The organism is Micromonospora sp. DT41, assembly GCF_049841715.1.
In the GTDB taxonomy this organism is placed as follows: Bacteria; Actinomycetota; Actinomycetes; order Mycobacteriales; family Micromonosporaceae; genus Micromonospora; species Micromonospora profundi.
The window spans coordinates 173014-230684 of the sequence record NZ_JBNCKU010000008.1 but is presented as its reverse complement, the minus strand read 5'-3'; the positions used below and the strand labels follow the sequence as shown (position 1 = coordinate 230684).

Here is a 57671-nt window from a genome sequence, read left to right as displayed (position 1 = left end):
GCGAGCGGGCCGCCCACCGACGCCTCCGGGGCCACGTGCAGGATGCAGGTGCCGTACCCGGTGCCGCTCATGCGGGCATCGGAGATACGCACCATGTCCGTGATGCCGTCGGCGAGCAGTCGCCGTGGCATCGGCACGTTCCCCACCTCCGGAAAGCCGGGATAGCCGCGTGGGCCGGCGTTACGGACCACGATCACGGTGTCCGGCGTGACATCGAGGTCCAGATCGTCGGCGGCGACTACGTACTCCTCGATCCGGTCGAAGACGAGCGCCGGCCCGGTGTGCGTGAGCAGGTGGGCGGAGGCGGCGGAGACCTTCAGCACCGCCCCGGACGGCGCGAGCGATCCGCGCAGCACCACGGTGCCCGAGCCTGCGGGCTGGAAGGGCTCCGCGAGGGTGCCGATGACGTTCCGGTTCCAGCATCGGGCGTCGGCGATGTTGTCGGCCACGCTCCGTCCGCTGACGGTGACGTGGTCGAGATGCAGCAGCGGGGCGATCTCCGCCATCACCGCCGGCACGCCGCCGGCATAGGCGAAATCCTCCATGAGGTACGTCCCGGACGGCATGAGGTTGACGATCATGGGCACGTCGGCGGTGAGTGTGTCGAAGTCCTCCAGTGACAGGGCAACGTCGAGACGTCCGGCGATCGCGAGCAGGTGCACGACGGCGTTCGTGGAACCGCCGATCGCCGCGTTGACCCGGATGGCGTTCTCGAACGCCTGCCGAGTGAGCACACTGGACAGCCGCTGGTCCTCCGAGACCATGGCGACGATCCGGCGGCCGGCGGCGTGCGCGAGGGCGTACCTGCGGGAATCGACAGCCGGCACGGCGGCTGCCCCCGGCATCTGCACGCCCAGCGCCTCGGTCACACAGGCCATCGTGGAAGCCGTACCCATCGTCATGCAGTGACCCCGGCTGCGGGACATGCCGACCTCGGCCTCCGCGCAGTCGGCCACTGTCATCCGGCCGGCCCGCACCTCCTCGGTGAACTGCCAGACGACGGTGCCCGAGCCGATGTCCTGGCCGCGGAACTTGCCGTTGAGCATCGGGCCGCCGGTCAGCATGAGGGTCGGCAGGTCGACGCTCGCCGCACCCATCAGCAGGCCGGGGGTGGTCTTGTCGCAGCCGGAAAGCAGGACCACCCCGTCGAGCGGGTTGGCGCGGACCAGTTCCTCCAACTCCATTGCCAGCAGATTGCGGTAGAGCATCGTCGTGGGTCGCATGAGGGGCTCGCCCAGGCTCATCGCGGGAAACTCCAGCGGAAGGCCGCCGCTCTCCCAGATGCCCCGCTTCACCGATTCGGCAAGGTCGCGCAGGTGGGCGTTGCACGGTGTCAGCTCCGACCAGGTGGTGGCGATGCCGATCACCGGGCGACCGTCGAAGACGTCGTCGGCGAACCCCTGATTACGCATCCACGATCGGTGGACGAACCCGTTGCGGCCTTCGGCGCCGAACCACTGCGCGCTGCGCAGCGGCCGATCTGTGGTCGACATCGGTGCACCCCTCCGGGTTGAGAGAAACAGAAGCGGGCTCAGGCCCAGACCTGTGGGAGCCGTACGGCGGCTACGTCACCGCTGGCTCCAACCTCCCGTCGACGCGCCGCGCGATCGCGGCGTACTCGTCCCGCAACTCCTCGGGGAGGATCCAAACCGGGGCGTTCTGCCAGGCGAGCGGACGTAGGAACCGCCGGATCGACGTGGCGCCCACCGAGGTGTGCACGGAATTCGTCGACGGCCAGAGCCCACCGTGGTGCTGGGCCCACGACACCCGGACACCTGTGGGATAGCCGTCGAAGACGATGCGGCCCGAGCGGGCCGCGAGCACGTCGACCAGCCGGCGTACGACGGTGGTGTCGTCGCCCGGACCGTGATGGATGGAGCCGGTCAACGACGGGGCGACTGTCGCCAGCACGGCGTCGAGGTCGGCGACGTCGTCATACCGGACCACGACAAGGAGCGGACCGAAACACTCGTCGGCGATCTCGGCGGTCAGGCCGGGCAGGTCGACCTCCAGGAGCGTCGGCGCGACAGTGAAGCCCGCACCGGGATCGACAGTCGGCCGCGCCGAAACGTGCGCGCCGGCCCGCTCGAACGCCCGTGCTCCGTTCTCGTACGCGTCCCGGATGCGCTCGTTGAGCAGTACCGTACCGCCCGAGGCCGCGACCCTGTCCCGCAGCGCCTCGACAAGCTTCGCGCCGCCCGGGTTCGACGGAACGAACGCCAGACCGGGCTTCGTGCACAGCTGACCGCCCGAGCCGGTGAACGAGGCGTACAGGCCCTCGGCGATCTGGTCCCCCCGGTCGGCGGACGCGCCGGGCAGGACGACGATCGGGTTCACGCTGCTCAGCTCGGCGTACAGGGGAATGGGATCGGGGCGTTCGTCGATGGCCGCCTGGATGGCGCGGGCGGCACCGACAGAGCCGGTCAGGGCCACCGCGCGCATCGCGGGATGGCGCACCAGGCGGCGGCCGGCCTGCTCCCCGTAGACGGTGGAGATCACCCCGTCGGGGCCGCCCAACTCGCGGATCGCCGACCCGATCGCCTCGGCGGAGGCGTGCGATGTCAGCGGGTGCGACGGGTGGGCCTTCAGGACTGTGGGACACCCCGCGGCGAGCGCGGCGGCGGTGTCACCCCCGGCGACCGAGAACGCGAACGGGAAGTTGCTCGCCCCGAAGACGGCGACCGGCCCCAGCGGTACGAGCATCCGCCGCAGGTCCGGGCCGGGCCCGAGTGGCGTCTCGGCAGCGTGGTCGATTGCCGCCTCGACGTACGCTCCGTCGCGCAGCACGTCGCCGAACAGCCGGAACTGGAGCGCCGCCCTGGTGAGTTCCTGGTCGAGTCGGGCGTGGCTCAGCCCGGTCTCCGCCTCGGCGGCGGCGACCAGTGCCGCCCGGTGGGACTCCAGGGAGGCTGCGATGGCGTCAAGCATCCCCGCTCGGCCGAGCCGTCCCAGGTCGGACAGCCACTGCGTCGCCCGGGACGCCTGCTCGGCGATCGCCTCCAGCCGGAGATCGTCGGTCTCGGTGAGATCCGTGTCGCGCTGTCGGCCGTCGCGCGGATCGACCGTGCTGACCACGTTCACAGCAGTCCTCTCTTTCCCAGGTTGGCCATGAGATCCCGGACGCCGAACTCCCAGGGCTCGCATTCCTCCGCGTGCCGCACGCGATTGACGAGGGTGCCGAGGGACGGGCAGCTGATCCGTACGATGTCGTCGACCTTGTGGGTGAAGCCCTCGCCGGGGCGGTCCCGGTCCTGGATGGGCGCGAACATGGTGCCGAGCATCAGGGCGGCGCCGTCGGGATAGCTGTGGTGCGGGCCGATCAACTGACGCACCAACGCCTCCGGGTCGCGCGACATCCGTGTCATCTCCGAGACGGCCTCCAGTCGGAAGCCGTCGACCCCGCAGACCTCAAGGCCCACCTCGAGTTCGCGTACCTGGTCCATGCCGAACCGCTCGTCGAAGAGGCGGATCAGGGGGCCGAGGGCGCAGGAGGCGTTGTTGTCCTTCGCCAGGGGCAGCAGGAGCGCCGAGCGGCCCTCGACGTCGCGCAGGTTCACGTCGTTGCCGAGGGTGGCGCCGACGACCCGGCCGCTGGACTGGACGATCAGCGTGACCTCGGGCTCCGGGTTGTTCCAGGTCGACGCGGCGAGCACACCGACAGCGACGGCGGTGCCGACGGCGGAGAGGATCTGCCCCTTGGTGAAGATCTCGGCGTCGGGCCCGATACCCACCTCCAGGTACTGGCTCCAGATGCCCTCGCCGACAAGCAGGGTCTTGAGCCGGTCCGCCTCGGGCGAGCCCGGTGCCAGGCTGGTCAGGTCGGTGCCGATGTCGGCGGACATGCGGTGCCGGATGTCCGCCGCCACCGCCACGTCTCCCCGTGCCCGCTCCTCGATGACGCGTTCGATGAGCGAGACCGGGAAGGTCACACCCGCGGCCTTGAGCGCCTGGAGGTCGACAGGGGCCAGCAACCAGGGCCGGGTACGGTCCGGCGACGCGGCACCGGTGTTGGCGAGGATCTCCCCGAAGTAGCCCACCCGTGGCCCGTCGAGCCCGGCCACCGTGGCGGCAGGGTCCGGCAGCTCACAGACGTCCCGGACGGTCGGGAACAGATGGCTGATGTCGATGACCTCGCCGCCGCGCACTGTCACCGTCGAGGGTCCGTCGACGGACGGGTCCCAGATCCGTCCGACGAGGACACTGTGGTCGACGTCGTCCGGCAGCGCCTCGGTGGAGGAACCGAACCAGTTCGCCTCAGCGGGCAGCTCTCGGGGCTTCGGGACCGTCATGAGCCGGTCTCCAGGTAGCAGGTGGGCCGCTCGTCCCGAGGGCAGACGAGCACGTCGCCGTAACCGGTCAGGACCAGCCGTTCATTGGTGATCTCGGGTCGCCAGGGCACATCCGTCGCCATGATCTCCAGGTATCGGAAGGTGGACGGTGTCGCGCCGAGCGGCAGTGTCGCCGTTTCTCCACTGTCACGCGTCGGAGTCACCGGGATCAATCTGCAACGATCGTAGCGCTATGTGCAACGGTGTCAAGCCATGATTGCGCGGCGCGTGGGATTACATTGCACATGACGCAACGATGGCGGCCGGTGCGGCCGTCGCGGGAGGAGACGGAACTTGTCGCAATCGATTCGCCGCGCCATCGACCTCATCCGCCGGTCGGCGGAACAACCGCTGTCGCTCACCGAGGCGGCGGACGTGCTCGGCGTCCACAAGTCCACGGCTCTGCGGATCCTCCAGACACTGGAGGCCGCCCGCTTCGTACGCCGGACCGGCGCGGGTACCTACGTGCTCGGCAGCGGGGTGATCGAGCTGTCCGAGATCGCGCTCGGCTCGATGGACCTGCGGCAGTTCGCCGCCGCCCACCTCCGCGCGTTGCAACGCGAGACCGGCCACACCGTGCACCTGGGGCAGCTGACCGGCAACGAGATCATCTACATCGACAAGGTCGACAGCCAGGCGTTCGACGCCGTGAAGCTGCCATCCCGGGTGGGGCGCGCCGTGTCGATCTACGCGAGCGCGGTCGGCAAGACGATCCTTGCCTACCTGCCACCGGAGGAACGCGACCGCCTCCTCTCCCACGTCGTCTTCGAACGGTTCACCGACACCACCCTCACCGACCACGACTCCCTCGACGCCGAACTCACACGCATCCGTGAACGCGGCTGGGCCACGGACAACGGCGAGCACGACGCCTACGTGATGTGCGTGGCCGCACCGGTCCGGGACTCGCGCGGGCAGGTCATCGCCGCCGCCTCGATGACGGCGATCGAGGTCATCGCGAGCCTCGACGAGCTGAAGAGCGCCCTGCCCCTCCTGCTGGAGACCGCGAACCAGATCTCGCGTGAACTCGGATACACACCTCCGTCTTCCTGATCGTCACTCCGATGTCACCGGTTGATCGCATCGGTGACGTGTCGGCGTCGGTCCGTGCGAGTTGGCTGTCAGCCGTCGCAGATGACCGGACCAGGAGCTGATGCACGTGCCTTCCTCTCGTCGTACCTTCCTCGCGGGCGGCGCCGCCGCCGGCGTGGGCCTCGCCGTCGCCGGCGGACTGCCGTCGCTGGCGCAGGCCAGCCCGGCCCGGGTTCACCCGCCGGTCAAGGCCGGCCGCGTGCCATTCCCGCCGCTCGTGGACGACCCCAAGGGCATCCTGGCCCTGCCCAAGGGCTTCAGCTACACAGTTGTCACACGTACCGGGGTCACCCGCCTCGACCACGGCCAGGGCCTGACACCGGCCGACCACGACGGCATGGCCGTCTACGACGCCGGCCACGGCCGGTACCACCTGATCCAGAACCACGAGATGGACCCCGGCGCCGAGTTCGGCGTGCCGCACGTCAAGGGCACGGTCTACGACCCGGGCGCCGTCGACGCCGGTGGTTGCACCGTGATCAAGACGGACCGCGCCGGCCGCAACCTGGGCGAGTTCGTCGCCCTCTCCGGCACCGTCGCCAACTGTGCGGGCGGCCCCACCCCCTGGGGGACCTGGCTCACCTGCGAGGAGACCGAGGACCGGGCCGGGGACAAGTGGAGTGAGGACGGCCGGTCCGGCGTCTTCCAGAAGGACCACGGCTACGTCTTCGAGGTGTGGGCCGACGGCAGCGCCGACCCGAGGCCGATCAAGTGCCTGGGCCGCTACTCCCACGAGGCACTGGCGGTCGACAGGGACCGCACCAGGGTCTACCTCTCCGAGGACGCCGACGAGCCCAACGGCCTCTTCTACCGCTGGACGGCGCCACGCGGAGTGAAGCTGGGGCCCGGCGTACTCACCCGCCTCGCACCGGACGCCGGAGTCCTCGCCACGATGCAGATCATCATGGACGACGGCTCGGTGCTCCCGGACGTCGCCTACCTGACCTCCGCCCAGCTGGGCCGCCCCTTCCCCGTACGGTGGATCGAGGTGCCCGACCGCGACGCGCGGAACAAGCCCGTACGCGAGCAGTTCACCGACAGCCAGGTCACCCGCGGCCGCAAGTTCGAGGGCGTCTGGGGCACCGACGAGGGCGTGTACGTGGTCAACTCCTACGCCTGGGACGAAGGCGACCTGCCGGCGGACGCGGCGCCGCACGACGGCATGGTCTGGTTCTACAACTACCGGGACCAGACCATCCAGCTGGTGACGTACTTCCCGCACCAGACCGCCTCGGAGGAGGGGACGGCCGTCAAGTACACCGACCTCACCTTCGACGGCCCCGACAACGTGACGGTCACCCCGTGGGGAAGCCTCGTGCTCGCCGAGGACGGCTCTGGCGCCTCCCACGTGCTCAGCGCGACTCCAGGCGGCCCGACGTACGCGATCGCCCGCAACCAGCTCAACGACTCGGAGTTCTGCGGGCCTACCTTCACCGCCGACGGCAAGGTGCTCTTCGTCAACATGCAGGACCCCGGCCTCACCCTTGCCATCACCGGCCCGTGGGAGAAGTACCTGGGCTGACGCCCATCAGTGGGGGTCAGGCGATCGGCCTGGCCCCCACGACGCGGGTCGAGGCGGCAGGTAGGGTCACCGCCGTGCCAGCGAGGCTAGAGGCTGTCTACTGCGACGGGTGGGACGCCGGCGTGGTCAACCCGTTGACGTCGGTCACTGCGAAAGCACGCGACGCGGTGGGCGAACCGTACACCGTCCTGCTGTTGCTCAACGGTCAGCTGTGTGCGGTGATGGACCTGTCCTGGAGCGATGGGTATTGCCGAATCACTCGATTCGACCCCGCTGACAGGCAACTGTCTCGGCACCTGCTGCGCGGCACCGACGAGGGCGACCTGTTCCTGCGCGAAGCCCGCACCTGGGATGGCCCAGCCGACGCAGGCAAGTACGAGTATCCGCACGTTGCGGCCAGGACGACCACGACGTACAGCACCTCCGGAATGCGTACCGACATCGTGGAGCCACGCGGAGACCTGGGTGCCCGGCAGGAGTCCACGTCGGAGCAGCGACCACCACGGCTACCCATCCCGGCTTTTGGCCAATGGAACGAGCTGTTGCGCCTCGCCGGGGAGGCATCCGCCGAGATTGTCGACGCCGTCCAGCACGAACTGCCGGTGCGCGTGGAGACCCGCGCACCGTGGCGACCGCCCCGTCCCCTGCGGCCCGACGGCATTGCGGAGCTGTTCGTCTCCGGCGCCATCGTCGACATCCACGACAAGCGGCTTCACCTGTCGGTTCATCAGGCCGGGGAGCTTCGCCTGACCTCCGGCCGTCTGGTGGCGGCCGACCCCTCGTCGCTGGAGTTCGACGCCGAGCCGTTCACCGTCAGCGTGCCAGCGGGCGCGTACCCGGTCTCGATCAGCCTTGCCACCTTCCTCGACGACCCGGGCCACAGCCGGGTGTGCGCTGCCCGCCTTGACGTCAACGACCGGCCCACCGTGCGGTGGGAACTGGCCTTGCGCGATGGCCAGGAGCCGATCGATCTGGGCCATCGGGAGTTCTTCGGGTTCGGCGTGGACGCTGGCATGGCCTGCTTCGTCGACGCGGACGCCCGCGAGCGGATGAAGGACGTCTGGCTGACCCTCGACGGCCTGATCGATCCCCGGCATCGCACGATTGACTCCGGAGCGATGGTCGTGTGGTCCAGCGGCTGGGGCGACGGTGCCTACCCCACCTGGATCGGCTACGACGCTACCGAGAGCGTTACCTGCTTTGTCGCGGACATGCTGCTGTTCCCCACCGACAACGACGAGGACGACGACTGAGCTGAGAGGGCTCGCGAGCCGACAAACGTCAGCCGTCCCCTAGGATCGGCCGGCAAACGCCCCGGCCCCAAAGGGAGTGCGGCCCGATGGATTCGAAGATCCTGCTGGAACGCCTGCACCGGGCCGGGATGCGCGACGTCGTGGCGGTCGAGCCGGTGACGGGTGGGCTCGCGGCGCTCGCCGGCATAGCCACCCGCCGGGACGCGCCTGCGGTGTTCGTCAAGGCGTTCGCCGACGCACCAGCCGAGGGCGTCTTCGTCACGGAGGCGCACGGGTTGGCCGCCCTGCGCGAGCGCGGCGGCGTGGCGACGCCTGAGGTGATCCTTGCGGGCCGGGACCTGCTGGTGCTGTCGGTGCTGCGGCCGAGGCCGCACGACGAGCACTTCTGGGAACAGTTCGCGCACGCGCTCGCCGGGATGCACCTGAGCACGACCTCCCCGCGCTTCGGCTGGGACCACGACAACTGGCTGGGCCGCCGCCGCCAGATCAACACCTGGGACGACGACGGCTTCGCCTTCTTCGCGCAGCACCGGTTGCTGCGCTGGCTCGGGCAGCCCCGCGTCGACGCGGCACTCGACACAGCGGACCGGGCGGCGCTGGAGCGGCTGTGCCACCGGCTGCCCGACCTGCTCCCCGACCGGCCGGCCTGCCTGACCCACGGTGACCTGTGGGCACAGAACATCCTGGCCACGCCGGACGGGCAGCCCGCGCTTATCGACCCCGCCGTGTCCTACATGTGGGCCGAGGTCGACCTCGCCCACGTCTGGTCCACCGCTCCCCCGCCCGAGGCGCGACGCTTCTTCGACGTGTACGCGGAACTGACCTCGCTCGACAGCGACTGGCGGGCCCGTATGCCGATCGTCCAACTGCGGCAGCACCTCGCCGTGCTGGCGCAGTTCGACGACGACTGGGGCGCGGCCGACCAGATCCGCGCCACCCTCGCCCCGTTCCGTACGCAAACCTGACCGCAGGTGCCCTCGGCTCGGCACTGCCGAACCGCTCGGGCATGGCCTATCAGGGCCGCTCGGGGCATGGACGCGCGGCGCCGCGGGTGTGCGTGGACCGGCAGGGTCAGGCTCAGTGGACGAGGTCGAGGCCGGTCAGGTCGGCCGAGAGCGCCCAGAGGCGGGCCGCCGCACTGCTGTCCGTGGGGTTGCCGCCGCTTTCGGTGGGGTCGCCGCCGACGATGCAACAGTCCGCGCAGTAGTCGCCACCGTTGGCATCGAGGCCGGGTGACGTGGCGGCCCAGACCTGCGTGGCAGCGCCCTGCTCGGCGGTCTTGAACAGGCCCGGCGTCGGGGTGCCGTCGGCGTCGATCCAGCCGGCGGCGACCATCTCCTCGACGGCAAGGTGTCGTTGCAGGGGCGTGAGGATCCAGCCGGGGTTGACCGAGAAGGCGCGGACGCCGTGCGGCTCGCCGAGCAGGTCGAGGTGGCGGGCGAACAGGATGTTCGCGAGCTTCGACTGGGTGTACGCCTCCCACTTGTCGTAGCCGCGCTCGAAGTGCACGTCGTCCCAGCGGATCCGCCACGACGGGTTACGTCCGGAGGCGACCGAGACGACCCGGGCCGTCCGGGCGGCGGTGAGGGCCGGCCACAGCAGGTTCGTGAGCGCGTAGTGGCCGAGGTGGTTGATCGCGAACTGTGCCTCCCAGCCCGGACCGACCCGTGTCTCCGGGCAGGCCATCACCCCGGCGTTAGCGATCAGGATGTCGAGCGTCGGGTGGTCGCGTAGGAACCGGTCGGCGAACGTCCGGACGGACGCCAGGTCGGCGAGGTCGAGTTCGTCGACCTCGACCCCGCCCACGCCGGCCAGCATCCGCTGCGCGTCGTCCGGCCGACGAGCGGGGACGACGACGCGGGCCCCGGCATGGGCGAGAGCACGGGTCGTGGCGCGGCCGAGGCCGGAGTAGCCACCCGTGACGACAGCAGTCCTGCCGGTGAGGTCGATCCCGTCGAGGATGTCTCCAGCCGTGCTGTGGGCGCCGAACATGGTGTGGGTCGTGTCGCTGGTCATGGTCCGGACGCTATGGGCTAGACCAAGGTCTAGGTCAACGCCGATGCCGGGCGGGACTTCTGACGAGCGTGCAGGTGCGCCGAGCGGCAGCGACCGGCGACCGGCGACCGACGACGGACGGTGGGTGGCGGGCGACGGGCTACCGTCGACGCCATGGCGGACGGGGACCTGAGCATCGGGCAGGTGGCGCGGCGCACCGGGTTGAGCGTGCACACTCTGCGGCTCTACGAGCGGGCTGGTCTGCTGGCCGGCGAGGTGCGGCGCGATCGGGCCGGCCGGCGTGTCTACAGTGCCTGGGACGTCGAGTGGCTGATGAACTGCGTGAAGTTCCGGGCCACCGGGATGCCGCTGGCCACGATCAGCCGCCTGGCCCAGCTCGTCCGTGAGGGCAGCGGCAACGAGGCCGAGCGGCTGACGTTGCTGCGCGAGCACCGGCAGCACATCACCGAGCAGCTCGCCCGACTGCACGACTGCCTCGACCTCGTCGACACCAAGGTGGCCAGCTACGAGCGACACCTCGCCGCCGGCGCGACCGGGGATCCTTGGCAACAGCAAACCCGCCCGTGCCGGGGACGCGCCGACACCAGGTCGGTTGACGCCCCCGGCTCGGGCTAGCTGGTGACGCGGAAGGTGGCGTCCGCGCGGCCGGTCGCGTTGGTGATCTGGTCCAGCCGCAACAGGTACTCCCAGTGCCGGATGTAGCGGTCCGGGAAGTTGTACGACTGGAACGACACCGCGCCGGAGTCGGCGAGCCCGGCCACCCGTCGGAAGGTGGCATCGGCGGCGAACTGCGCGGTGCCCTCGTTGCGGGCCAACGAGAAGTCGTAGTCGAAGTGCCGAAGGTAGTAGCCCGGGAAGTTCACCGACTCGAACGAGACATAGCCGCTCGACGCGTTGGCCAGGCCCGGCACGATCCGCCACTGGCCGTCGGCCGCCGGGCTCACGTTCGCGTCGATCCGGGCGTCGTAGCTGGCGTGCCGCACGTAGCGGTCGGCGAAGTTGTACGACTGGAGGCGGTTCACCGGCAGGGTGGGCGTGCCGACACCGACGCTTGTCTGGGTGACCCGCGCGATGGTGCCGTCGCTGTTGTAGTTCAGGTAGTCCATCGCCAGGGACCGCCGGAAGTCGTTGCTGCCCGGCAGCCCGTTGCGGTGGTAGGCGATGTACCAGCGGCCGTTGTACTCCGCGATCGAGTGGTGATTGGTGTTGTTGTTCGTGTAGTCCAGCAGGATCCCGCGGTAGGTGAACGGGCCGAGGGGGTTGCTCGCGGTGGCGTACGCGATCTGGCCAGGCCAGCCGGTCGAGTACGAGAAGTAGTAGACGCCGTTGCGCTTGTGCACGAATCCGGCCTCACCGAACGCGGTGCTGCTGCCCGTACCGGTGATCGTGAGGTTCTGGACGCCACCGGAGGTCGAGATCATGTCGGCGTTGAGCCGGACCACCTTCGGCGCGCGGGCACCACCGAAATACAGGTACGCCTGCCCGTTGTCGTCGACGAAGGCGGCCGGGTCGATCGGTTCCTCGCCGGTGTTGGCGTCGCGTCCACGCTCCACGAGGGAACTGCCGCGGGGATCGCTGAAGCCGCCCGTGGGTGACGTGCTGCGGGCCACGCCGATCTTCGTCCGGTCGACCGGAAGGTACAGGTAGTAGTAGCCGTTGCGCTGCACGGCTGACGGCGCCCAGGCGTACTGCGTCGCCCAGGAGAATCCGCTCACCGAGAAGGGCGCGCCGTGGTCGGTCCAGTCGACGAGGTTGCTCGACGAGTAGACCCGCCAGGCGTTGGAGTCCCAGTAGGTGCCGCTGTTGCCCTGGTCGTCGGTGGCGTAGATGTACACGCGGTTGTTGGCCACGAGCATCGACGGGTCGCCGGCGAACCGGGGCACAATCGGGTTCGCCGCCTGGGCGGGCATGGCGACCAAGGCCGTGGCCACCACGGCGGAGGACGCGATCAGGGACGCGATGACGCGCCAGCGGGCTGTCAGTCTCATGAGGGCGTCGTCTCCTAGAGGGTGGGCGCGACAGGTCGGATGGTGCCGTCGGCGTTGAACCACATCTGGTCGCGGAGTTCCTGCCCACCTTCGCCACGGGGGATGGGCGGCGACGGGACGATCGCCACCCAGCCCACGCGCGTTGGTCGGCCGGGGCGCCGAGCTAACCGATGCGGACCAGTTGCCACTGCTGGTTGTTGCCACCCCAGTCGGCGTACTGGACGATGTTGCCGCCGTCGGCGGTGGACGCGCCCTGCACCTCGATCGCCTTGCCGCTGTTGCGGTTGAGCAGGCGCACGTAGCCGCCGCTGGACTCGGCGATCCGGAACTGCTGGTTGGTGCCGTTGCCGTCGCCCCACTGCACGATCGCCGCACCGTCGGCGGTGGAGAAGTTGTAGACGTCGAGCACCTTGCCGGAGTGCCGGGACTTCAGCCGGTAGTAGCCGCCGCCGGAGTCGACGAACTGCCACTGCTGCCACGCGCCGTCGTTACGGGACCACTGCGTGATCCGTGCGCCGTCGTTCGTGGCACGGTTGTACACGTCCAACGCCCTGCCACTGTTGCGGTTCACCAGCACGTACCAGGCGTTGGTGTCCACAGGGGAGCCCGGCGGAGGTGTGGTGGGGTTGGTGCCCGCGTTGAGGGCGTTGAGGACGGAGTCGTACGCCGCCTTTTTGTTGCCCGACCTGTCGAACAGCAGGGCGTTGTCAGTGCCACGCCACGAGTCGCTGTCCCGTACGCCCCAGACGGTGATGCCGGTGCAGCGGGTGACGGCCAGGCAGGCGCGGGTGACCGCGCCGAAGATGTTGGCCTGGTTGGAGCCGGTCATCACGTCCAACTCGGTGATCTGCACATCAACGCCCAGGTCAGCGAAGCGTTGCAGGTTGGCCTGGTAGTCACCGGCCAACGTCGTACCCAGATGCGACTGGAAACCCACGCAGTCGATCGGCACCCCACGGGACTTGAAGTCCCGCACCATGTTGTAGATACCCGTCGACTTCGCATTGATCCCATCGGTGTTGTAGTCGTTGTAACACAACTTCGCACCCGGATCCGCGGCCCGCGCAGCCCGGAACGCCGCCTCGATCCAGTCGTTACCGGTGCGCTGCAGATTCGAATCCCGCCGCCCACCACTGCCACCATCGGCGAACGCCTCGTTCACCACATCCCAGGCATAAATCTTGCCCCGGTAGTACGAGGCCACCTGCGTCACATGGTTGATCGCCGCGTTACGCAACGCGCTACCCGACAAGCCCTGCGCCCAACCCGGCTGCTGCTGGTGCCACAACAACGCATGACCACGCACACTCATGCCATTGGCCTGCGCGTGACTGACCAGACGATCACCACCGGAATAGCTGAACCGACCCTGCTGCGGCTCGGTGGCATCCCACTTCATCTCATTCTCAGCCACCACACTGTTGAACTCGCGGTTCAGGATCCCGACGTACTGGCTGTCGGAGAGCTTGCCCGTCGCGACGGCCGCACCGAAGTAGCGGCCCTTCTCGGCGGCGGCCTGTTTGAGGGTTGTCCCGGCGCTGGCGGTGGGGGCCATGGCCACCGCCATGCCCGCGGTCAGGGCGACGGCGAGTGTCGCCGTCGACAGCAGAGTTCTCAGGGGTTTCATGTCGTTCCTTCTCACTCTCGGAACCGGTGGTGGTCTGCCAGAGCCGGGCGCGGCGGAACCGGCGCCGAGACGGAGCCCGGATCGTGACGTGACGTCCACATGCCCTGGGGGACGCCGTGCTCGAAGGTGCCAGCGGGCTCGCCCGGTGAGCCACAGCTGCGCCATCCTCGACATCGAGAGTGAGCGATAACATGTTGTTCGTCAAGACGTAATGAATCGCCCCTTGCCTATGCCTTGAAGCTGCGCTCCATCCGAAGCCCCACCATCAACGCCACGGCACCGAACCGTCACTGTTACCGCTCACACACAGAGTGCGAGCGCGGCGGCAGCAGCCGGCTCAGCGCCGCCGCCACCGCCCCGGTCACCACTCCGACGAGCACGCCGGTGACCAGGCTGGAGAACACCGCCGCCACGCGCAGGATCCCTTCCTGCGCCCGGGGATCGACCTCCCCGAGGCTCGGCGCGACTCCGTCGAACGCCTGGTTCCACAGCACCTGGTGGCCGACGGCGAGAAGGACACCGTAGATCCCCCCGATGACCACAACGGTCAGGAACGGACGCGGCGGACGCCGCCACAACACGGCGGCCACCCAACAGATCGACGGTACGACCGCCAGCAGCACTGTGGCGACGCTTCCTTCCTCCACGACGTGCAGGTCGTGCAGGACCACCCGCGGCGCGGCCAGCGCGGCGAGCGCCACCAGAGCAGGCCAGGAAAAGCCGAGGGTACGACGTCCGAGGCTCATCGCTCGACCCGCGCCGGTGCGGTGTCCCTGGTGAAGCGCAGCAGCGCGGTGAACGCCAGCGCGGCAGTCACCGCACCGCCGGCGACGCGCACCCAGTGCCCGGCGACGAACTCCTCGGCGACCTGGCGCAGGTACTCCGGCGAGTGCGTGCCGACCGGGTCGACGAACATGATCTCGTTGCGCGGCCAGAAGAACACCACCGAGAACAGGAACTCGCAGACGATGAAGACCGCTGCCGCAGCGGCGACATACCAGCGCAGCCGGCGGTTGCGCCAGGTGAGGACGGTCGCGGCGAGGCTGGTCAGCACCACCGAGGCGCCCAGCGGCGGGAAGTAGTCACTCGGACCGCCCGCGACCAGGAACTCACGGGCCCGGTCCAGCGACGCGGGTGCGTCGCCGAAGACGTTCGGGTAGAGCATCACGGTCTCGGCGGCGACCCCACCAAAGGACATCATCGCCGTCCAGACGAGCACGATCAGGACGATCCACGTCAGCTTGATACGGGACACAGCAGCACTTCTCCTTGGTTTCCGCCCTCTGCGGGCACGGTCTGTGATGTCGCTGTCGACGCTAGGTCGCCACATGGGGGTCGTCTGCCGCGCAGACGCGCGAGCTGGTGTCGCTTCTCGACGTACGTGCCGGGGCGCGGGATGATGCCTGCGGACGGCAGCGGCCCGGGCCAGCGCCGACCTAGGCTCACAGACGTGCAGGCCACACCACCCACCCGTACCGAATGGCTGCTGGCCGTGGCCATCCTCGGCCTGATCACGGCGGCGGTCGTGACAGATGACGCGTCGGCCGCCCACGCGGTGATCGCCTGCGGTTTCGGGGTCGGGTTGGCCGCACTGCTGCTGGTGGCCCGGCGTTGGCCGGTTCCCGCGCTGCTGGCGACGGCCGCCGGCATCCTCGGCTACTACGCACTGGACCTGCCGCCGGTAGGCGTGGCCGCCCCGGCCGCCGCCATCCTCTACGTGGTCGCGGAACGCGGCCGGGTGGTCCCGGCGGCCGTCGTCGGCGGAAGCCTGCTTGCCGTTTCGGTGGCCGCCCGGCTGGTCGAGGGCGACGACACCTCCGTCGTGATCGGTGCCGGCCTGGGCTCGGAGGCGGCGCTGATGCTCGCCGTCATCGCGCTCGGCGACGCCGTTCGCAACCGGCGTTCGCTGCGCGCGGCGCTGGCCCGGCAGGCGGCAGCGGCGGCCGAGGAGCGCCGACGGGAGGCCGCCCGGGAGGTCGAGGCGGAGCGGATCCGGATCGCCCGGGAGGTGCACGACACCCTCGGACACACGATGTCGGTGATCACCCTCCAGTCCGCGGTGGCGCGGGAGGCGCTCACCGACGCCGAGCCCGAGCAGGTCGACACGGCCCTGGCCGCGATCCAGTCGGTGAGCGGCAGCGCCATGGCCGAACTACGTGCGACGCTGGGTACGCTGCGTCGCGAGCCTGGACCACGCGCACCGGCCCCCGGCTTCGCCCAGCTGGGCACGCTCGTCGACGGCGTCCGCCGCGGCGGGCTCCCGGTCGAGTTGCGCGTCGACGGCCCGGTCGACGCGTTGCCCACGGTTGTGGGCAGCACTGTCTACCGGATCGTGCAGGAGGCGCTGACAAACGTGGTGCGACACGCGCAGGCCACCCGCGTCACTGTGACGATCCGGGCGACGCCCGCCCGACTGTCCGTGGAGATCATCGACGACGGCCGCGGATCCGCCACCGGCGCGGCAGGCGAGCCCGGTGAAGGGCTGCGGGGCATGTCGGAGCGGGTCGCCCTGCTCGGCGGAACCCTCGACGCCGCCGACGTCGCCGGGGGCGGCTTCCGGGTCTCGGTCCGCCTGCCACTGGCCGGGGCAGCCGCATGAGCGACGTACGTGTCGTCCTCGTCGACGACCAGCACCTGGTGCGCACGGGCCTTCGTGCACTGCTGGAGCGCGCCGCCGACATCACAGTGGTCGGTGAGGCGCAGGACGGCGGGGCCGCCGTTGCGGTCACCCGCGACCAGCGGCCCGACGTAGTCCTGATGGACGTTCGGATGCCCGGCGGCGACGGTATCGAGGCCACCCGGCGCATCCGCACCGATCCGACGCTTGCCGACGTCCGGGTGGTCATGCTCACCACCTTCGACGACGACGAGTACCTCTTCGAGGCCATCCGCGCCGGCGCCTCCGGCTTCCTGCTCAAGGACACCCCGCCCGACGCGCTGCGCGACGCCGTCCGCGTGGTGGCCGGCGGGGACGCGCTGCTGTCGCCGGCGGTGACCCGGCGGGTGATCGCCGCGGCGGCCCGCTCCCCCGTTGCGGATCCGACGCGGCTCGCCGGCCTCACCGGACGGGAACGCGACGTCCTCGCCCAGGTCGGCACCGGACGGTCGAACGTCGAGATCGGGGCGGCGCTGCACCTCAGCCCGGACACCGCCCGAACCTACGTGAGTCGCCTCCTGCACAAGCTGAACGCCCGCGACCGCGCCCAACTCGTCGTCATCGCGTACGAGAGCGGGCTTGTCCGCCCGGGTGACAACTGACGCGGAGGCGGGCAGCATTGTCCGCCGCTGTTAATTGCCGACACGCAATCCAACGGTGGCGACCTTGGAAAACACCGTCAGCGGCGCACTCGCCGATTCGTCGGCGAAATGGCGATCACGGGCCCGGCGCTATTCCCGTAATGGCCGGACCGGTCGACTAGCTCGCCGTGGCGCTGGCGGCGGTGTCGATGAGGTCTGCGACGACGCCGGGCTGGGAGACCGCCACCGCGTGCGACGCCTCGACCTCCACCACAGTGGACCCGGCGCGTTCGGCGACGAAGCGCTGAAGGTCCGGCGCGATGGCCTGGTCCTGCTTGGTGATGAGGGTCCAGGACGGGATGGTCTTCCACGCGGCCTTTGTCACGCCGTCCTGTTGGGCGTCCGCCGAGGCCGGTCGCTGCGTGACAGCCATCACCTCGGCGGTCCCGGTGTCCACGTCGGCGGCGAAGACCTCGGGGAACTTGGCCGGATCGACGTACTGGTCCATGCCCGTGCTGCCGTCGGGAAGGGTGAACGGCACGCCCTTGATGGCCTGGAAGAGCTTACTGACGGCGAACTTGGCCCCCAGCGTGGCGACGCTCTCGCCGGTATCCGGGCTGACACTGGCGACGTACACCAGTGCCTTGACCTTGGAGACGCCGTCCGCGGCCTCGGTCATCACCACTCCGCCGTACGAGTGGGCGGCCATGACGACCGGCCCCGACACGGTGTCCAGCACAGAGCGCACGTATGCCGCGTCGTTCTGCACACCGCGCAGCGGGTTGGCGACAGCCAGGACCGGATAACCCCGGCGCTTGAGGTCGGCAATGACGCCGTTCCAACTCGACGATTCGGCGAATGCGCCATGGACCAGAACAATTGTCGGCTTGCCCTGCCCGGACATATCAGAAGCGACGCTCATGTGGCGGTCCTTTCGAGAGGCCCCACTGCCCGGGAACACGGGTCGGCGAGGACGGTCGACGGGCGATTCACCGCAGCACGCACCGGCCCGCATTTCCGGCCCCGGTGCGGCGTAGCCTCCAATATTCAGCACGGATAAGGCTGCTGTCAGCGGGACGCAGAAACGGAGTGGATCATCAACCGTGTAGCGGCTCAGACCGAACGTTCTATCGCTAAGATGGGTGCATGACTCGCGGCGCACCCGAACCCCGGCCCTCCGAGGCGCGGCTCCGGCTCCTGGCCACCGCGACCAGGATCTTCTACGCCGAGGGCATCCACTCCGTCGGTGTCGACCGGATCATCGCGGAGGCGAAGGTGACCCGGGCCACCTTCTACCGGCACTTCCCCAGCAAGGACGACCTCATCCTCGCCTACCTGCGCGAAATCCACGGGATGGAACGCGGCAGGGTCGAGGCGGCTCTCGCGGCCGACCCGTCGCCGGCCGGCGCTCTCCTGGCCATCGCCGGCTCGATCGCTGAGAGCATCCAGTCCTCCGGCTTCCGCGGATGCGCGTTCCTGAATGCCGCAGCGGAGTATCCCGACCCGAACCATCCCGTGCACCAGGAGGTCATCGGCCACCGGCAGTGGTTCCTGGACACGCTCACCGCGCTCATGGCGCAGGTCCACGAGGAAACGGCCGGTCCTGCCGCGCGCCACTTCGTCATGCTCCGCGACGGGGCAATGGCGGCCGGGTGCCTCTTCGATCCCGCGTTGGTGTCGGAGACGTTCCTGCGCGGGGTCGAGGGACTTCTGGACATCAACTCCGAGCGTCAATCGGCGCAGTCACACCGCTAGCCTCCAGGCCACAGCGGGGGCGAGAGCGGCGATGGCCGGCCGTTCGGGACGGCCGGCCATCGGTACGACCCAGGTCAGCGGCCGTACGCCTCCAGCAGGCGCAACCAGACCTCGCTGACCGTCGGGTACGAAGGGACGGCGTGCCACAGTCGGTCCAGCGGAACCTCGCCGACGATGGCGATCGTCGCCGCGTGCAGCAGTTCCGCGACGTCCGGGCCGACGAGGGTGAAGCCCACTATGACGCTGCGGTCCTCGTCGACGACCATCCGGGCGTGCCCCTGATAGCCGTCGGCGTGCAGCGCGGATCCCGCCACGGCCGCCAGGTCGTAGTCGACGACCCGGACCCGCAGCCTGGCGGCCTCGGCGGCGGCTGCGGTCAGCCCCACGGAAGCGACCTCCGGATCGGTGAAGACGACCTGCGGCACGGCGCGCTGGTCGGCGGTGGCGACGTGCCGGCCCCACGGGCCGTCCTCGACCGCTTCGCCCTTGGCCCGTGCCACGATGACGTCGCCCACCGCGCGGGCCTGGTACTTGCCCTGGTGGGTCAGCAGCACGCGCCGGTTGACGTCACCGGCCGCGTACAGCCAGCCGTCGCCGACCAACGCCCCGGCGTCGTCGACGACCCGCAGCGTGTCGTCGACGGTGAGCCAGGCGCCGGGCTTCAGCCCGATCGTGTCCAGGCCGATGTCCTGGGTGTTCGGCGTACGGCCGGCAGCGACAAGGACCTCGTCGGCGTCGACCTGCTCGCCGTCGGTGAGCGTGATGTGCACTGTGCCGGCGTCGTCCCGGCTCACCGACGTGGCCTCGACACCGAGACGTACCGTCACGCCGGCTTCCCGCAGGGACTGCGTGACCCGCTCGCCGACGAACGGCTCCGCCTGTTGCAGCACACCGTCGCGGACCAGCACCGTCACAGTGGATCCGAAACTGGCGTACGCGGTAGCCATCTCCGTGGCCACCACTCCCCCGCCGATGATGGCGAGGCGGCCAGGGACCTCGCTCGCGGATGCCGCCTCACGGCTGGTCCACGGCGTCGCCTCGGTCAGACCGGGGACGTCCGGCACCCGGGCGCCGCTTCCGGTCGCGACGACGACGGCGTGTCGAGCGGTGAGCGAGATCGTGACACCCTCCGCGCCGCTCACCTCGACGACCCGGTCGGAGCTGATCCGTCCGTGGCCGCGATACAGCGCGATCCCCGCGGAGTCGAGCCAGGACACCTGCCCGTCGTCCTTCCAGTTCGAGGCGAAGGAGTCGCGGCGGCGCAGCACGGCGGCCACGTCCAGGTCGCCCGTCACCGCCTCGCGGGCTCCAGGCAGCCGACGTGCCGCCTGGAGCGCGGTCTGACTGCGCAGCAACGCCTTTGTCGGCATGCACGCCCAGTAGGAACACTCACCACCGACCAGTTCCCGCTCGACGATGGCGGCGGTCAGGCCGCCCTGCACGACGCGGTCGGCGACGTTCTCGCCGACCGGCCCCGCGCCGATGACGATGACGTCGTACGTGGCGTTGTCCATGTCAGTTTCCCTTCGCACCGCGGCTGAGGCGGATGGCGGAGATCAGAAAGAAGATGGCGCCGGGGATCGCGTAGCCGACCGCGTTGGTCAGCACCGGGTTGTCCGCGGAGGCGGCGGCGATGAACGACCCGCCGGCGAGAACGGAGATCCCACCACTGATGATCATCGGCCACTGCCCACCCATCTTGCGTCGGCTGACGGCCACGAGCAACTGCACAAGGCCGGCCACAACCGCCCAGGCGCCCCAGACACGCAGGGCCGCCGGGATGCCGGACGTGCCCGCGACGGCCAGGCCGACGGCGGCGAGCAGGCTGATCGCGACGTTCACGTACAACAGGGTGGGTGTTCCGGTGGCCCGGGAGGACCGGGCGTCGACGACGGCGGCGGCCACGTCGAACAGCGGGTAGATGACGAGCAGCGCCACTGTGAGCGGGGTGAGGTCCCTGGCGAGCGGGAACGTCACGGCGGCCCAGACGATGGCGAACGCGAAGCGGCCGAAGTGCAGGCGACGCAGGGCGTCCGCCGTCGTCGAGACGCCGGAAGGGGCAAGGGTGGTCATGTCATCCTCTCGAGATCACTTAACGAACGGCCGTCGACGGGAGTGGCGTGGCACGGGGCTACTCGATCTCCGAGAACAGCCCCGTGATCTCCACCTGAGCGCCTTGGAGCCCGCCGAAGACGGCGCCGGCGGCGGGCGTCGCGACCGCGGCGGACGCGTCGTCGTAGGAGGCGAAGTAGAGGTCGAGCGTCCGGTACGCAGGGGTCGGCGTGCCGTCCTCCTTCGGCCACACCTTTGCCGATTCGACCCGCTGGAGCTTCGGGAACGCCTCCGCGGCCCGACGCACATCGGCGTAGACCTTCTCGAACTCGGCGGGGTTCGCGGGGTTACCAACGATCAGCGTGATCTTGGTGGGCAACGGCCTTCTCCTTCGATGCTTCTCTACGCGGGAGGGAGTGGCACGGCGCCGAGGAGGTGAACTCCCCGCTGCTCAGGACCACACTCGCACTGCCGCCGGAGGCGTAACGAACGTTCTGTCTCGTCGTACGCTACTGGCGCGGAGCACTATCGTCAAGACCGATCGTTCTACCTACTGCGGCGCAGGGACCTCACGCCTCGCTGACGCGCCCCCGGGCGCTTCCCGCCCGATCGGCGAGGCGGGGCGCTCCACCGGCCGTCCCCGGCTCCGCAGGGCGTCGAGCAGCGCGACCAGGGCAAGCACTCCGGCCACCACGCTCAGCCCACCATCCGCTCCGAGCTGGCCAACGCCGGCGTCACCAGCAACAGAGCCACGAAGCCGATCACCTTGGGGTGGGAAACCCGGCCGAAGATCTCGTAATCCAGCCGAATACGAGCGACGAGGAAGAGCATCGGACCGCCCACCACGAAGAGAAGCCAACTGAGCTTCGGCGGCCCGTACGGATGGTCGATGACCAGCTCGTAACCGACCGAGGTGACAAGCACGCTGAGCACGATCACCAGATGCGTCCGCTCCGACGCCGCGCCCAGCCGACCGGGCGTCGTCGCCTGCTCCAATGCCTCGGTCAGCAGCAGACCGGCGCGGTAGAAGTAGATCCGCCAGAGCAGCGCGCTGGTGGCGAAGGCGACAGTGAAGGCGGCGGCCCTTTCCCCGGAGTAGTCATTGCCGCTGAAGACCACGCCGATGACGAGGATCGATTCACCAAGTGCGATGAGGAACATCTGCTGATAACGGTCGGCGAGATGCGTACCGGCGATCCGCCAACGTCCCACCTGTGAGGCCCCGAGCCGCGGCAGGGGCCAGCCGAGGGCCCACGCGAGGTAGTCGACGGCGAGGGCGGCAGCCCAGAGCGACGTGCGAAGGTGTTCCGGGCCCAACGCGCCGGCCAGCCACAGCGGCGCGCTCGCCGTCGACCACGCCGCCAGCCGGAACGGCACCAACCGCCGCGGATGGCCGCGCAGCGCGGCGGCGACCACCAGCGGCCGCACCACCATCACCATCAGGTACGCGGCCGTGAACGGCAGCGCCCGCTCCTCCATCGCGCGTGGCAGCGCCACCGCCATGACCAGGCCGGCGAACATGGTGCCGACCACCACGGCCTGGATGATCGGCTGCTCCGGCTCGTAGCGACTCGTGATCCAGGCGGTGTGCGACCAGATCAGCCAGAGCGCCAGAAACAGCAGCAGGGTACGACCGAACCCGGTGACCAGCGCCCAGCCGGTCTCGTCGTGCAGGCCGGCGAATCGTTGCGAGACCCTACTGAGGGCCACCACGAAGGCCAGATCGAAGAACAGCTCCAGGAACGTCGCGCGGCCCGAACTCGCGGGGGGACGTAGCAGCTCGGCCCGCGCTGCCGCCATCGTCCGCCCCCGCCTACCTCCGTCCGCCCCTTGTCGCACCAACGAGCACGCCGCCGGACAGGTTGCGTCGGCCCTGACGGCGCACAGTCACGCCGCGCCGCATGGGCAGCTAGCCGACGATCCGACAGCGCTTCTGTGGCACGGCAGGCGGCCCGCCACCGCCGCGGCCGTGGCGGGCCCTCCGCACGCGGAGACAGCGCTCAGGAGCCCGGGGGGACGACCTCCATCTGGCCCATCATTCCGAAGGCGGAGTGGTCGAGCATGTGGCAGTGGTAGAGGTAGCGGCCCACGAACCCGTCGAACGTGGCCTGCACGCGGACGGACTCCCCCGGACGTACGTAGATGGTGTCCTTGAACCCCGACTCCCCGGGTGACGGTGGGGCACCGTCGCGGTCCAGCACCCGGAACTGCGCCAGGTGCATGTGGAAGGTGTGTTCCAGATTGAGGCCGGCGTCCCCGTTGACGATCTTCCAGATCTCGGTCGTGCCCCGCGTGATTGTCGTGTCGACCCGTGCCGGATCGAACGCCTTGTCGTTGATCAGGCTCGCGAAGGTGACCGGGTCCACTCGCATCACGAACAGCCGCTCCGCGGTGGCACGCGGCATCGGCGGCAGCGGTCGCAGCTGCGGGGGGACGCGACTCGAGTCGGTGGCACGCCGTACGACGTCGAACCGCACCAGCGGGCCACCGGTGGCGTCGGCCAGGAAGACCTGGTCACCGATTGCGTTACCGGAGAAGTCGATTACCACCTCGGCGCGCTCGGCCGACCCGAGCAGGATCGACGTGCGGGGCACCGGTGCCGGCAGCAGGCCACCGTCTCCGCCGATCTGGAGCAGGGTCGCCCCATTCGCGTGGACCTCGAAGGTCCGGTGGGTTGAGGCGTTGAGCAGGCGCAGCCGATAACGCCGGGCCGCCACCGGGAAGTACGGCTGGTGCCGATTGTTTGCCAGAAGCGTGGTGCGGCTGAACGGATCGGCCTGGTTCCACACGAGCGTGCCGTCCTCGGCGAAGAGCGAGTCACGCAGCGCGATCGGGATGTCGTACTGCCCCGACGGCAGGCGCAGACCGGCCTCGTCCGAGCCCTCGATGAGATAGAAGCCGTAGAGCCCGCGGTAGACGTGCTCGGACTCGGTGTGATGGCTGTGATCGTGGTACCAGAGCGGGGCGCCCGCCTGCTGGTTCGGGTAGTCGTACACCCGCTCCTGTCCGGGCTGGATGAGGTCCATCGGGTGACCGTCGTCCGCGGCGGCGACGTGGCCGCCGTGCAGGTGCACGTTCACCGGCTGGTCCAGCCGGTTGCGGTAGGTGACCCGCACTCGGCGGCCCTGTCGGGCGCGGATGGTGGGGTTCACCGCGTGGCCGCCGTAACTGAGCATCCGGCTGCGCAGCCCAGGAACGATCTCGACGTCGGCGGTGGTGACGTCGAGTCGGTAGTGGTCGGTGGTCGCCGTGACGGCCACCGGCCGCAGAACGGGCGGCACCACCAACGGACGAGTGAACGGCTCGCCGGTGTCCGCCGACGGCACCGGGCGCGACGGGCGGCGGTGGTGGTGCCGGGGATGGCCGCCCGGCGCGGCGACCGCTGGTTCAGTCGTCTCGGCGGTGGGGATCACCAGCGCGACGCCGGTCGCACCCCCCAGCGCCAGCATGGCTCGTCGGTCCACAACGCCCCCGAATCGTCGGTTGCGGTCGACCACCTCCCCGGCCGTCCGCGTCGCGGTTGATGGTGGCACCCCGTCGACGTCGAATCTTCTCCCAGATTGCGCTTCCGGCCTCCGCTGCGGCGCCTCGCGAGCGAGGGTGACGTCGACAGATGCGACGACCGCGCCGGCCCCGGTGGTCCGCCCTAACAGGGCGGTTCCGGAGCCGGCGCGGCGGATCAGCGCGAGGCCGTGGCCAGTGTGGCTGGCACGCCCGGGGAGACAGGTGCCCGCCGGTCACGCCGCCGCTCGGTCCACCAGACGAACCACCAGTAGAGGCCGCGGATCAGACAGACGATGGTGACCGCGAAGAACAGCGTGTAGACGATGTTGAACACCATCAGCACCCCGTAGACGATGCCCACCGACGACCCGAACATGAACTGGTTCTTGAACGAGGTCGGGGTGGTGCCGGGGTCGGTGATCATGTAGTTCGTGAAGAGGACGAACGCCACACCGGTCATCGGGACCAGCGCAGCCCAGAGCGCGACGTCCCAGACGAAGTGTCGAATGAGCGCCTGGATCACGAACGCGCCGACCCAGCCCATGATCAGCGGAACCTTCTTGGTGAGGACCGCGTTGAGCACCGTCCCGGAGGTGATGATCACCAGCGGCACCACGATCCGGATCACGTCCGGCACGTTCTCGGTGAAGTGGTACGGCGGTGCGATGTTCACCCAGGAGAACGCCAGCAGTGTGATGGTGATGCCGAGGTTCGACGGGTTCATGTAGTGCCGCATCCGGCCGCGGATGGGCGCCTGGAGAACCGCCTTCTGTCCGATCGCGACCACCACAGCGAACGCGATGGGCCAGAAGTTGTCATTGGCGTACAGGAGCATGTTCGCCGCGAGCGCGGTGATGTGGGTGGGGAGCAGGAAGGTGTAGAGACCCCACATCCCGTTGCCGCGATAGGCCGGGGCGCGCCTCCGCGACCACGCCACGATGGCCTCGATCCCGATCTCGGCGGCGTAGCCGACGGCCAGCGCCAGGAACGGCCAGGTCCAGGGCTGCTCGAAGCCGAGGACGGTGTAGCCGAGGATGTTGAAGATGCTCATCGAGATGGCGAAGTTGCGCAGCGCGATGTAGCGGGGATCCTTGGGGTCCACCCGGGGCGGGGCGCCACTGGTGGCCTGGGTGGAGCCTGCCGGTGCGGGGGTGGTGGTCGCCGACGCCGGCACCCCGACGGCTGTGGAGCCGGGTTGATAGGTCTGCGTCATGACGGCTTCACCTCCTGAACCTGAGTCGTGAGCATGAGGTCGTGCCAACCCGGGGAGAGTTGCAGCTGCTGGCGGTGCGCGACGCCGTCCAGGTCGCGCCAGCAGATCTCCGCCGAGACCGGCTTTGCGCCGTTCTGGCCGAGGCCGAAGAAGACGTCGAAGCTGCGCTTGCCGGAGTGGCCGCCACCACCGTCGAGCTGACCCACACGGGTGCTCCCGTCGGCGAGCGTGAGCTTCACCTGGGCTCCGTACGCGGGTGTGCCGACCGGTCCGGCGCCGCCGGCGGTGGCGCCGAGCGCGGGACGGTGGAGCCGCAGCCCGAGGAAGTCGCCCCGCTTGTCGCTGGTGTTGCGGTAGTACGCCGGGGGACCCCACTGCCGGGCGATGGCGAAGTCCTGACCGCCGTCACCGTCGACGTCGGCTACCGCGACGCCCCGGGTCGGGATGGGCGCGTCCAGCTTCAGCTCGTGGCTGAGATTGACGAACCGCCCGTTGTCCTCGCGGACCCAGAAGCCGACCGGCTCGGAGCCGGCGATGTCGTCCCCGGGCACCGCCTTGGGCCACATGTCCGGCTCGCGGAGCATCAGGTCGTTGCTCATCGCGAGTTCCTGGAGCCAGTTGAATCGGTTGATCTCGCCCTTGACGAACCCGCTCGCCTGCACGACGGACAGGTTTCCGCTGTTGTCGAAGTCCGCCATCTTGGCGTCCCAACCCCAGCCGATCCAGGCCATGTTGAGCCGGGCCGCCTTGTTCTCGAACGGCGCCCGGCCCGCGGCGAGCTGGGTGCGGGCGTCGGCGGCGTCCTTGGCGGTGTTCTGCCAGACGAAGTTGCTCTCCTCCAGGCCCCAGGAGACGGTGATGTTGCTGACGAACATGTCGAACCGACCGTTACCGGATAGATCGGCGAAGTCGATCGACATGCCCTTGAACGAGTCGTGGCCGACCACAAGCGACTTCGGCGTCGCCGGCCCGCGACTTCCCTCCACGAGGGAGAAGCGGATCTGGCCGGGAGTGGAAACGTTGTGGAACAGTCGGTCGTTGCCGAAGTCGTTGGCCAGGTACAACTCTGGCAGCAGGTCACCGTCCAGGTCGGCGGACGCCGCGCCGAGGGTCCACCCGGTCGCCACCTTCGGGTCCAGGGCGAGCTGCTCCTCGAAGAGGACCGAGTCGGCCGACGCGGACTTCCACCGCAGCAGATGCGCCCCGCCGCCGTTGCGGGCGGTCGACATGGAGTGGTTCATCTCCACGTTGGGCTGACCCTGCGGATTGAGCACCTCGCTGTCCCGGAAGTAGTTGAACACTCCGAGATCCGGGTGGCCGTCACCATCGAAGTCCGCTACCGCCACGGCGTTGGTGTTCCACAACTTGCCGTGGTACTGGCGGTCCGGCGTGGGCTGCTCCGGCACGATCTCCACCGGACGGAAGCTGGCGAGGCTCAGTTCGGCCTGGGTCGCGCGGTTCAGGAAGAGCACGGGCGTCCGGCCCCAGTAGTAGACGACCAGGTCGTTCCACCCGTCGCCGTTGAAGTCACCGGGAACGCAGCCCATCGGCGCCATCGTGGTGCTTGTCGGCAGCGGGGCCGGGTCGAGCACGAACGGCTCGTAGGTGCCGCCGCTGCCCGGGGCGGGGGTCACGATCGCCGCGTCACTGCGGGTGTCGACCAGGCAGAGGTCGTTTGCCACCCCACCGCCGTCGAGGTCGTTGACGGCGACCGCCGCGCCGACCGACGAGACCCACGACTTGATGTGCTCGTACTTGGGGTTGACCTCGCGGACCGTCCGCTCGGGCAGGCCGGGCGGCAGGGCGATCGGCAGCTCGGTGAACCCGAACCGGGACGCCAGGGTGGCACGGTCCGCGGCCGACGCCTCCGGCAGGCGTGCCACCTGGAACAGTGCCGCCAGGAGCACGAGCACGAAGATGGCGGGAGCGAGGCGGCGGAGCTTTTCGACGGGTTTTGTTGGCATCGATTCCCCTTGCTTAGACGGCGTGCGGCACGTCCGGCTTCCGCTGCCCGGTCTCCGACCTGAGGCCTGACGCGCCGGCCGGCCGGGCTACCACCAGGCGGTGCCGTGGGCACGGCACCGCGCCGGCGACGACGCGGCGGATGGACGGGAGTCGGCACTGGATGACCGGGGCGGATCACCGCCACCCTGCCGGAAGTGCCGACGGACGACATCGGGACGAATTGCGGTCCTGACGCTGGTTATCCTCGGGCCCGGCCACTCGGCATGTCTTCTCGATAATTGCTCTGCAAACCTCGGTAACGGCTGTTTCGCAATTCTGGAGAAACGTTTTCGGTCGTGACGGCCCGTCGGCCGGACCGAGCTGGTGCGCCGTTCAGCGCTCGGGAGAGTCGCCCTGGTCTGCCTGGCGGGCGGCGAGGCGGTGCTCGTAGGCCATGCGCCTCATCACCGCGAAGGCCACCTCGAGCAGCACGGTGCGGGCGACGACAGTCGCGGCCGTGGACTCCGGAGGCACGTTCTCGGTGCTGCGAGCGAGGCGTTCGGCGGCCTCGGCGTACGGTACGAACGCCTCCGCCCCGCAGGAGCAGCCGAGCCCTTGGAGGGCTGCGAGAACCTGGGCGAGGGTGTCGCGCTCCCGGGCGTCGGCGGAGATCTGCCAGCCGACGGTGTCGATGAACTGATCGGCCTGCTCCCGAGCGGTGCGCAGCGACCGCGCCTCCGCGTCCGGCAGCGGGTGTTGCGGCAGCAGACGGTCGTTGACGACCCGGGCCAGATCCTGCGGGGACAGGCAGTTGGCATCGATCGCCACAAGCACCTCCCGCACCGAGGCGAGGCTCATCATCCCGATCCCGGTGAGCAGGCGGATCAGCCGAAGCCGGACAAGGTGCGACTCGTCGTACTCGGCCTGGTTGCGGGCTGTGGGCGTGCCAGGCGGAAGGAGCCGCTCACGGAGGTAGAACTTGATGGTTGCCACGGAGACACCGCTCTGCCTGCTGAGATTCGAGATTTTCATCGAACTCCATCAGTTGTTCAGCGATGACCTTGGCTCATGTTGCCACACCCTACCTGGGAGCGACAGGGCTGCCGAAGCGTCGCCCTCCCGACAGCATCCGAGGGGAATTCCGGACACTTGACCAGTAGCGGCATCATTCGCCTTTAACCCAAGGTCGCTGCACTAGCACTGTGCGTAACTGCCGCGAAATGCCTGCTCAACGGGCACGGCACGCCACCTCAACGGAAGTTGCACGCAGTCGCCAAGAAGATCGAGCGTCACGCTCCGTAGAAATTACCGGATAGTGGAAATTGCCAACTTCTCCTTTCTGAATGATTGCTCTCTTTGCCTGCTGCGCACCCCCACCAGGAGGACGTTTTCCCAGCTCAGAAGGGACTCGGGCGGTCCGGCACCCACGCGCGGCCAGTCCCGCCTGCGGGTGTCCCGGATGAGCTATTGCCGCCGAGGGCCTTCGCAACTAACATCAATTTCCGTCACTCGGCGCTACGACGGGGGGAAGAACGTGCGCGTGGCGTTTCAAGGACCACCCACGCGCCGCACTTCATCCCCAGGGAATAGGGCCAGCAATCCGGCAATTCGTCAGTGGATCCCCGCTGGAATTGCACGGGCTGCGTTCGCCACTGGCTCGCCTTATCCCCCGCCGTTGACACAGACCTTTAACTGGGGAGGTACAGAGGTCATGGACAAATCTGCAGAAAAAGCCGTCGAGCGCGTCATCGCCGCCATGCACGACAACCTCGGTGAACAACTCACAATCGACGACATGGCCCGCGTCGCGATGTTCAGCAAGTTCCACTTCTCGCGAATCTTCCAGCGGGTGACCGGGGTGTCCCCCGGCAGGTTCCTGTCGGCCCTTCGACTCGAACAGGCAAAGGAACTGCTGACCTCCACATCATTCAACGTGTCGGACATCAGCCTCCGGGTGGGTTACACAAGCGTCGGCACGTTCAGCTCCCGGTTCACCCGAAGCGTGGGGCTCTCCCCGACCACCTATCGCCGGATGCGGGGCATCGCGCCCCAGATCCAGCCCGAGACCGACCTCGACCCGACGAAGACCACAGGCGTCGTCCGGGGCACCGTGACCCCCGCCGACGCGGACCGACCCGGCCTCACATTCATCGGCCTGTTCCACGAACGCATACCGGAGGGCCGACCGGTGAGCTGCACGGTGCTGGACGAACCGGGTGGGTTCCTGCTCGACAAGGTGCCGCCAGGATCGTGGTACCTGCTCGCCCACTCCGTCGAGGAAAGCGCCGAGCAGGCCGTCGAGGCGGTGTCGTTGCGCGGCGTGGGCCTGGCCGCGGGCACGGTCGGCCCGATCAGCATCGGGCATTCGACGGTCATCGAGAACGCCGACCTCGCCCTGCGACCGATGCGCTCCCTCGACCCGCCCGTGCTGCTCGCCCTGCTCGACGTACGCAAGACGGCCCTCGCACGGGCCGGTCGGACGCTGCCGGAGCGGTACCCCCTGGCGGCCTGACCACCCGCCGGCGCCCTGTGGGCCGGCCACCGGTTCTCCGGTGGCCGGCCACACGCGTGTCTACCCCACACGGCGGTCGAGCTGGGCCGAAAGCTGGCTGAATGCCCGCAGCGGTACCCGAGGGTCCAACGGGCGCGACGGGCGGACAACGACGTGGCCGGCGCCCGTAGGCGCCGGCCACGTGCGGGTCCAACCGTCAGTGCACCGGTCGGACCGTCATCGGCAGGCCGCCCCGCACCCGCAGGGACAGCATCGGCTCGGCTGTCACCGGGTAACCCGGCTTCAGGACCAGGTCCAACTCGCGCACCAGCATCGCGATGACGAAGGTCGCCTCCATCATCCCGAGGTGATTACCCACGCAGAACCGGGGCCCGGCGCCGAACGGTATGTAGGCGTACCGGGGCCGGTCGGTCGGCCGATCCGGGTCGAAGCGGTCCGGGTCGAACCGCTCCGGCTCGTCCCACAGATCAGGGTGCCGATGCAGGGTGTACGGGCTGATCAGCACATCCGATCCGGCGGGCACGTGGTAGCCGTTGACCTCGTCGTCCTTCAGCGCGAGGCGGGGCAGCAACCACACCGGCGGGTACAGCCGCATAGCCTCCTCCACCACCGATGTCGTGTAGGGAAGACGGTGCAGGTCCTCGTACGTGGGCGGCCGGTCACCGAGCGCGGACGTCACCTCGGCCCGCAACCTCTCACGGACCTCGGGGTGCTTGTCGACGAGGTAGAGCGTCCAGCTCAACGTGCTGGCCGTCGTCTCGTGCCCGGCCAGCATCAGCGTGACCAGCTCGTCACGCAGCCGCTGCCGCCCGACCCGCCGGTCCTCCTCGGCCGCCGTGGACACGACGAGCCGGGACAGCACGTCGTCACGCCCGTCGCCGGCGGGGTCGCGATCGGCCACGAGCCGGTCCACGACCCGCTCCAGGTCCCGACGGGCACGCCGAAACCGCACCTGTCGCGGTAGGGGAATCCACGTGGGAACGGCACTCAGCGTCTCCAGCTCGAACATCGCCTGATCCTGCACCGCGGCGAAGGACGCACCCACCGACCCGAAGGCACTGGCGTCCGCGTCCAGCAGAGCCCGGCCCAGCACCCCGAGGGTCAACCCGGTCATCTCCTGGACCACGTCCACCGGCCCCTGCCCCGCGTACCGACGCAGACGCTCGACGAGCAGCGCCCCCTCCTCGGCGATCACCGGCGCCATGGCGGCGACGCGACGGCTCTGGAACGTCGGTTGGATGACGCGACGCTGCTTGCGCCAGAGCTCACCCTCACTGGTGAGCAGGCCGTCGCCGAGCGCCCGCTTGGCGTGTCGCAGGCCGACGCCCTTGTGGTAATTGGCGCTGTTGTCGGCAAGCACGTGCTTGGCGTGGTCAGGATGGTTGAACAGGTAGAGGGTGATCGGCCCGACCGGCAGCCGGACGGCGTCGCCGTACTGTGCCGCGGCGGTGGTGAGCATGCTGAGCCGGTCCCGCCGCATCGCCGCGAGCAGACGCAACGTCGCGGTCCGGGGTGGCCCCGGCGGTACGCGCCGGCGTATCTGGTCGAGAGTCATATCGCCACATCGCTTCGCTTGGGTTCGACCTGCCGGAAGCCGCCGTTGACGAACAGCAGCGCGTCGTTCTCGAGACTGCGGTCCATCGACAGCAGCTCCCCCAGGAAGATGCTGTGGTCGCCCCCCTCGTACGTCCGCCGCAACTCACACTCGAAGTGGGCGAGCGCCCCGCTGATCAGCGGGGCGCCCGTCTGGGGTCCGGGCAGCCAGTCGACGCTGGCGAACTGCTCCCGGCCCAGCGGCCGACGGCGGTCGGCGAAGTAGCGCGCCACGGCCTCCTGCTCGGCGGCCAGCACCGAGACGGCGAAGACGCCGGCGCGGGACAGCACCTGGTGCATGACCGCCTCCCGACCCACGCAGATCAGCACCAGCGGCGGTTCGAGAGACACGGTGGCGAACGAGTTGGCTGTCATCCCGTGCGGGGTGGCGCCGCCGACCGTCACCACCGTGACGCCGGTGGCGAACGCCCCGAAGGCCCGCCGGAGCAGTTTCGCGTCGGTCACCTGAGCGGGCGGCCTGGCATGAATATCCATGAGCGCCTCCTATCGGCTCGGACGCCTCACCCGCGGACGGGTGCGCGTTGGTACGGCTCGAGTGCGCGGGCGAGTGCCTCCGGCACCCGGGCCGGAAGGGTTCGAGTGTTCGGGCCGCGCATGCAGGCCACGCGTTGACTGCCGCGGGCGATAAGCGTCTCCGTGCCGTCGGCGTCGAGCCGGACGTAGTCGAAACCGAACTCGATCTGCGTCTGCGCCAGCTCGACCAGGCGCATCCGGATGGCGAGGTCGTCGAAAGCGGTGATCTCGGCGAAGAACTCGCAGTCCACCCGGAGGGTGAACAGCTTGAGATCGTCCTGAAGGTCGGCCAGGATCGCCGGGGCCCGCTCCCGCAGGAACATCTCCCGGCACCGTCCCTGCCAGCGCAGGTAGTTGACGTAGTAGACGTTCCCGACGATGTTCGTCTCCTCGAACCCGACGGTGTGCCGGATCTCGTAGTAGCTCTCCACGGTCAGTGGCTCCCCTCGGTCAGCACCGCGATCACGACGGGTCCGCCGACGTCGCGCAGGGTCGTCGCCGTCACGGCGATGCGGTGGCCAGCCGCGGCGAACACCGTCCACCCCGGACGTGGCGTGGACAGCAGCGTCAGCGGCTCCCGGTTGGTGTGGCCGACCTTCTGCAGGCACTCGACGGCGGTCCAGGCACGGGTGGCGGCGGTCGACAGGTCCTCACCTGTCGCCTCGCGGATCGCCTCCGCCAGCGCGAGGTGCTGCCCGAGCAGGCCCTGCCATACCGAGTCCGGACGCTCCTCGACCAGTTCCAGGTCGCAGGCGACGGGACCGTCGGCCACCACGGCCAGGGTCACCCCGGCGCCGTGGCTGCTCGACACCACGCGACCATCGTCGAGCTCCGGCCGACCGTCCGGCCGGTATCGCACCGGCACCGGCTCGCCGCAGGCCCGGCTGACGGCCGTCGCGGTCTGCGCCCGACGGGCGGCTACGAAGTCGCCGGACGCCGCCTCGCCGTCCGGCTCCACGGCGGTGGCCACGTCGACCCCGAGGAGATCGGCCACCGTACGCTGCAGGTAGGGGCCGAGCAGCGGCGGCGCCCACGGTCCGCGGCCGTCGTTCTTGCGTACCGCCCGCAGACGCAGCCCCTCCCAGCGCTCCAAGGGTTTCCCGGCACCGTCGCGCAGCACCACGTCGTAGACGTAGGTGTCCCCGTCACGCTGCCGTTCGGTGGCGCAGAAGCGCAGCCCTTCGGCGTCGAACACGGCTGGCCCGGCCGCCTGGACCCGGGCGATCCCGGCCGGCAGCAGGGTCGCGTCGGGCACACAGACCTGAAGTCCGTGCATCAGCGCGTCCCGGGTGCCCGGGTCGCCCAGCAGGAGCCGACCCGGCAGGAACCCGGCGAACCAGTCCGTCGTCGGGTCCACCGCCACCGCAACGTCGACGTCGCGGGCGGCGACCCGGTGATAGCGGCGCAGGCGCTGGAAGCGGTCGCCCTGGAACAGCACCGGGCCGTACAGCTCGGCGGCCGGGTCCAGAGGCACCGTCGGCAGTTCGTCGTGGACCTGGGCGGGCGGCCCGTCGGCGACGGCGACGGCGCCGGTGCGCAACTGTGCCCGGAAGTGGTCGACCACGAATCCGGTCTCCTCGCTGTGCAGCGCCACCTCCACCGTGTCCGGGCCGGTCACCACCGCCGCGATCCGGATCGTGGTGGTGCCGTCCGGTGGCACCACCACCGGACGGAGGAACTCGGCCCGCTCGATCACCGGCACCGCTTCGTCGCCGGTGAGCGCGGCGGTGACCTGCGCCATGGCCTCCATGCCGAAGACCGCCGGGAAGAGCAGGTTGCCGTCGAGCAGGTGGTCGGCCAGGTAGCGGTCGGTGCCCGCGTTGAGCGCGACCTCGGACACCAGCTCCACCCCGTGGTAGCGGATCAGCGGACGTTCGACGAAACGCAGCAGCGGCAGCTCGGGCAGGTCGTACCGGACCGTGTCGACGCCCTCCGTACGGCCACTGATGACCACCCGGTCCGGGCTGTCCTGGTCCGACAGGAGCCGGCGCAGGATCGCGATGCCCTGGTCGGGAGTGATCGGCGTGACGCCGTCGCGGGTCAGCGACTCCACCACCGACAGCCGCTCCCCCATGCCGACCCCGGACCAGACCGACCACTCCAGACACCGGGTACGGCATTGCGGGTGTTCGCGACCGAACTCTCGGGTGAGGTCGGCCAGCCACTCGTTCGCGGTGGCGTAATGCCCCTCGCCCCGCAGACCGGCACGACCGATGATGCTGCCCAGGGTGACAAGCAACCGCAGCCGGGCCGGGTCGACGGCGGCGAGCACCGCGCGCAGACCGTCGATCTTGGGAGCGAAGGTACGCCGGAAGGCGTCGCGGTCCAGCTGCGTGATCGCCGCCGGCTCGTTGCGTCCCGCGCCGTGCAGCACGCCGGTGACCGGACCCAGCTCCGCCACCATCTCGTCGACGGCCCGCTTGACCTCGTCGGCGTCGGTGACGTCGGCGCGGGCGTACCGCACCCGCACGCCGGCATCGGCCATCCGCTTCAGGTTCGCCTCCAGCTCGGCGTCCTGCGCCGGGTCGCTGCGCCCGAGCAGCGCCAGCGCCGCACCGGTGTCGACGGCGACGGCGAGCGCGCACTCGGCGGTGATGCCCTTGCCGCCGCCGCTCACCAGCAGCACGTCAGTGGCGGCCAGCGGCAGGTCGGTACGGGTCGGCTCGACGGGCAGCACCCGCAGCGTCGGAACCCGGCGAACCCCCGCCTCGTCGTAGTACGCCTCGGTGAACTCGCCCGTCGCGGCCACCTCGGCAACCACCCGCTCGACCTCGGCGTCGCCGACCGGCAGGTGCACGATTGTCACCCGCAGCCGTGGCGCCTCCAGCCGCAGAGTCTTGGCCAGCCCGGCCGCGCCCCGGTCCCGCTGGACGAGCACGAACCGGTCGCCCGCGACGCCGGCCAGCGCTGCCTTCGCCCCGTCGAGCGCCAGCCCGACCTGGTCCTCGGTGCACCCCGACGGTAGGCAGACCAGCACTCCGCCGCCGACCCCGGCCGACTCCAGCGCCGTACGCAGCGCCGGGCCGAGCGGATCTGACGCGTCCGCGTACATCTGCCACGTGCCGCGCTGTCCCGTCGGGACCGGCGGCGGCAGTGGCACCTCGTCGAGGTCGACCGACCACGGCCGGGCCCACCCGGCGGCGCCCGCGACCGGCGCGCCCGCCGCCGCGTCGCCCGGCTGCGCCGTCTGCGCGAGGGTGTCGAGCGCCTCGGCCAACTCCCGCACCGTGGCGGTGGCGAAGTTCGTCGGTGTCTGCGCCGGCGGCACCGCGAGCTGCGCCGCGACCTGGTTGACGACCTGGCCGACGGTGATCGAGCTCAGGTGCAGGTCGTCGAGGAGCCGGCTGTCCTGATGGACGAGTTCCAACGGCAGCTCGGCGCGCTCGGCCGCGAGACGTCGGAGCAGTTCGATTGCCGGTTCCGAAGCGCCGCCGGGCACGGGTGCCTGCGCGATACCGGGCAGGGACGCCGTCGTTTCCGTCGCCGCCCCGAGCGGCCGGGTACGGGCCGGCAGGTGGACCGGCGGTGCGGCCGAGCACGGGCTGGCGAAGAAGCTGAACTCCTGCCCCAGCCGCAGCGGACGCACCAGCCGGCCGTGGAACAGCGGGGCCTCGTTCACCGGGGCGCCGACCACGTACGCCGCGCCGACCACCCCGAGCAGCCCGGCCAGCGACTCGCTGTCGGTGTCCAGGGCGACCGCGGGGGTGTCGGTGATCGCCGTGGCCAGCCCCGTGAGCACCCGGCCTGGGCCGACCTCGACGAAGAGGTCGATGTCCTTGGCCGCCACGGTCACGGCCTGGGCGAACAGCACCGGGTCGGTGATCTGCCGGTGCAGCAGCGCCCGCACGTCGGTGTCGGCCGACAGCGCGTCACCGGTCACCGTGGAGACGACCCGGCGGGTCACCGGACCGAACCGCTCGTCGGCAAGCGTGGCGGCGAACGTGGCTGCGGCCGGCGCCACGAGCGGGGAGTGGAAGGCGTGCGAGACGTTCAGCCGGGTCGCGCCGACGCCCGCCTGCCGGGCGCGCTCGCACACGGCCTCGATCTCGTCCACCGACCCGGCGACCACCGTCTGGTTCGGCCCGTTGTGCCCGCCGATCACCACCGACGTGCCGGCGATGAGCTGCGCGACGGCGTCCGCCGAGGCGCTGATGCCGGCCATCGTGCCGGACGCGCTGTGCCGGCTCATCGTCGAGCCGCGGACGGCGGCCACCCGCAGCAGGTCCTCCTCCTGCATCGCGTCGGCCCAGTGCAGCGCGGACAGCTCGCCGAGGCTGTGCCCGACCGCCACCGTCGCCTCCAAGCCCAGGGTGTCCAGCACCCGCAGGCCGGCCATCGAACCGGTGACGATGCGCGGCTGAGCCACCTCCGTCGCCACCGCGTCGGCGCCCACCGGCAGGGCAGCCCGCACGTACACCTCCTCGGCTTCGGCGAAGCGTCGCCGCAGCGCGCCTCCGCTGAGGCCGCGACCGGAGCCCTGCCCGGGGAAGAGGTAACCGATCCGGCCGGGGCCGGTGGCGTGGCCGAGGAAGCACCGGCCGTCCGAGCCGAAGTAGCTCGTCTCACCGGAGGTGATCTTCTCGCGCAGTGTCCGCAGCCGCCGCTCGGCGTCCTCCGGTGAGGACACCACCGTCGCCGCCCGGAACGGCAGGTCGCGCAGCTCCTGGTGCAGGGTGGCCGACAGGTCGGCGAGCTGGCCGTACGCGACGCCGGGCACGAACGCCAACAGCTGGTCGATCCGCTCACCCAGCTCGTCCAGGGTCGACGCGTCCACGACCAGCAGCTCGACGTCCTGCAGGGACGAGGCCAGCGCGGCTGTGCGGGTGTCCAACCGGCCGCGACGGCGGGCGTCGGTGTTCTCCAGCACGATGTGGGTGTTGATTCCGCCGAAGCCCATCGCGGTGACACCGGCCCGGACCGGCACGTCGGTCGGGAAGGGCTCGGCCTTGCGCAGCACCCGCAGCGCGGCCCCGTCCTCGGTGAGCAGGTCGTGCGGCTCCACGCAGCCGATGGCCGGCGGCAGCACCCGGTGGTGCACGGCCATGGCGGCCTTGATCAGGCCGGCCACCCCGGCAGCCGCCTTGGTGTGGCCGATCATGCCCTTGACCGAGCTGATCGCGGCGGGGGCGGCGGCCGGGCCAGCCGACCGGCGGGCCAGCGTCAACGCCCGTAGCTCGGTGGCGTCGCCCACCGCCGTGCCCGTGCCGTGGCCCTCGAACAGCGCGACGGTCTCGACGCCGAAGCCGGCCCGCTCGTATGCCCGCCGGAGGGCCAGCTGGTAGCCGCTGACCTCGGGGCGGGTGATCCCGCCCTTGCCGTCGGAGGAGATGCCCCAACCGGCGATCGTCGTGTAGATGCGGTGCCCGGCGCGGCGTGCCTCGTCCTCGCGCATCAGCACCACCATGCCGCAGCCCTCACCGGGCCAGAACCCGTTGGAGCCCTGGTCGTACACCCGCATCTCGCCGGTGGCGAGGGCGCCGGTCTTGGCGAAGCCGATCACCTCGAACGGGTCGATCGAGAGGTCGACACCGCCGGCGACGACGACGTCGAGTTCCCCGTCCACCAGACCCTTGCAGGCCGTCGCCACCGACAGCAGCGAGGACGAACAGGCTCCGTCGACGGTGTAGCCGCCGCCCTTGAGGTCGAAGTGGTTGCAGATCCGCCCGGCGATGGTGTTCGACAAGCCGCCGGCCAGGGTGTCCTCGTCGATCTCCGGGAACGGGCTCTTGAATGTGGACTCGAAGTCGTCGAGGAACGTCGTGAGCTGGTCGTCGTCCCAGTTCTGGTCCTTCAGGGCGGCGGCCACCATGCGCCGCACGAAAGGCCAGCGCAGGCGCAGCTGGTTCGCGCGGGAGAACTCGCCGGTCAGACTGTTGCCGACGATCACGCCGGTCCGCTCGCGCGGCACCCCCTCGGCCATCGGGAAACCGGCGTCGGCCAGGGCCATCGCCGCGACGTCCAGAGCCAGCCAGTGGGTCAGGTCCGTGGAGCGGTAGGTGCTGCCGGCCACCTTGTAGGCGATCCGGTCGAACTCGTACCCCTCGATCACGGCGGCGTTGCGGGAGTAGAACTTGTCCGGGGCCTTCGGGTCGGCGTCCCAGTACTCGTCGAGGGACATGCGTTCGTCGGGCATGCGGCGGAAGGCTCGGCGTCCCGCGATCGCGTTTTCCCACAACTCGCGTGGTGAGGTCGCGTCCGGGTATCGGCATGCCATGCCCACGATGGCGATTCTTGTCATGTGCTCAGGACCCTCCTTGTACCTGAACCCGGCCGTCGCCGGCCGGGGTCCTGCGTGAGTCGTCGTACGGGGCGTCAGCACTGCCCGAGCGACACGAACGATGCGGTGATGCGCTGCCGCCAGATCTCCCAGGACGGCAGGGATTCGCCGTCGGGCAGATCGACCAGCGCCTCGTCGGTCACCTTCTGCGCCTGTTCCGCCGACATCCCGCAGAAGATCTGGGTGGCCAGTTCGGTGTGCGGGCCGAGCAACCCGGCCCGTACACGCGCGCCGGCGGCGAACGCGGCCCCCTGGGCTAGCTGTGGCCGGTGCTCGCCGGCGAGGCGCCACAGTGCCCGCAGCTCCTCCTCGTCGCCGCCACCGGCGTAGGTGGCGGCGAGCCCGGTGCCGCTCCAGAGGTCAGCTCGGCGTTCTGGCTGGTACGCCTCGATCATGCGCGCGACCTCGCCGGGGTCGGTGCCGCCGACGAACCACAGTGCCCGGCCGATGCCCTGGTCGATGGCGTGGTCGGCGTACCAGCGGTACTCGTCGAGCGGCCAGGGGAAGTTCTTCTCGCGGTACTGCTGCCGCACGTACCTGTCGGTGTGGAAGTAGGCCTGGTGGAAGCCGTAGCCGTCCAGTACCAGCCAGCGCAGCAACCGGTCCGGGGCGGTGAGGGTGGACCAGCGCAGCCGGGGCAGCCGGGCCATCGCCCAGCCCACCCCGACGTACGCCATGTAGACGTGCGCGTCACCGCGCCCGGCCAGCATCTCCGACACGTACCGGGGTCGACCGAGACGCAGCCCGTCCCGGATCGCGAATCCCATCGCCGCGCCCTCGTAGGCGAATCCGCGGAATCGGAAAGGCACACTTTCCAACTCCCGTTCGGCGTCTGCCACGGCGGACGCCTCGGCGGCGTACCCGAAGCCGCGCAGGAAGCTGGCGCCGACCGTCTCCAGCAGCTCACGTGCCTGCGGGTTCTTGACGTGGAAACCTCGTACGTCGAGTTTCGTCTCCGAAACGTCCGGCGTCAGTATTCGCCGCCTCAGCTTCCCGGACACACCCATGAAACGCTCCCTGCATCGTCGCGCCAATCGGAAAGAGTTTCCGGGGAAATCGTCCCAAGTAATCGACGGAAACTGCTTCTTCGAATGTGCCGAGCAGGCGTTCGGCAATTTCGCGACAACGGCGTGGGGCAAGCGCTCCGTCAGCCGTGCCGCAACGACGCGTCGACCGGCAACCGATCGCGGACCAGGCTGCGCCAGGTCTCGTAGTGCGGCTCCGCGGCCGGGACGGTGGAATCGACCACGACGTCGTCGGCCAGCGCCCCCGCGGCGTCGGCGGACAGGTCCGCCAGCGCGCGGACGGCGGCCTCGGTGTGCGCGGGCACCGTGCCCGCCCAGGTGCGCGCCTTCGCGGCGAAGACGGCGCCCTGGGCCAGATCCCGCGCGTGCCCACCGGCCTGGCGGCGCAGCGCCGCGAGCCCGTCGGGGCCGCACTGACCGGCGAAGGTGGCGGCGAGCCCGACGCCGCTCCAGAGATCCGCCCGGCGTGCCGCGGCGAAGCGGTCCACGGCGGCGACGACCTGCGGCACCTGTCCACCGTGGATGAACCAGAGTGCGCGACCGACACCCTGGTCCCAGGCGCGCGCGAAGTACTCCGGGTGGCCGTCCCACGGGTACGGCTTCGGCCGGCGCTGCCCGTCGACCCAGCGCGGCGTGTCGAAGTAGGCACGGTCGAAGCCCAGGCCGTCGACGGCCAGCCAACTCATCGTCGGGTGGTAGGGCACGTCCGGCAGGTCGGGCAGCACCCGGGCCCACAGCGGCCGGGGCAGCCGGGCCATGGCGAACCCGATGCCGATGTACGCGAGGAAGATGTGCCGGCGCCCCGGCCCCCGCAGCAGCGCCTCGGTGCGCCGCCCTCGGCCGCCAGCCATCGCGTCCCGGACGGTGCACGCCATCGTGGCGCCCTCGTAGGCGAAGCCTCGCTGCTCCGGGTCGACCAGTTCGAGGCGCCGTTCCAACTCCCACAACTCGCGCACGTCGATGCCCCACTCGAAGCCGCAGATCACCGCCTGCGGGATCGCCTCCAATCGGCGGGTCACGTCCTCGGGCGCCGGGGGGAAGCCCCTACGCTGGAAGCTGACCTCCGCCATGGACGGCGTCATCATCAGGCTGCGCACTGCACCCATTACGGTCGGCATGGTTCCTCCTGCCCCGGTGTCGGGTAAGACGGCCCCATCGTCGTACGCGCCTGCGTGGCGGGGCGTCTCCTGCCGTGCGCTGTGACGCCTCAGGCGGGCTGCGGGCGTCCCGGGTGCGCTCCTCGGCGCCTGGGCCGGTCACCCGGTCGCCCGGTGCCAGGCGCCGACCCGGCGGGCCGCGGCGAAGCTCGCCCAGGCTGTCAGCTCCACAAGGGCGACGTCGTCGGAATGCTGGTCCCGGAAGGCGGTCACCACGTCCTCGTCGACCTGGTAGGAAGCCACGGCGGTGAGCAGGGCGAGCCGTCCGGCCGCACGGTCGGCGGGCTCCAGGTCGGCGACCAGGAGATCGCACCAGCGCCGGCTCAACCCGGTCTCCTCCCCCTGCCAGTCGGCAAGACGATCCAGGACCACCTGTCGGACCGCCGGGGACACCGACCGCGCGCCGGCCGCGTCGAACACGGCGGCGGAACGGGCCACCGCGGCAGCCACCGTGGGGCTGGTACGGGCCCAGTCGGCGTCGGGCGGCAGCGGCGCGTCGGGCAGCAGCGGCACGGACAGTCCGGCGGCGCGCGGCTGCCGCAGCGTCGGACGCAGCACGCGACTGACCCCGCGCTTGAACCGGCGCCGCGCCTCCGGGCTGAGCCGCGGCGGCAGCAGGAAGCTGGACAGGAAGACATTCACCATCCGGGTCAGGTAGTGCATGGCGACCAGGACGCCGACCAACTCCGGGCGGTGCCGGTCGTCGAACGGCGCGGGCAGCGGAGCCCGCCCCGGCTCGGCGGCGGTACGCGCCCAGGCCGCCAGCGACCGCAGGCCCCCGTCGCGCAGTTCCTCGATGCGGTCGGCGACCAACGCCTCGGCGTCGTGCTCGCCGGTCAGGTCGTACATGCCGGTGCTGTGCATGTCGACGCAGTAGGGGCAGATGTTGGCGGTGGAGACGGCAGTCGCCACCGCCTCCTTGACGTCGCGGCCGATGGTGTTGCTCGGCAGCATCGGCTCACGCATGAGCATCCAGTACGCGGCGGCCAACTCCGGCACCGGCGAGTGCAGTTGCACAGGCGGGCTGACCAGGCCCATCTCGTCCGCGGTCTGCTGGTAGACGGTCCGCAGCAGCCCGGTGGCGGCGCCGACCGGCACCGGCGTGACGTACTTGACCTGCCGCTGCGCGACCGACGCCGCGATGCGTCTGGCGACCATGCCGTCCTCCTCGTGCACGGGCCGCGCCGCACTCGGCGCGAGGGTGCCTGTGGACCTGGATACTGGCGGCACGGACGGCGCCGCAAGCGTTCGTGGCGGTCAGAGCACGCTCGGAGAAACACCGGCGTCCGGCGTTTCACGACGACCACTCCCGCTGCCATTCATCGCGTTTACCTGTGTGCTATCCATATCGCTTCGACGTCGGGGAATACCGGCGCGGCCCGGTTACCGCACAGACGATTCCGCGCGCTGTTGCCCGACCGTATTCCTGCGCACGCCGGGAGATGCGTGGCGTGCGACGCCGATCGCACGATGTGGCGGCAGCGGACGGGCTGACGCGCCCCGGCGCCGCCGGGCGATCCACCCACGGCCGCAGGCCGACAGCCCGCCCAGGAATCCGTAGACGGCGGGCACAAACGGCCGGCAGACGCCGGAAAGAGTCCCGTCGAGGAGGTGACGTGATGAGTTCCGAACCCGAATCCCACGGCTGGACGATGACGCTCGAGGCGTTTGCCGACACGATCATTCCGGGCGAGAAACGCTTTCCCGAGGACCGTGCGATTGCCGGGGTTTCCACCGGCGGAGGCGCGGTCGCGTCCGGCGCCCTCGACATGCTCACCCACCCGGCCGGCGGTCTCGCCGAATCGCTGGACGGCCTGGTGGCGCTCCTGAACGGGCACGCGGCGGAGTACGCGGCGGAGCGCGGTCTGGACCTGGACGCCGACCTGCCCGCGTTCGTCGCGCTGGACTATTCGCACCGGGCGGCACTGGTGCAGATCCTCACCGCCCCGGAGCACCCGGAGAAGAGCATCTGGGTGGGGATGGCCCTGTTCAGCAACATGGCCTTCGACAGCGCCGCGCACCTGAGCACGCCGCAGGCCCTCGCCGAGGGTCACCCCGGCCTGATGACCATCGGATACGCGCCGCCCGGGCCGGACGGCCTCTGGCGCTTCGGACAGTTCTCGTACGGACGGCAACTCGCCGCCCTCCACCCGCGGACCACCACGACGGGGAGCCCTTCATGACCAGTATCGAGAGCACCGACGTCGTCGTGATCGGCAGTGGTTTCGGTGGGGCGATCGCCGCCTACCACCTGGCCGCCGGCGGGGCCCGTGTGGTCGTCCTCGAACGAGGACCGTGGTTGGACGCCGACGAGTTCGACCACGACTTCAAGCTGGGCGCCTCGTACACCCGGATCTTCGACTTCGTGGTCGGCGACGGGATGAGCGTGCTCAGCGGCAACTGCGTGGGCGGTGGCAGCGTGGTCTACTTCGCCACCATGCCGCGCGCGCCGCGCTTCGTCTTCGAGCGGCGCGGCAGCATCGGCCGCCGCATGTGGCCTGCGGCCATCAACCGGGACACCCTCGACCCCTGGTACGACGTGGTCACCGAGTCCCTGCCGGTGACGCCGCAGGGCTGGGAGACGGTGCCGTACGGCGGCGGACTGTGGGCGGCGGCCTGCGCACACGCCGGCCGGACGGCCAACCCGGTGCCGTCGGCGGTGAACGTCGACGAGTGCACCAACTGCAACTGGATGATGGCCGGCTGCCGCTTCGACGCGAAGAAGTCGTTGCTGCTCAACTACCTGCCGGGTGCCGTCGCCCACGGAGCGCAGATCCGTCCGCTGCACGAGGTGCAGCACCTGTCCCGCACCGACGACGGCGGCTACCGGGTGCACTTCCGGATCGTCGACGACGAGGATTACCGGGTGTTGCACGACACCGGCGCGATCGACGCGAAGATCGTCATCTTGGCTGCCGGCGCGGGCGCGACGCCGGTCATCCTGCAACGGTCGGAGGCGACGCTGGGCCGCATGCCGCATGCTGTCGGGCGCTACTTCTCCGGCAACGGCGAACGCCTCAACACCGCCGCGTTCGACGAGGACAAGGTCCGTGAGGTGCTGGGGCTGAGCCGTCCGGACGGGGTGCCGTACGAGGCGCACCAGATCGGCCGTGGACCGGTCGTGGCGAGCTGGGACCGGCTCGACCCGGACCTTCCGGAGTACGAGCGGTACTCGCTGGAGCAGCTCTACTTCCCGCCCGGGCTGGGCACGATCCTGGCACAGGCCCCGGACGCCAGCGGCCCCACCTGGTTCGGCGTCGACAAGAAGGACTTCCTTCGCAAGTGGAAGTCCTGGCTCACCATCTTCACGATGTCCGAGGACGACAACGAGGGCGTGTTCGGGGCACCACCGGAGACCGGCAACGCGCGCCGCTTCTCGCAGCAGATGCTCGGCCACGGCCCGCTGAGCTACCGGCCGACGTCCAACACCCTGCGCGGCTGGGGGCTCGCCGACGCCGACGTACGGGACATCCTCGAACGCGACGGCCTCGCGAAGGTCATGCCGTGGACAAATGACCTGGTCGGCGCGTACACCGTGCACCCGCTGGCGTCCTGCCGGATCGGCGACGATCCGGAGACGTCCGCCCTGGACGACGGGCACGAGCTGCGCAACCATCCCGGCATCTTCGTCACCGACGGCTCGGCGGTGCCCGGCGCGCTCACCGTCAACCCGGCACTCACCATCTCGGCCCTCGCCGAGCGGGCCATGCCCGGAATCGTCCGCGCCGCACAGGAACGCGGCGTGCGGGTCACCTACGGGGCACCGCCGCCCGCGCCGGTGGCCAGCTCGCGCGTCGCCGCCGGCTCGCCACATCCGGCAGCGGCCCGCTGATCCCCGCGCGGCGCCCGTGGCCGGGCCACGGGCCCCGCGCCGCACAGGAGAGGACCGCCATGGCTCTACTGATCGCTCGGGCGACTCGGGGCGCTGCGATGAGGCAGATCCGCTACGTCGCCCCGGTGCCACCGCACGCGGCCACCGGCCTCGTGCGCACTGTGTACCGGCAGATGGAGCGGGATTTCGGCATGCTTGCCACACCTGTCGCGCTGCACGCCGCCGCACCGGACGTGCTCGCCGCGTGCTGGTCCCTGCTGCGCGAGACACTGCTCGCCCAGGGGACCGTCAGCCGCGCGACCAAGGAACTCGTCGCGGCGGCGGTGTCGGTCGGCAACGCCTGCCCGTACTGCGTGGACGTACACGGCGCGGCACTGACCGGACTGGCCGGAACGGACCGCGACGCCGCGGTCTTGGCGGCGGACCGGATCGACGACCTCCCCGACGCCGGGACGAGGGCACTGGCCCGGTGGGCGCGGGCCAGCGGCCAGATCGAGGGTCGCCCCACCCCGCCGTTCGCGCCGGCCGACGCGGCGGAGCTGATCGGCGTCGCCGTCGCGTTCCACTATCTCAACCGGATGGTGAACATCTTCCTGCCGGACTCGCCGGTGCCCGCGCCGATGCGCCGGCTCGGCGCGGACCGCTCGCGCCGGATGGCCGCCCGGCTCCTCGGCCCGCTCGCCCGCCGGAGGGTCGTGCCCGGCACCGTTCTGCCGCCGCTGCCGCCGGAAGCCTCGCCACCCGACCTGGCGTGGGCGGACGGGCACGCCACCATCGCCGACGCGGTGGCCCGGACGGCGGCGATCGACGCGGCGGGAGAACGCAGCGTGCCGGTCCGGGTCCGCTCGCTGGTGCTCACCCACCTGGTCCGGGGCACCGCGCCGCCCGGCCCAACTGAACGGCACCGGATCACCGAGGCTGTCGCCGAGCTTCCACCTGGCGACCGGGCCGCCGGCGAGTTGGCCCTGTTGACGGCGCTCGCCTCGTATCGGGTCACCGAACGGGAGGTCGAGGCGTTCCGGCAACAGCAGCCGGCCGACGCCACGCTTATCGACCTGACGTCCTGGGCGAGCCTGGCCGCCGCTCGGCAGGTCGGGCTGCGGCTCCGCGCCGATCTGGTCGCCGTGTCCGAGGCACGGGTCGAGGAGGCCGGCCGGTGAGCGAGCCCGCCGCGCGGCGCAATCCGTGGGTCGCGCTGGCGGTGCTGTGCCTGGGCAACTTCCTCATCCTGCTCGACACGAGCATCGTCAACACCGCAGCACCGCAGATCATGCGCGATCTCGACACCGGCATCGACGAGATCCTCTGGGTGCTGAACGCCTACCTCCTGGCGCTGGCGTCGTTGCTCATCGTCGCCGGCCGGTTGGGTGACCTGCTGGGCCCGCGCCGGGTGTTCGTCGCCGGACTCGCCGGATTCGCGGTGGCCTCCCTGCTGTGTGGGGCGGCGCGGACCCCGGGTGAGCTGATCGCCGCCCGGGCCGTGCAGGGTGTCGCGGCGGCCACCCTGCTGCCCCAGGCGCTGGTGCTCATCTCCGCTATCTTTCCGCCGGCCCGGCGGGGAGCCGCGTTCGGCATCTTCACCGCCGTGGCCGGGCTGGCGGCGGTCAGCGGACCCACGCTGGGCGGGCTGCTCCTGACCGACCTCGGCTGGCGCTGGATCTTCCTGATCAACATTCCGCTCGGCGTCGCCGGGGTGGTGGCCACGCTACGGCTGGTGCCGGATCTGCGATCACCCCGCCCGTCCGGCTTCGACCCGGTCGGCGTGCTGCTCGCCACGGCCGGTCTGGTCGCCGTCGCCTACGCGCTGGTCGAGGGCGAACGACTGAGTTGGGGTCCTGCGATCGGCGCCGTGACGGTGCCGATGATCCTGGTCGCCGGCGTGGTGATGCTGCTCGTCTTCGTCGGCTGGGAACGCCGGCACCGCGCACCGCTGGTGCCGACCCGACTGTTCGGCGACCGTACCTTCACCGCCGCGGTCGTCATCACAATGAGCACGTCGTTCGCGCTCTACGGCTTCCTGCTGGTCTTCGTCATCGAGACCCAGACGTTGCTCGGCATGAGCCCGCTGCTGGCCGGGGTCACCGCGCTGCCGTGGACGCTGACACTCAGCGCCGTGGCCCCCGTCGCCGGTCGCCTCACCGACCGGGTCGGCGGTCGGCTCCTGCTGATGGTCGGGCTGGCGGCGTTCGCGGCCGGGGTGTTCGCGGTGGCCGTCGTCCCGGGGACGGACGCCACCCCGGCGACGTTCGTGCTACCGCTGATGCTGGTGGGGGTCGGGATGGGGGCGGCCATCGCACCCACCACGACCGAGGCGATGCGGGCCGTACCACAAGTGCTGGGCGGGGCGGCGTCCGGCGTGCTCAACACCGCGCGTCAGGTGGGCGGGGTGCTCGGTGCCGCGGTCGCCGGCGCGCTGCTCCAGCACCGGCTGGTCGACGGGCTGCACGCCAGCGTCACCGCCCGCGCCGAGCAACTGCCGCCGGAGTTGCGTCCCGCCTTCGTGGACGGCTTCGAACGGGCCGCCGCGCACGGACTGAATCTGGGCGCGGGCCAGCACGGTGGGGTGAGTCCGCCGCCCGGTCTCGCCGCCGGCCCGGCACAGCGGTTCTCGACGGCGGCGGCGGACGCGTTCGCCGACGCCTTCCTGCCGGCGGCGCGGGCGACGCTCACCCTGGTCGCCGTCGTCCTGCTGTGCGCCGCCGTGCTCGCCGCGTTCGTCAGGCGTCGGGCCACGGTCGCGCAGCCACCCGCCGTCGTACCCCCTGTCGCCGTGTCCACAGCCGGTGCGTCCACCCGCGACCAGCGCGATCGTCGACGACCGGCGCCGCACCGGCACGTCCGCACGTCGGAAGGTGCGGCGGGAACAGGCCCGGTGCCAAGGTCGTGATGCGGATCGGCGCGCACCGGCCGGCACGGGTTCCTCCGCCACACGTCTTCCCCGCGAAACCCGTCCCGCCCGCCGATCGACGCGCCGCACCATGTCCTGCCCACGCCGTGACCCGAAGGAGCATTCTGTGGATCTCACCAACGCCCCGCCCCGGGCGGAGCTCGTGCGCCGCGCCGCCGAGCTTGCGCCGCTGCTTCAGAAGAACGCCCTCTGGCAGGAGGAGAACCGCCGCCTGCACGACACCACGATCGAGGCGTTGACCGACGCCGGCCTGCTGCGGATGCGGGTGCCCACCCGCTACGGCGGCTACGAGTCGGACATGCGCACCGTCGTGGAGGTGATCGCCGAGATCGCCCGGGGCGACGGCTCGACGTCCTGGACCCTGTCAGTCTGGGCGATCAGCACCTGGATGGCCGGCCTGTTCCCCGACGAGGTGCAGGACGAGATCTTCTCCGTGCCGGACGTGCGGATCAGCGGCATCCTCAGTCCGTCCGCGGTCGGCGTACCCGCCGACGGCGGCATCGTCCTCAACGGCAAGTGGTCGTTCAACAGCGGCGTCCAGCAGAGCTCGTGGAACACCAACGCGGCGGTCCTGGCCCACCCGAACGGCGAGTACGAGCCGATCATGGTTGCCGTGCCGATCTCCGAGCTGGAGATCATCGACGACTGGCACACGGCCGGTCTGCGCGGCTCGGGCAGCGTGACCACCGTGGCGAAGGACCTCTTCGTGCCGCAGGCGCGCGTACTACCGATGGGCCCGGTCCTGCAGGGCGTCCACCGGTCGGTCCTCAACGCCTCCTCGCCGGTCTTCCAGGCGCCGTTCATGCCGACCGCCTGCACCACCATCGGGGCCACCGCGTTGGGCCTCGGCCGCGCCGCACGGGACGCCTTCTTCGAGCGACTGCCCGGCCGCAAGATCACCTACACCAGCTACGAAAGTCAGGCGGAGGCGCCGCTGACGCACCTTCAGGTAGCGGAGGCGACGACCAAACTCGACGAAGCCGAATTCCACGCCTACCGGGCGGCGGACCGGCTGGACGGCAAGGCCGCCCGGTCCGAGCAGTGGACGCTGGAGGAGCGCGCCCGTACCCGGCTCGACCTGGGTGCGACGTGCCAGCGGACCAAGGAGGCCGTGGACATCCTGAACACGGCCAGCGGCGGCTCGTCGATCTACAACACGGTGCCGATCCAGCGCATCGAAAGGGACGTGCAGACCCTCAACCTGCACGCCATCATGCACCCCAACACCAACCTGGAGCTGTACGGGCGGATCGCCTGCGGCCTGGAACCCAACACCCTCTATCTGTGACGGGCCGGGTGGCCTCGACCGGACCGACCCGCCGAGGCCACCGTCCCTGCCCGACGAGCGGAAGGACCGACCCGTGACCCAGCAGGACGTCATTTCCGACCTCACGGCCGAAGGCGACGACATCGACCGTCTCGTCGCCGACCTCGACCCGGCCGAATGGTCGCGCCCCACCCCCGCCCCCGGCTGGACCATCGCCCACCAGATCGCCCACCTCGCGGCGACGTTCCGACTCGCGGGGACGGCGGCGGCCGAGCCCGAGGTCTTCCGGGCGATGACCGCCCGCCTCAGCAGCGACTTCGACGCCAACGTCGACGCCGCGATGGCGCCGTACCTCGCCGAGCCACCGGCGACCCTGCTCGACCGGTGGCGTGCCGAACGCGCCACCGCCGAAAAGGCACTCGCCGCGGTGCCGGCCGGTGAGATGGTGCCCTGGCTGGTCCGGCCACTGCCGGCCCCGGTGCTGGCCGCCGCCGGCATGATGGAGCTGTTCGGTCACGGCCAGGACATCGCCGACGCTCTGGCGGTACGTCGGCAGTACACCGACCGGATCGGTCACCTCGTCGGATTCGCCGTCCGCACGTGGGACTTCGGCTACCAGGCCCGCGGCCTGTCCACGCCGGACGTGCAGTTCCACTGGTCGCTCACCGGCCCGTCCGGGCAGCAGTGGGAGTTCGGGCCCGCCGACGCGGAGCAGCGGATCAGCGGGCCCGCCGCGGACTTCTGCCTCCTGGTGACCCGCCGGCGGCACCGCCAGGACCTGTCCCTGGTGGCCAGCGGACCGGACGCCGACCAGTGGCTGAACATCGCCCAGGCGTACCGGGGCCCGGCCGGAGCCGGCCGCACTCCCGGCCAGTTCACCGTCGGCGACTGACCGCCTCGATCCCGCCCGTCACGGCGCCCGGTTCCGCTCGGAGCCGGGCGCCGTCCTGACGGCCCCTGGCGACGCCGGCGTGCAACGGCCGGCGTGGAGAGGAGAATCCGTGTCCGCGCGCCGCAGCGGTCCGACCGGACCCGAGACCAGGCCGACGGTACGGGCGCTACGCGGCGCCGTGCAGGTGCCCCGCGACAGCCCTGATGACATCGCGCAGGCCACCGTCGAGCTGCTCACCGCAGTCCTCGAACGCAACGGGCTGACCGGGGACGACCTGATCAGCGTCCTGTTCACCGTCACTCCGGACCTGCGCACCGCCTTTCCGGCCACGGCTGCCCGCCGGATGGGCCTGCACGACGTGCCCCTGCTGTGCGCCACCGAGATCGGCGTACCCGATGCCCCGCCCCGGATCATCCGGCTGCTGGCACACGTGCACACCGACCGCCCGCGCGACGGCCTCCTGCACGTCTATCTCGGCGGAGCGGCAGCACTACGCCCCGATCTGCCTACCCTCGCCTGAACCCACCTCACCCGCGCCGCGCGCCGCGGCGCGGGTGCTGGGAGCACAGTCGGTCGCCCGGCGGCGGGCTGCCGCGGGGCGACCGGTGGGTGGAGATCAGGAGACGCGCAGGCAGGGCGGGTTGCGGCGGGTGCCGTCGGCGGCGACGCAGTGGGCGTTGTACTCGTCGAGGAGTCGCTGCGCCTCCTCGGTCGCCTGGGTGAAGCGCTCGGCCGGGTCGGCGTCGTGCAGGAGCACGTCGTGCATGGCTCGCGCGTTCACGTCCTGCATGCCGCCGAAGTCGCCGAAGAGCGCGCCCCGGGCGGCCGGCGAAGACCCGGACGCGGCGAGCTGGTCGACACCGACGCGGGCGTGCGGGTTCTGCGCGAACCAGCCCTCCCGCTCCAGCAGGTCCACAGCGCTGAGGGTGATCGGCAGGTAGCCGCTGACCCGGTGCCGGTCGGCCGCGTTGCGCGGGCTGTTGAGGTACTGCATGAACGCCAGGGCGCCGTCCTGCACCGCCGGGTCGAGGCCTGCGGTGAGCCAGAGGGAGTCCCCGCCGATCAGGTTGCCCACGTACGGCGCCGCCTCGTTGTGCGGCAGTCGGGCGGCAACCACGTCGAAGCCACCGTCCCGGCCGGCTTGCACCAGGTGCGGCGCGGCCACCGAGGAGCTGACGGTGAGCGCGGCCCGCTGCTCGGCGAACGCCATGAAGGTGCCACCCCAGCAGGTGCTCGGGTCCATGTCCTCGGTGTAGAGGAAGTAGCCGTCCCGGTGCAGCTGTCGCCACCAGCCGACGAACGCGAGCATCTCCGGGGAGGACAGGTCGACCGTGCGGGCCCGTCCGGACCGGCCGTTGTCGTGGTCGGCCAACAGGCCGCCCTGCTGGGCGATCGCCTGTTGGAAGATCCAGCCGTGGTTGGGCCAGGTGATGGCGTACTCCGGGCCGTCGGGCAGGGCGGCCACCGACTTGCACGCCGCCGCCACCTCGGCCCAGGTGGACGGGACGGAGGTGACGCCTGCGGCGGCGAGCATCGTGGTGTTGGCGTACAGCAGGGCGGTGGACGCCAGGGTCGGCATCGAGGCGAGATCACCGTCGACCGTGTAGAAGTCGCGGACCCGCGGCAGGACGTCGTCGAGCACTACCGCCTCGCCCAGGATCTCCCGCCGGCCGGCGATCGCGCGGGTGACCGAGGTGAACAGCGGCTGACCCGCCGTGTCCACCATGTCACGTGCCTCCTGGGTGGCGGTGAGGTAGATCTGGGCCACCGCCGGCGCGACACCCCGGTCGGCGGCCTCGGCCACCACCCGCGGCAGGTCGTGGAAGTCGTGTCCGGTGACGACGACCTCGTACTCGGGATGCCGGGCGTTGAAGCTTGCCGCCATTTCCCGGGTCTGATCCAGGAAATGTGGCGTGTTGTAGTAATGGAGCCAGAACTCCACGACGGTTCTGCCGCTCATCGCTGTCGTTCTCCCTTCCGAGGACAGTTGTGCACTGCGTCCGCCCCCGCCGTTTCGGCATTTACGGAATTCGCTCGTTCCTGAGTCATGATTCGGGTCGGCCGGGCGGAGTCGCATCTCTGTGCGTGCGGTGCGGGCCTCACCGCCCGACCGACACCCAGGTGGCCTCCGCACGGGCGGCCACCGCTCCGTCGGCGCCGTACAGCGTGGTGCGCACCAACGCCTTGCGACCCTCGACGCGGACGGCCCGGCCGACCACGAGGCACACGTCGCCGGCCCCGGGCAGACGGTCGACGACGACCGCCAGCCGACCCAACAGGTGGGTCCGACCAGCCTTGATCACGGTCCACCCGCCCGGGCAGTCCAGCGCCGCCCACACGGCGAGCCGGGCCGGCACCCCGTCGACCGGCAGCACCACGGTGGCGGCGATACCGCCGTCTGGCGTCCGCCGGGGCCGGATCCGCAGGCCGTCCGGACGCCGGGGGCCGCAGACGAAGCAGGTGGGCAGGTGGTGCGCCCCGTGCCGGGCCACCCACCCGTCGGCGGCGTCGAGGGGGGCCGGCGGCACCGCGGGGATGTCCTCCCCCCTGGGTACGACAGTGGCGACCAGCCGGCCACCCGAGGTGTGCAGGACGGCTCCCGAGGTGCCCCCGCGTAACGCCAGCGGCACGTGTAGCGGGGCGGGGCTGTGCAGCGTCACCTCCGGCACCGGCGGCGGCGCGGGCAGGGCGGCGGCGACCAGACCGCACGTCCAGCCGCCGTTGCCCGCACCGGGCGGCCCGCCGTAGCGGGGTTCGACCCGCAGCCACCGCGTCGGCCCGCTCACGGTCAACACCGGGCCAGCATCCGGACCGGGTCGGCGAGCAGGTCGGCGACGTCGCGCAGCACACCGGAGGCGAGGTCGCCGTCGACCACGCGGTGGTCGAATGAGAGCGCCAACGTGGTGACCTTGCGTACGGCGAGCGCGCCCTCGTGCACCCACGGCATGTCGCGGATCTGGCCCACCGCGAGGATCGCCGACTCACCGACGTTGGTGAGGGGCGTGCCACCGTCCACTCCGAACACTCCGGTGTTGGTGATGGTGATGGTGCCGCCGGTCAGGTCGGAGGGGGTGGACCGCCCGGCGCGCGCGGTGTCCACCTGGTTCTCGATCGCCGCGGCGAGCGCCGGCAGCCGCAGCGCGTGGGCGTCCTTCACCTTGGGTACGAGCAGCCCGCGCTCGGTCGCCACGGCGATGCCGAGGTGGACGTGGTCGCGCAGGACGATCTCCCGGGCGGGCTCGTCCCACCAGGCGTTGATCATTGGTCGCCGCTCCACAGCGAGCAGCAGGGCCCTCGCCACGAACAGGAGAGGGCTGACCCGCCGCTGCTGGAACTCGGGCATCTCGCGCAGCCGGGCCACCGCCTCGACGGTCGCGGTGACGTCGGTCTGCACCCAGGTGGTCACGTGCGGCACGGTGGCCGCCACCTGGGTCATCGCGTCGGCGGTCGATCGGCGTACGCCACGGACGGGGATGCGCGTCGGCGTGCCGGGCGCGACAGCGCGCCTGATGTCGTCGCGGGTGATCGCCCCCGCCGGGCCGGTGCCGGCGACCGTACCCAGGTCGACGCCGAGGTCACGGGCCAGCCGCCGGGCCGGCGGTGTGGCCTGCACCGCGTTGCCGCCGGGCGCGACCGACGGCCGGGGCCGGTGGGCGCGCTGCTCACCGGGGCCGGCTTCCCCACCCGGGGTGAAGCCGTAGCCGACCAGGGCGGGCGCGCGGTGCGAGCCGGCGCCGACGAGCTCCGCGCGGTCTTCGGCCGGGTCGGCAGCGGCCAGCTCGACCGCCCCGACCGGCGCGGACGCGCGGGACGCGGCCAGCCCGACGGGCGCGGTGGCCGGCTCGACCGACGTGGCCGGTCCGGCCGAAGTGGCGTCCATCTCGGCGGAGTCGACGCTGACGGCGACGGCGATCAGCGGCGTGCCGACGGGCACCGTGTCGCCCTCGGCCACCAGCAGCTCGGCGACGCGGCCCGCAAACGGGCTGGGCAGCTCGACCGCCGCCTTCGCGGTCTCGATCTCGATCAGGATCTGGTTGATGGCTACCGTGTCCCCGGGCCGTACCCGCCAGGTGAGGATCTCCGCCTCGGTCAGGCCCTCGCCCACGTCCGGAAGGTTGAAGTGCCGTAGCTCGCCCATTGTCACTCCGCGGTCATCCGGTCCACCGCGGCCAGGATGCGGTCGACGCCGGGCAGGTAGTGGCTCTCGGTCCGCGACGGCGGATACGGCGCGGAGTAGGAGCCGAGCCGCTCCACCGGGGCCTCCAGGTGGTAGAAGCAGCGTTGTGCGACGCGGGCCGCCAACTCGGCGCCGAACCCGCTGAACACCGGCGCCTCGTGCACCACGAGGCAGCGGCCGGTACGCCGCACCGAGGCCAGCACCGTCTCCTCGTCCAGCGGATTGAGCGAACGGATGTCGATGACCTCCAGAGACGTCGGGGACGCCTCCGCAGCCTCCAGGCAGGTCTTCACCATCGGCCCGTACGTGAGGACTGTGACGTCCCGCCCGGGGCGGACCACTGCCGCCCGGTCGAACGGCAGCGCCCGTCCGAGGTCCGTGTCGACAGGTCCCCGTTCCCAGTAACGGCGCTTCGGCTCGAAGAAGATCACCGGGTCCGGGCAGGCGATGGCCTGCTGGATCAGGGCGTACGCGTCGCCGGGGCTCGCGCAGGTGACCACGCGCAACCCGGGCGTGTGGGTGAAGTACGCCTCCGGCGACTCGCCGTGATGCTCCGGAGCACCCACCCCGCCGCCGAAGGGCACCCGCACCACGACCGGAAGCGCGATCCGGCCGGAGGTCCGGGCCCGCAGCCGGGCGAGCTGGGTGGTGATCTGGTTGAACGCCGGGAAGACGAACCCGTCGAACTGGATCTCGCAGACCGGCCGGTAGCCACGGAGCGCCAGCCCGATCGCGGTACCCACGATGCCGGACTCGGCCAGCGGGGTGTCGAGCACCCGGCTCTCCCCGAAGTCCTTCTGCAGACCGTCGGTGACCCGGAACACCCCGCCCAGCCGACCGACGTCCTCGCCCATCACCAACACCGCCGGGTCCTGCTCCATCGCCTTGCGCAGGCCCTCGTTGATGGCTCGCGACAGCGCCCACGTGCGCGTGGTGTGCCCGGCGACCGGGGGCGGCGGTTCGACGACGACGGCGCGGGGCGGCGGCTCCGCCACGGCATCCGGCCGGTCGGCCCGCACCTCGTCGGCGAGCTGCTGGTGCCCGACGGCGTACACGTGCGACCAGATGACGTCCGGGGCCGGCTCGGCCAGGTCCAGGCATCGCCGGCGCAGCTCCGCGCCCCGCGCGTCGACCTCGGCGTCGACGTCTGCGAAGAAGGCCGGGTCGGCGGCTCCGGTACGGGTGAGGTGAGCGCGGACCCGGGTGATCGGGTCGCGCAGCCGCCACCGTTCCAGCTCCGCCTGCTCCCGGTAGCGGGTGGGGTCGTCGGAGGTGGTGTGCGGTCCCATCCGGTAGGTGACCGCCTCGATCAACGTCGGCCCCTGGCCGGACCGGGCGTTCTCCATCGCGGCCCGGGTGACAGCCAGGCAGGCAAGCACGTCGTTGCCGTCCACCCGGATGCCGGGAAAACCGAAGCCGGCGGCCCGCCGGTACAACGGCACCCGCGACTGCTTCTCGGTCGGCACCGAGATGGCCCACTGGTTGTTCTGGCAGAAGAACACGACCGGCGCGTTCTGCGCCGCGGACCACACGAACGCCTCGTTGACGTCGCCCTCGCTGGTGGCGCCGTCGCCGAAGTAGACGATGGCGGCCTCGTCGACGCCGTCGCGCTGGATTCCCATCGCATAGCCGGTGGCGTGCAACGCGTGGCTGCCGATGACGATGGCGTACGGATGCAGTCGGTGGGCGGCGTGGTCCCAGCCCGAGTGCGCGACGCCGCGGAACGAGGCCAGCACGTCCGCCGGTGGTACTCCCCGGCACCAGGCGACGCCGTGGTCGCGGTAGGTGGGGAAGACCATGTCCAGGGCGGTAAGTGCGCGCGCGGAGCCGACCTGCGCGGCCTCCTGGCCGAGCAGGGAGGGCCAGGCGCCCAGCTCACCCTGGCGGGCCAGGGCGAGCGCCTCGGCGTCGAGGCGGCGCACCAGCAGCAGGTCGCGGTACAGGCCGCGGAGGTCCTCGGTGGACACGTCGAGTCGGTAGTCCGGATGCTCCACCCGGTCACCGTCGGGGGTGAGTAGCTGGACGAGGTCCGGCTCGGGCGCGGGCGCCTCGCCCGTCGGTGTCTCGGGCAGGGGGTCGATGGTCATGTGCCACTCCTCCTCAGGGAACCGGCCGGCGGCGGGTTCAGGCCGGATGGTCGCGGTTCCGGGGCTGGCCGCCGGGCCACGGATCGACCCCGTGCGAGCAGACGTACGCCCGGCAGGTCGCGCGGTCCGTCGGACCGTGCACGGCCGTCCACCCGGGCGGGACGTCGATCGGGTACGGCCACAGCGACAACTCGCCGCCCGGGTTGACCAGCACGGAGAAGATGGCGTCGGAGACGTCGAAAGGGTTGGTCATCATGCTCTCCCGGCTCAGGTTCGCAAGGGTCAGGCCGCGACCGGGTCCAGGTGCCGCGCCAGCGCGGCAGGGCTGGGCGCGTCGAAGACCACGTCGATCGTGACCTCCAGACCCAGCACCGAGCGGATCCGACTGACAAGCCTCATTGCCTGCAGGGACTGCCCGCCCAGGTCGAAGAAGCTGTCGTCCGGACCGACCTGCGGCATGCCCAACACGTCGGCGAAGATCTCGCACAGTGCCCGCTCCCGCTCGGTGGCCGGCGCGCGGCCGGAGGCCGGAGCGGTCAGCTCCGGCACCGGCAACGCACGGCGGTCGACCTTGCCGTTGGAGGTGAGCGGAAGCCGGTCCAGCGTCACGACGACCGAGGGTGTCATGTAGTCGGGCAGCCGGCGGCCGACGTGCACGGTGAGGTCGGCGGTGTCGACGGGATCGCCGGCCGGGACCACGAAGCCCACCAGCCGGCGATCACCGCCCGGCGCCGGCACCGCGAGGACCGCGGCGTGCGCCACCGAGGGGTGCGTCTCCAGGGCCGCCTCCACCTCTGCCAACTCGACCCGGAAACCGCGGATCTTGACCTGGTCGTTGGCCCGGCCGCAGAAGTGCAGCACGCCGTCGGCGTCCCGGCGGACCAGGTCCCCGGTGCGGAACATCCGCTGCCCCGGCGGGCCGTACGGGTCGGCGACGAAGCTCTCCGCGGTGAGGTCGGGAGCGTCGGGGTAGCCCCGGGCCAGGCGTTCACCGGAAAGGTAGAGCTCGCCGACCACACCGTCCGGCACCGGCGCCAGCCGCTCGTCGAGCACCCGGTGCCCGACCCCGTGCAGCGGGCGGCCCATGGGCACCGCGCCGGACGGCGGCGTGGAGGCCGTCATCGGCGCGTGCATCGTGAACAGGGTGGCCTCGGTCTGGCCGTACGTGGCGCGGACGGTGAGGTCGGGGCAGTGTTCCAGGACCCCGCGCACCGCCTCGGCCGAGACGACGTCGCCACCGGTGAGCACCTCGCGTGCCCCGCTCAGGCAGGTCGGGTCCTCGTCGGCGAGGACCCGGAACAGCCCTGCGGTCAGGTGCAACCCGGTGACGCCGTGGTCGCGGATCAGCCGCCGCAGGGTCGCGGGATCCGGCACCCCGGGCGGGGCGACCACGACCCGGCCGCCGCGCAGCAGCGGCACCCACACCTCGTATGTGGACACGCTGAACGCGTGCGGTGCGAGCATCGGCACGACGTCGTGCCGGCCGCTGTCCCAGCACGGGTCGGCCACCAGGTCGAGCACCCCCCGGTGGGTCACCGCGACGCCCTTGGGCTGCCCCGTCGATCCCGAGGTGTACATGACGTACGCGACGCCGTCGGGTCGCGCCGGGACCGCTGGCGGCGCGCCGGCTTCGCTGGTTCCGTCGACGCGCAGCGTGCGGATCCCGATGGGCAGCGGGCGGTCCGCGGTGGCGGCGTGGGTGAGCGCCAACGTGGCACCGGAGCGGTCGAGGATCTGACGGATCCGCTCGTCGGGATGGGCCAGGTGCAGCGGCAGATAGGCGGCGCCCACCCGGAGCGTCGCGAGGAACGCGACCACCACGTCGGCCGAGCGCTCCAGCAGCACCGCCACCGGGGTCTGCGGGCGCGCGCCCCGGTCC

47 protein-coding genes and 1 pseudogene (2 of these 48 only partly in view) are annotated in these 57671 nt (G+C 70.9%); 16 read left to right on the top strand and 32 right to left on the bottom strand.

What is annotated here, in order from left to right; genetic code table 11:
- The 4 genes from ACLQ23_RS17505 to ACLQ23_RS17490 form a co-directional block, all read right to left on the bottom strand.
- On the bottom strand, nucleotides 1-1493 hold the 5' portion of the coding sequence (locus ACLQ23_RS17505) for an IlvD/Edd family dehydratase (protein ID WP_355588560.1). It extends 235 nt beyond the left edge of the window; the window shows 1493 of its 1728 coding nt (coding positions 1-1493); its start codon is at nucleotides 1491-1493; the stop codon falls past the left edge of the window.
- Between the two features lie 70 nt (nucleotides 1494-1563).
- Nucleotides 1564-3081 (bottom strand): aldehyde dehydrogenase family protein, encoded by a 1518-nt coding sequence (locus tag ACLQ23_RS17500; protein ID WP_355588558.1) that lies wholly within the window; start codon nucleotides 3079-3081, stop codon nucleotides 1564-1566.
- Nucleotides 3078-4289, bottom strand: coding sequence for a fumarylacetoacetate hydrolase family protein (locus tag ACLQ23_RS17495; protein ID WP_053652945.1), 1212 nt, complete (start codon nucleotides 4287-4289; stop codon nucleotides 3078-3080). The genes ACLQ23_RS17500 and ACLQ23_RS17495 overlap by 4 nt, the downstream gene beginning before the upstream one ends.
- A complete protein-coding gene (locus tag ACLQ23_RS17490; RefSeq protein ID WP_053652946.1) occupies nucleotides 4286-4492 on the bottom strand; it encodes a hypothetical protein in 207 nt (68 codons plus the stop codon). Before ACLQ23_RS17490 ends, ACLQ23_RS17495 begins: the two co-directional genes overlap by 4 nt.
- A gap of 130 nt (nucleotides 4493-4622) precedes the next feature.
- On the opposite strand from ACLQ23_RS17490, the gene ACLQ23_RS17485 reads away from it, so the two are divergent.
- The 4 genes from ACLQ23_RS17485 (at nucleotide 4623) to ACLQ23_RS17470 (ending at nucleotide 9160) form a co-directional block, all read left to right on the top strand.
- Nucleotides 4623-5381 carry an IclR family transcriptional regulator gene (locus ACLQ23_RS17485; RefSeq protein WP_053652947.1) on the top strand — a complete coding sequence of 253 codons (759 nt, stop codon included), beginning with the start codon at nucleotides 4623-4625 and terminating at the stop codon, nucleotides 5379-5381.
- Between the two features lie 106 nt (nucleotides 5382-5487).
- Complete coding sequence (locus ACLQ23_RS17480) at nucleotides 5488-6942, top strand: alkaline phosphatase PhoX (RefSeq protein WP_425880804.1); 1455 nt, start codon at nucleotides 5488-5490, stop codon at nucleotides 6940-6942.
- Between the two features lie 74 nt (nucleotides 6943-7016).
- Nucleotides 7017-8195: a DUF4241 domain-containing protein gene (locus ACLQ23_RS17475; RefSeq protein WP_157552285.1), complete on the top strand. Its 1179-nt coding sequence runs from the start codon at nucleotides 7017-7019 to the stop codon at nucleotides 8193-8195.
- An 86-nt stretch (nucleotides 8196-8281) separates the two neighbouring features.
- Nucleotides 8282-9160 carry a fructosamine kinase family protein gene (locus ACLQ23_RS17470; protein WP_053652950.1) on the top strand — a complete coding sequence of 293 codons (879 nt, stop codon included), beginning with the start codon at nucleotides 8282-8284 and terminating at the stop codon, nucleotides 9158-9160.
- Nucleotides 9161-9272: 112 nt separating this feature from the next.
- Here ACLQ23_RS17470 and ACLQ23_RS17465 read toward each other — a convergent pair whose 3' ends face one another.
- Entirely contained in the window at nucleotides 9273-10211 is a 939-nt protein-coding gene (locus tag ACLQ23_RS17465) for an oxidoreductase (protein WP_425880803.1), read from the bottom strand.
- A gap of 153 nt (nucleotides 10212-10364) precedes the next feature.
- On the opposite strand from ACLQ23_RS17465, the gene ACLQ23_RS17460 reads away from it, so the two are divergent.
- Nucleotides 10365-10826 carry a MerR family transcriptional regulator gene (locus ACLQ23_RS17460; RefSeq protein ID WP_425880802.1) on the top strand — a complete coding sequence of 154 codons (462 nt, stop codon included), beginning with the start codon at nucleotides 10365-10367 and terminating at the stop codon, nucleotides 10824-10826.
- Here the strand turns inward: ACLQ23_RS17460 and ACLQ23_RS17455 are convergent.
- The 4 genes from ACLQ23_RS17455 to ACLQ23_RS17440 form a co-directional block, all read right to left on the bottom strand.
- Nucleotides 10823-12199 (bottom strand): AbfB domain-containing protein, encoded by a 1377-nt coding sequence (locus tag ACLQ23_RS17455; protein WP_425880801.1) that lies wholly within the window; start codon nucleotides 12197-12199, stop codon nucleotides 10823-10825. The genes ACLQ23_RS17460 and ACLQ23_RS17455 overlap by 4 nt on opposite strands.
- 163 nt (nucleotides 12200-12362) lie before the next feature.
- A complete protein-coding gene (locus ACLQ23_RS17450; RefSeq protein ID WP_425880800.1) occupies nucleotides 12363-13826 on the bottom strand; it encodes an endo-1,4-beta-xylanase in 1464 nt (487 codons plus the stop codon).
- A gap of 293 nt (nucleotides 13827-14119) precedes the next feature.
- Entirely contained in the window at nucleotides 14120-14572 is a 453-nt protein-coding gene (locus ACLQ23_RS17445; RefSeq protein ID WP_053660672.1) for a hypothetical protein, read from the bottom strand.
- Nucleotides 14569-15081 carry an anthrone oxygenase family protein gene (locus ACLQ23_RS17440; RefSeq protein WP_231640228.1) on the bottom strand — a complete coding sequence of 171 codons (513 nt, stop codon included), beginning with the start codon at nucleotides 15079-15081 and terminating at the stop codon, nucleotides 14569-14571. The genes ACLQ23_RS17445 and ACLQ23_RS17440 overlap by 4 nt, the downstream gene beginning before the upstream one ends.
- A gap of 195 nt (nucleotides 15082-15276) precedes the next feature.
- Between ACLQ23_RS17440 and ACLQ23_RS17435 the strand changes: the two genes are divergently transcribed.
- Together ACLQ23_RS17435 and ACLQ23_RS17430 are read left to right on the top strand one after the other, a co-directional pair.
- On the top strand, nucleotides 15277-16425 hold the full coding sequence (locus ACLQ23_RS17435) for a sensor histidine kinase (protein ID WP_157553013.1): 1149 nt from the start codon (nucleotides 15277-15279) through the stop codon (nucleotides 16423-16425).
- The gene (locus ACLQ23_RS17430) at nucleotides 16422-17084 is read left to right on the top strand and encodes a response regulator transcription factor (RefSeq protein ID WP_053660674.1); all 663 of its coding nucleotides are present in this window, start codon (nucleotides 16422-16424) and stop codon (nucleotides 17082-17084) included. Before ACLQ23_RS17435 ends, ACLQ23_RS17430 begins: the two co-directional genes overlap by 4 nt.
- A 157-nt stretch (nucleotides 17085-17241) precedes the next feature.
- Here ACLQ23_RS17430 and ACLQ23_RS17425 read toward each other — a convergent pair whose 3' ends face one another.
- A complete protein-coding gene (locus ACLQ23_RS17425) occupies nucleotides 17242-17985 on the bottom strand; it encodes an alpha/beta hydrolase (RefSeq protein WP_231640229.1) in 744 nt (247 codons plus the stop codon).
- Between the two features lie 224 nt (nucleotides 17986-18209).
- Between ACLQ23_RS17425 and ACLQ23_RS17420 the strand changes: the two genes are divergently transcribed.
- Complete coding sequence (locus ACLQ23_RS17420; protein WP_053660677.1) at nucleotides 18210-18818, top strand: TetR/AcrR family transcriptional regulator; 609 nt, start codon at nucleotides 18210-18212, stop codon at nucleotides 18816-18818.
- A 74-nt stretch (nucleotides 18819-18892) separates the two neighbouring features.
- Here the strand turns inward: ACLQ23_RS17420 and ACLQ23_RS17415 are convergent, their stop codons facing one another.
- The 8 genes from ACLQ23_RS17415 to ACLQ23_RS17380 form a co-directional block, all read right to left on the bottom strand.
- Nucleotides 18893-20332, bottom strand: coding sequence for a dihydrolipoyl dehydrogenase family protein (locus ACLQ23_RS17415; protein WP_053660679.1), 1440 nt, complete (start codon nucleotides 20330-20332; stop codon nucleotides 18893-18895).
- Between the two features lies 1 nt (nucleotide 20333).
- Nucleotides 20334-20891 (bottom strand): hypothetical protein, encoded by a 558-nt coding sequence (locus tag ACLQ23_RS17410; protein WP_053660681.1) that lies wholly within the window; start codon nucleotides 20889-20891, stop codon nucleotides 20334-20336.
- 58 nt (nucleotides 20892-20949) lie between these two features.
- The gene (locus tag ACLQ23_RS17405; protein ID WP_053660683.1) at nucleotides 20950-21249 is read right to left on the bottom strand and encodes a hypothetical protein; all 300 of its coding nucleotides are present in this window, start codon (nucleotides 21247-21249) and stop codon (nucleotides 20950-20952) included.
- Between the two features lie 317 nt (nucleotides 21250-21566).
- Nucleotides 21567-22670 carry a low temperature requirement protein A gene (locus tag ACLQ23_RS17400; protein WP_231640230.1) on the bottom strand — a complete coding sequence of 368 codons (1104 nt, stop codon included), beginning with the start codon at nucleotides 22668-22670 and terminating at the stop codon, nucleotides 21567-21569.
- 200 nt (nucleotides 22671-22870) lie between these two features.
- A complete protein-coding gene (locus ACLQ23_RS17395; protein WP_053660686.1) occupies nucleotides 22871-24319 on the bottom strand; it encodes a multicopper oxidase family protein in 1449 nt (482 codons plus the stop codon).
- A gap of 230 nt (nucleotides 24320-24549) precedes the next feature.
- Entirely contained in the window at nucleotides 24550-25587 is a 1038-nt protein-coding gene (locus ACLQ23_RS17390) for a hypothetical protein (RefSeq protein ID WP_053660688.1), read from the bottom strand.
- Nucleotides 25584-27551: a CRTAC1 family protein gene (locus ACLQ23_RS17385; protein WP_082377713.1), complete on the bottom strand. Its 1968-nt coding sequence runs from the start codon at nucleotides 27549-27551 to the stop codon at nucleotides 25584-25586. The genes ACLQ23_RS17390 and ACLQ23_RS17385 overlap by 4 nt, the downstream gene beginning before the upstream one ends.
- A gap of 373 nt (nucleotides 27552-27924) precedes the next feature.
- Complete coding sequence (locus ACLQ23_RS17380) at nucleotides 27925-28563, bottom strand: MerR family transcriptional regulator (RefSeq protein WP_082377714.1); 639 nt, start codon at nucleotides 28561-28563, stop codon at nucleotides 27925-27927.
- Between the two features lie 679 nt (nucleotides 28564-29242).
- Here ACLQ23_RS17380 and ACLQ23_RS17375 point away from each other — a divergent pair.
- Nucleotides 29243-30043, top strand: coding sequence for a helix-turn-helix domain-containing protein (locus ACLQ23_RS17375; protein ID WP_053660694.1), 801 nt, complete (start codon nucleotides 29243-29245; stop codon nucleotides 30041-30043).
- 196 nt (nucleotides 30044-30239) lie between these two features.
- On the opposite strand, the gene ACLQ23_RS17370 is transcribed toward ACLQ23_RS17375, so the two are convergent.
- From ACLQ23_RS17370 to ACLQ23_RS17340, 7 genes are all read right to left on the bottom strand, one after another.
- Nucleotides 30240-31598, bottom strand: a complete 1359-nt coding sequence (locus tag ACLQ23_RS17370; protein ID WP_053660696.1) for a cytochrome P450 — start codon at nucleotides 31596-31598, stop codon at nucleotides 30240-30242.
- Nucleotides 31595-32131 (bottom strand): flavin reductase family protein, encoded by a 537-nt coding sequence (locus tag ACLQ23_RS17365; RefSeq protein ID WP_053660698.1) that lies wholly within the window; start codon nucleotides 32129-32131, stop codon nucleotides 31595-31597. The genes ACLQ23_RS17370 and ACLQ23_RS17365 overlap by 4 nt, the downstream gene beginning before the upstream one ends.
- A 26-nt stretch (nucleotides 32132-32157) precedes the next feature.
- A complete protein-coding gene (locus ACLQ23_RS17360) occupies nucleotides 32158-32601 on the bottom strand; it encodes an acyl-CoA thioesterase (RefSeq protein ID WP_053660700.1) in 444 nt (147 codons plus the stop codon).
- 2 nt (nucleotides 32602-32603) lie between these two features.
- The gene (locus ACLQ23_RS17355) at nucleotides 32604-38408 is read right to left on the bottom strand and encodes a type I polyketide synthase (RefSeq protein WP_053660701.1); all 5805 of its coding nucleotides are present in this window, start codon (nucleotides 38406-38408) and stop codon (nucleotides 32604-32606) included.
- Nucleotides 38409-38482: 74 nt separating this feature from the next.
- Complete coding sequence (locus tag ACLQ23_RS17350; RefSeq protein ID WP_053660703.1) at nucleotides 38483-39454, bottom strand: DUF1702 family protein; 972 nt, start codon at nucleotides 39452-39454, stop codon at nucleotides 38483-38485.
- 140 nt (nucleotides 39455-39594) lie between these two features.
- The gene (locus ACLQ23_RS17345) at nucleotides 39595-40590 is read right to left on the bottom strand and encodes a DUF1702 family protein (RefSeq protein WP_425880799.1); all 996 of its coding nucleotides are present in this window, start codon (nucleotides 40588-40590) and stop codon (nucleotides 39595-39597) included.
- A 138-nt stretch (nucleotides 40591-40728) separates the two neighbouring features.
- Nucleotides 40729-41787, bottom strand: a complete 1059-nt coding sequence (locus tag ACLQ23_RS17340; RefSeq protein ID WP_157553016.1) for a carboxymuconolactone decarboxylase family protein — start codon at nucleotides 41785-41787, stop codon at nucleotides 40729-40731.
- A 461-nt stretch (nucleotides 41788-42248) separates the two neighbouring features.
- Between ACLQ23_RS17340 and ACLQ23_RS17335 the strand changes: the two genes are divergently transcribed.
- From ACLQ23_RS17335 to aroH, 7 genes are all read left to right on the top strand, one after another.
- A complete protein-coding gene (locus ACLQ23_RS17335; protein ID WP_053660709.1) occupies nucleotides 42249-42812 on the top strand; it encodes a DUF5987 family protein in 564 nt (187 codons plus the stop codon).
- A complete protein-coding gene (locus ACLQ23_RS17330) occupies nucleotides 42809-44461 on the top strand; it encodes an FAD-dependent oxidoreductase (RefSeq protein ID WP_053660711.1) in 1653 nt (550 codons plus the stop codon). Before ACLQ23_RS17335 ends, ACLQ23_RS17330 begins: the two co-directional genes overlap by 4 nt.
- A gap of 98 nt (nucleotides 44462-44559) precedes the next feature.
- Nucleotides 44560-45621: a carboxymuconolactone decarboxylase family protein gene (locus ACLQ23_RS17325; protein WP_231640231.1), complete on the top strand. Its 1062-nt coding sequence runs from the start codon at nucleotides 44560-44562 to the stop codon at nucleotides 45619-45621.
- The gene (locus tag ACLQ23_RS17320) at nucleotides 45618-47348 is read left to right on the top strand and encodes a DHA2 family efflux MFS transporter permease subunit (protein WP_355633120.1); all 1731 of its coding nucleotides are present in this window, start codon (nucleotides 45618-45620) and stop codon (nucleotides 47346-47348) included. Before ACLQ23_RS17325 ends, ACLQ23_RS17320 begins: the two co-directional genes overlap by 4 nt.
- Nucleotides 47349-47439: 91 nt before the next feature.
- Nucleotides 47440-48657: an acyl-CoA dehydrogenase family protein gene (locus ACLQ23_RS17315; RefSeq protein ID WP_053660718.1), complete on the top strand. Its 1218-nt coding sequence runs from the start codon at nucleotides 47440-47442 to the stop codon at nucleotides 48655-48657.
- 73 nt (nucleotides 48658-48730) lie between these two features.
- Nucleotides 48731-49528, top strand: coding sequence for a TIGR03084 family metal-binding protein (locus ACLQ23_RS17310; RefSeq protein WP_053660720.1), 798 nt, complete (start codon nucleotides 48731-48733; stop codon nucleotides 49526-49528).
- A gap of 109 nt (nucleotides 49529-49637) precedes the next feature.
- Nucleotides 49638-50048 (top strand): chorismate mutase, encoded by a 411-nt coding sequence (gene aroH / locus ACLQ23_RS17305; protein ID WP_053660722.1) that lies wholly within the window; start codon nucleotides 49638-49640, stop codon nucleotides 50046-50048.
- A gap of 96 nt (nucleotides 50049-50144) precedes the next feature.
- Here the strand turns inward: aroH and ACLQ23_RS17300 are convergent, their stop codons facing one another.
- From ACLQ23_RS17300 to ACLQ23_RS17270, 7 genes and pseudogenes are all read right to left on the bottom strand, one after another.
- The gene (locus ACLQ23_RS17300; protein WP_053660724.1) at nucleotides 50145-51488 is read right to left on the bottom strand and encodes an extracellular solute-binding protein; all 1344 of its coding nucleotides are present in this window, start codon (nucleotides 51486-51488) and stop codon (nucleotides 50145-50147) included.
- A gap of 139 nt (nucleotides 51489-51627) precedes the next feature.
- Nucleotides 51628-52323, bottom strand: a complete 696-nt coding sequence (locus ACLQ23_RS17295) for a hypothetical protein (RefSeq protein ID WP_355593439.1) — start codon at nucleotides 52321-52323, stop codon at nucleotides 51628-51630.
- Nucleotides 52317-53666, bottom strand: a complete 1350-nt coding sequence (locus ACLQ23_RS17290) for a dihydrolipoamide acetyltransferase family protein (protein WP_197281664.1) — start codon at nucleotides 53664-53666, stop codon at nucleotides 52317-52319. The genes ACLQ23_RS17295 and ACLQ23_RS17290 overlap by 7 nt, the downstream gene beginning before the upstream one ends.
- Nucleotides 53667-53668: 2 nt before the next feature.
- Entirely contained in the window at nucleotides 53669-54622 is a 954-nt protein-coding gene (locus ACLQ23_RS17285; protein WP_255353061.1) for an alpha-ketoacid dehydrogenase subunit beta, read from the bottom strand.
- 93 nt (nucleotides 54623-54715) lie between these two features.
- Nucleotides 54716-55792, bottom strand: a pseudogene (gene pdhA / locus ACLQ23_RS17280) (pyruvate dehydrogenase (acetyl-transferring) E1 component subunit alpha); the annotation flags it as partial.
- A 37-nt stretch (nucleotides 55793-55829) separates the two neighbouring features.
- Nucleotides 55830-56045 carry an MbtH family protein gene (locus tag ACLQ23_RS17275; protein WP_053660976.1) on the bottom strand — a complete coding sequence of 72 codons (216 nt, stop codon included), beginning with the start codon at nucleotides 56043-56045 and terminating at the stop codon, nucleotides 55830-55832.
- Between the two features lie 29 nt (nucleotides 56046-56074).
- On the bottom strand, nucleotides 56075-57671 hold the 3' portion of the coding sequence (locus ACLQ23_RS17270; protein ID WP_425880798.1) for an amino acid adenylation domain-containing protein. Its footprint extends 140 nt past the window's final position; the window shows 1597 of its 1737 coding nt (coding positions 141-1737); the start codon falls outside the window, past its right edge; the stop codon is at nucleotides 56075-56077.

Bases quoted from the DNA above. Each gene is read 5' to 3' on its own strand.
- ACLQ23_RS17370 (WP_053660696.1), bottom strand. From the start codon at position 31,598: ATGACTCTCGACCAGATACGCCGGCGCGTACCGCCGGGGCCACCCCGG.
- ACLQ23_RS17390 (WP_053660688.1), bottom strand. From the start codon at position 25,587: ATGACGCAGACCTATCAACCCGGCTCCACAGCCGTCGGGGTGCCGGCG.
- ACLQ23_RS17415 (WP_053660679.1), bottom strand. From the start codon at position 20,332: ATGGACAACGCCACGTACGACGTCATCGTCATCGGCGCGGGGCCGGTC.
- ACLQ23_RS17465 (WP_425880803.1), bottom strand. From the start codon at position 10,211: ATGACCAGCGACACGACCCACACCATGTTCGGCGCCCACAGCACGGCT.
- ACLQ23_RS17335 (WP_053660709.1), top strand. From the start codon at position 42,249: ATGAGTTCCGAACCCGAATCCCACGGCTGGACGATGACGCTCGAGGCG.
- ACLQ23_RS17450 (WP_425880800.1), bottom strand. From the start codon at position 13,826: ATGAAACCCCTGAGAACTCTGCTGTCGACGGCGACACTCGCCGTCGCC.
- ACLQ23_RS17300 (WP_053660724.1), bottom strand. From the start codon at position 51,488: ATGAGCGGCAGAACCGTCGTGGAGTTCTGGCTCCATTACTACAACACG.
- ACLQ23_RS17460 (WP_425880802.1), top strand. From the start codon at position 10,365: ATGGCGGACGGGGACCTGAGCATCGGGCAGGTGGCGCGGCGCACCGGG.
- ACLQ23_RS17375 (WP_053660694.1), top strand. From the start codon at position 29,243: ATGGACAAATCTGCAGAAAAAGCCGTCGAGCGCGTCATCGCCGCCATG.
- ACLQ23_RS17315 (WP_053660718.1), top strand. From the start codon at position 47,440: ATGTCCTGCCCACGCCGTGACCCGAAGGAGCATTCTGTGGATCTCACC.
- ACLQ23_RS17330 (WP_053660711.1), top strand. From the start codon at position 42,809: ATGACCAGTATCGAGAGCACCGACGTCGTCGTGATCGGCAGTGGTTTC.
- ACLQ23_RS17455 (WP_425880801.1), bottom strand. From the start codon at position 12,199: ATGAGACTGACAGCCCGCTGGCGCGTCATCGCGTCCCTGATCGCGTCC.
- ACLQ23_RS17380 (WP_082377714.1), bottom strand. From the start codon at position 28,563: ATGAAAATCTCGAATCTCAGCAGGCAGAGCGGTGTCTCCGTGGCAACC.
- ACLQ23_RS17470 (WP_053652950.1), top strand. From the start codon at position 8,282: ATGGATTCGAAGATCCTGCTGGAACGCCTGCACCGGGCCGGGATGCGC.
- ACLQ23_RS17495 (WP_053652945.1), bottom strand. From the start codon at position 4,289: ATGACGGTCCCGAAGCCCCGAGAGCTGCCCGCTGAGGCGAACTGGTTC.
- ACLQ23_RS17395 (WP_053660686.1), bottom strand. From the start codon at position 24,319: ATGCTGGCGCTGGGGGGTGCGACCGGCGTCGCGCTGGTGATCCCCACC.
- ACLQ23_RS17350 (WP_053660703.1), bottom strand. From the start codon at position 39,454: ATGGGTGTGTCCGGGAAGCTGAGGCGGCGAATACTGACGCCGGACGTT.
- ACLQ23_RS17385 (WP_082377713.1), bottom strand. From the start codon at position 27,551: ATGCCAACAAAACCCGTCGAAAAGCTCCGCCGCCTCGCTCCCGCCATC.
- ACLQ23_RS17410 (WP_053660681.1), bottom strand. From the start codon at position 20,891: ATGACCACCCTTGCCCCTTCCGGCGTCTCGACGACGGCGGACGCCCTG.
- ACLQ23_RS17345 (WP_425880799.1), bottom strand. From the start codon at position 40,590: ATGCCGACCGTAATGGGTGCAGTGCGCAGCCTGATGATGACGCCGTCC.
- ACLQ23_RS17365 (WP_053660698.1), bottom strand. From the start codon at position 32,131: ATGGATATTCATGCCAGGCCGCCCGCTCAGGTGACCGACGCGAAACTG.
- ACLQ23_RS17355 (WP_053660701.1), bottom strand. From the start codon at position 38,408: ATGACAAGAATCGCCATCGTGGGCATGGCATGCCGATACCCGGACGCG.
- ACLQ23_RS17425 (WP_231640229.1), bottom strand. From the start codon at position 17,985: ATGAGCGTCGCTTCTGATATGTCCGGGCAGGGCAAGCCGACAATTGTT.
- ACLQ23_RS17275 (WP_053660976.1), bottom strand. From the start codon at position 56,045: ATGACCAACCCTTTCGACGTCTCCGACGCCATCTTCTCCGTGCTGGTC.
- ACLQ23_RS17400 (WP_231640230.1), bottom strand. From the start codon at position 22,670: ATGGCGGCAGCGCGGGCCGAGCTGCTACGTCCCCCCGCGAGTTCGGGC.
- ACLQ23_RS17325 (WP_231640231.1), top strand. From the start codon at position 44,560: ATGAGGCAGATCCGCTACGTCGCCCCGGTGCCACCGCACGCGGCCACC.
- ACLQ23_RS17430 (WP_053660674.1), top strand. From the start codon at position 16,422: ATGAGCGACGTACGTGTCGTCCTCGTCGACGACCAGCACCTGGTGCGC.
- ACLQ23_RS17290 (WP_197281664.1), bottom strand. From the start codon at position 53,666: ATGGGCGAGCTACGGCACTTCAACCTTCCGGACGTGGGCGAGGGCCTG.
- ACLQ23_RS17445 (WP_053660672.1), bottom strand. From the start codon at position 14,572: ATGAGCCTCGGACGTCGTACCCTCGGCTTTTCCTGGCCTGCTCTGGTG.
- ACLQ23_RS17420 (WP_053660677.1), top strand. From the start codon at position 18,210: ATGACTCGCGGCGCACCCGAACCCCGGCCCTCCGAGGCGCGGCTCCGG.
- ACLQ23_RS17340 (WP_157553016.1), bottom strand. From the start codon at position 41,787: ATGGTCGCCAGACGCATCGCGGCGTCGGTCGCGCAGCGGCAGGTCAAG.